This is a genomic window from Acinetobacter gyllenbergii CIP 110306 = MTCC 11365 (genome assembly GCF_000413855.1).
GTDB classification, from domain to species: Bacteria; Pseudomonadota; Gammaproteobacteria; order Pseudomonadales; family Moraxellaceae; genus Acinetobacter; species Acinetobacter gyllenbergii.
Map to the genome: position 1 here is coordinate 1 of NZ_ATGG01000026.1, position 57,671 is coordinate 57,671.

Consider the following 57,671-nt stretch of genomic DNA (forward strand, 5'->3'; position numbering starts at 1 on the left):
CCGTAAGTTTTTGCACAAATAGTTGCAATCGCAGCAGTTAAAGTTGTTTTACCATGGTCAACGTGACCAATTGTACCCACGTTTACGTGTGGTTTGTTACGTTCAAACTTAGCCTTAGCCATTTTGATTTTCCTCGTTTACGTCGACGCCAGTTTAGAGAAAAACAACCCTGAAAAACCTTCTTAATCGACATTCGCCTAAAAAACTAGACACCTAATACTTGAAAAGCAGACTATAATAGCCTGCTTCTTTAAAATGTTGTGGAAATTCCACTAAGCTGTATATCTGGAGCTCTTATCGAGATTTGAACTCGAGACCTCTCCCTTACCAAGGGAGTGCTCTACCACTGAGCTATAAGAGCGACATCTTCGATATGGAGCGGGAGACGAGGATCGAACTCGCGACATGCAGCTTGGAAGGCTGCCACTCTACCAACTGAGTTACTCCCGCATGTTGGTACTGACCACTTCTATCGAAGTTAAATGGTGGTGAGAGAAGGATTCGAACCTTCGAAACTTTCGTAGCAGAGTTACAGTCTGCCCCCTTTGGCCGCTCGGGAATCTCACCACATCACACTTACACAGTGCTGTTCTTCCACTTAATACTACCACACTTTTAAGATGGTGCCGGCACACGGATTCGAACTGTGGACCTACTGATTACAAGTCAGTTGCTCTACCAACTGAGCTATGCCGGCGCTTTCTAAGTGTTTCGTACGTTTCGTATCGGAACGGTGTGCAGTTTAGCAAAACTCTGAATCGATGCAAGTGCTTTTTTTAAAAAAACTGCTAAAAACTCATAAAATCAATCCGTTTGACGATAATTCAACCGCTTTGATCACTGCGCGAGCTTTTATTTGGGTTTCATTCCACTCAGATTCAGGATTTGAGTCCGCAACTAGCCCCGCTCCCGCTTGTACATAGACCTTTTGATCGCGAATAACGCAAGTACGAATCGCAATCGACATGTCCATTTCACCATGCCAGCCTAAATATCCAACAGCGCCACCAAATACACCCCGCTTAACAGGCTCAACCTCATCAATAATTTCCATAGCCCGAATTTTTGGTGCACCTGAAAGCGTTCCCGCGGGGAATGTTGCTTTAAACACATCTAAAGCATCTACATCATCTCGTACTTCACCCTGTACATTCGAAACAATATGCATCACATGGGAATAACGCTCGATCACCATCCGATCAGTCACTTGCACTTTACCGATTTTAGATACACGTCCGACATCGTTACGCCCCAGATCAATCAGCATTAGATGTTCAGCAATCTCTTTTTCATCTGCCAATAGATCTTGCTCCAAGGCAAGATCTTCTTCCTTGGTTTTACCACGTGGCCGCGTTCCTGCCAAAGGACGTACCGTTGCAATGCCATTTTCTAAACGAGATAAAATTTCTGGTGATGAACCCACAATATGAAAGGGCTTTTGGTCTGTCAGGGTTTGCCCTTGCACCAAGAATAAATAGGGCGATGGATTTAAATGGCGAAGCGCACGATACACTTGCAGCGCTTCACCATCAAAATCAGAGACCATACGTTGTCCAGGCACTACCTGCATCACATCACCCGCACGGATATATTCTTTGACCTTTTCAACCGTCTCAAGAAATTTTGCTTTGCCTGTGATCGATTCAAAATGCGGTGCTGTGTGCGGCTTCGCTTGTAAGCTAACAGGTGTCGCCAACAATTGCTCTAACTGATCCAGCTTTTGCTGAGCCTGCACATATGCATCAGCTTGGTTGGCATCGGCATGATGGATGAGGAATAAGGTATCTTTTAAATTATCAAACACAATCACGGTTTGTGAGAGCATCAACCAAAGGTCTGGTAATGTTACAGGATCAGCAGCAGGCACGTTTTTCAGCTTCGGTTCAATATAACGCACAGCGTCATAACCCAAATAGCCCACCAATCCTCCAGTAAAACTTGGCAAATCAGGCAATTCAACTTGCGTAGGGACTTTAAACTGACCTTGAAACTCACGAATATAGTCAAAGGGATCAGCACAATCCTGCTGAATCACGGTACCATCCGCCTGTTGTATGGTGAGTACCCCTGCATTGCAGGAAAAAACGGTGGACTCACCCAAACCAATCATTGAATAGCGTGCCCAGTTCTCACCACCTTCAACAGACTCAAATAGATAGGCTTGCTTATGTTGTTTAAAACGAGCAAAAACAGAAAGTGGGGTTTCAGTATCGGCCAAACGCTGGCGATAAACAGGAATGGTGTTATAGCCTGCTGCTTTTAATTGCTCAAATTGTGCTAAGGTCGTCATGAATCTTCTCTATGGTTTTTAATTTCTGTGCGTTTTTTCTTTAGTGCTGTCTCAAGCCCGCCATCGAAAAACCATAATCATCTTCATGCTTGTCTCCTTACTAAATCTTCTTCTATCAATTCTGCCAAACTATCGACCACTTGCTGTGGCTGACAGTCGTAAATACTTTCTCCATGATTATAGCCATAGCTGACCACAATACAATCAATACCTGCACGTCTAGCTGCTTCAACATCATTGCTTGAATCACCAATCATCAAGGTTGCCGCAGTCGTGGTATTCTGCGCCTGCACACAGTGCAGCAACGGCAAAGGATGTGGTTTTCGTTCAGGCAAACGATCACCCCCAATCACCATTTTAAAATATGGACTTAAAGCCAAGAGATCAAGAATACCTTGTGCCAGCTGTTCAGGCTTATTGGTCACACATGCCATGCTAATATTATGGGTTTGACAATAATCTAAAAATGGTAAAACCCCCTCATACACTTGAGTATTTACACAGAGCTCCTGCGCATAAACATCAACAAATGTACTGAGGAGTTGCTCTTGCTGCTGAGCATCTACTTCCCCAAACAAATGTTCTAGCACAGCCTCACACAGTTTGGCTGCACCTTTTCCCACCCAGACCCGAACTTGCGCCTCGGTTACCTTCGCCAAACCCAATTTTTCTAAACTCAGGTTCATCGCTCGATATAAATCAGCAGCGGAATCGACCAGTGTCCCATCCAGATCAAATAAGACTAAACTACGGTTGTGTAACTGAGCAACGGACATATCTTTCGACTCAAGAAATGAAAAAGGCATACCCACGTGGGCATGCCTTGATTGTAAAAGCTTCGCCCGATTATTTAAAGAACAGCCAAGCAATCACCGCCAGAATGATCAATACAATAATAGAAATGAGGCCAACCGAAGCATTCTTCTGTTGCTCTTTTTCCGCAGTAACACGCGAAATAGGTTCTTCAATTGCAACAGGTTGCGGCTCTGGCGCTGCCTGTACATTGATTCCCTCAGGAATCGGTGCTGGCTTTGGTATCGCCACTTGCTGTGGCATTCCATCACGTGTGATCGGCGTCTCAACTGCACGTTCAGCAATACTTGGCATACCTTGATCTGTAGAATTTGACGCTACAGGTTCAATCTCGATTTCTGGCACTTCAGCTTCAGATAGCGCTGGCGCAAGTACTGAAAAGACAAAACTGGCAAACTGCAAGATATCGCCATCGTGCAATTCTGTTTCCTGCTCAACACGCGCATCATTAATAAATGTACCGTTCGATGAATTCAGGTCTTGCACCCAAAGCTGCTGATCTTTTAACAATAACGCCGCGTGACGACGTGAAATATCTGCTGACTGCAACAAAATATCGGCATCTTGATGTCTTCCCACCAACATGTCACGTTCGATACTCAGTTCTTGCCCCGTAAATTCACCTGTAATGGCTTGTAATTTCCAAGTCATAGATGCATATCCTTATAGAATTTCTTGCAATCATAGCATTGTGACATAAGCGCTTCTGTGCATCTACTGTGAAGACGCTGGTCGAATCGTGGTGGTGGTTACCGTGTTTTTACTACGCTCTGTTTCTTTCACAGGAAGTTGTACCGTTTTTTGTTGTACTTGAGGCGCTTCAACTGCAACAGGTGTAGTCACCACAACCGTTTTATTCGCTTGGGTTGCTGTTGGTACTTTTTGATACGGTGAATTTGTCGCCACTGCTTGTCGATTATAAATATCCTCAACATTCTCAGGTAGTTTGGCAAAGTTACCATTTTTGTCCATTGAAAGTTGCAAACTATAGAGCTGATTATAACGCTGTTGAGAAATACGGCGTACATCATTAGCATCACCCACAATCGTTGGATGGATAAACACCAATAGATTACGCTTGATATTACTCCGCGCATCGGCACGGAATAAACGCCCAAGATAAGGAATACTACTCAGTCCAGGAATACCTTGACGCGACAATGACGTATTATCTGCAATCAAGCCTCCCAATACCACTGTTTGTCCATGTTCCGCAAGCACAGCGGTTTTAATGGCGCGCTTATTGGTGACCAAGTCTGTTGCTTGGCCTTTGTTGTTCTGGACATCCGAAACTTCCTGTTCAACCTCAAGGCGAACCGTACCATTGTCACCAATATGTGGAATCACTTTTAGCGTGACACCGACATCCTTACGCTCGACCGTAGTATAAGGATTGACTGTACCCGACGTCCCCGTCGATACCGAACCCGTCACAAAAGGGACGTTTTGACCTACAACAATATAAGCCTCCTCGTTATCCATAGTCACAATCGACGGTGTAGATAAGAAGTTGGATTTGGTGTTGGTTTTCAAGGCTTGGATCAGCGCACCATAGGCTTTACGTGAGTTTTCAAAATTACCAATACCAAGTGTAGCACCATTACCTTTATTGGCATCTCCCGCAATCGCTGCAGCTGCACCACTCGCTCCTCCAGTGGCATAACCTGCAGCAATGGATGCCAGACTCGCACCCACATTACTAAAGCTAATCAGACCAACACCACTACTTAAATCACCCAAAGCCCACTGAATCCCAAGTTGATCTGCATCATCTCCCGAGACTTCAATAATTGCAGCTTCAATGAGTACCTGTTGACGGCGAATATCCAACTGTTGAATAGCCGCTTCAACTTCGCGCATCAATTGTGGTTCAGCTTTGACCACCAATGCATTTTGCGTTGGGTCAGCAATAATGCTGATACCTGCTCCATTAAAGCTCGTAATACTGGAGTTTTGACTATTATTTGAATTGCCATTTAGATTAATTGAAGGCGTCGAAAAAGACGACGACGATGACCCTGTTGTCGAGCTTGAGTTTTGATTATTAGAGATCAGGTTATTAATCGAGTTGGATCGATTATTACTATTCGATGAGGACGACGATGAAGACGAAACAGATTGCCCTGTGACCAAACCTTGCAAAATCTCCGCCAAGTTTTTAGCACTCGCATATTTCAAGCGAAAGACTTTGAGCCCCCCCAAACGATCTGCTGATGGTACATCCAGCATTTCAATCATTTGACGCAAACGTTTACGTGAATCTGGGTCACCCTTGATTAAAATCCGATTGGTTCGATTATCGGCAATGATACGCACCCGTGAACCGATAAAATCTTTTGAAGCACCAGTTGCACTCATGGTCTCCAACAAACCAATCACTTCTTCAGCCTGGCTCGACTGCAAGCTAATTGCTTCAATGTCATTTTGACCCGTGCCATCTAAATTACGCACGATATTTTCAAGCTGATAAATATTGGTTGCACGATCAGAAACGATTAAAGCATTGGTCCCCGCAACCGCTGCCAAATGCGCAAATTGCGGCATTAACGGACGTAGGGCTGGAATCAAGTCATTCGGATTGGTATTTTGCAGCCAAATCACTCGCGTTACGATTTGATCACCACCCGCACGGCTACGTGCATCGTAAGGAATCCCAGAGTTCTTCGCATTACTGTCAGGGACAAGTTTAACCGTGTTTCCTGAAGGGAGCGCCACCACACCATTGACATTGAGTACGCCTAGAAATAGGTCATACACCTCGTCCTTATTCAGAGGCTTATTGGAAATAACCGTCACATTACCACGCACACGAGGATCAACCGCAAAGTTCTTCCCAGTAATATCTGCAACTTCATTAATAAATGCGGTTAAGTCTGCATCACGTAGATTGATCTTCCATGTTTGTGCTTGCACATGAGTACTCACTGACGCAATCAAAGGTGCGGCGGCAAGTAATGCCCAAAGTGGTCGTTGATGATTTAAAAAAGCCATAACCTGCACTTATTCCTAACTGATGTGTGACGTGTGATCACTAAAAACTTTGTTGTATGGTCATCACTTGATCACCACGTTTTATTTCTATTTTGGCATGCCCTTCACGACGTACTTGCTCTAATAATTGTACTTCGTTGAGCCCCTGCCCGACGGTTTGACCATTGATCGATAGAATACGGTCACCCGAACGCAAACCCAAGGTATTTTTTAAATTCGATGGGGTCTTGTCTGATATTTCATAACCATCCGCACCACCACCATTGACTCCCATATTTTTTAGATATTGCTCGCGATTATCTTGCATTTGCTGGATCGCTTGACCTAAAGCCGATTGTGGTGAGTTCTGAGTTGGTGCAGCCGCTGCTGGCGGTACATTGTTGCTGTTGTTAAGCACAGGATCAATTGGCTGATATAGACCTTTGTCCAAACCCTTAAATTTAACTTCTCGGGTTGCACCATTGCCCTGTTTTAAAACCACATGATCCCAATAGACTTCAGCCAATTGATATGACGTTGATCCCACAGTTTCACCAACACGATATCGTTCAGCACTATCATTCAACTTAATTACAGCCGATGATAAATAATTGGGCTGTCCCAACAACACACCTTGTAACTCCAGATTGACATTATCATCAGCCGAAGTTGCTGCTGGTTCGTTGAATAATGCAAAAGAACTGATATTGGGAACTTGGGCTTGCTGCGAGCCCAACTCCACTCGGTCAAACTGCATCGGTTGTGGTGGCGCAACCACCCACCAGAACAGTGAAGCCAATTTCCAACATAACCACAAAATCAGGAGTACTAAAACCAGACCACTGAGCTTATCCAGTTTTTGCCAACGCAATTGTTGCATTTTTTCAGTGATTGCTTTCATTAGAAACCACCTTGCAACAAGGGTTGCCGCGAACTGATCACATAGGTGTCTAAGCCAGCTTTACCTTCATAAGAGGGAATGTTTAACAACATCCGCTGGGTGAGTTGTACATCCAGCATCAGACTTGCATCTAAGCTCAGATTCGCCATTTTCTGGCTACGTTGATCACGGACATCTATTTGTAATTGCCCGTTTTCATCTTTAAGTTCAGCCACTAAAGACGGCATATTCATACGATCTTGTCGCTGACCAAAAGTATAGGCCAACGCACCACCACCCCAATTCAATTGTCCTTCTACCGCGCTAAAGCCTTTTTCTTTTTGGTAATTCAATTGTACGTCTTTCAGTTGGATTGAGTTTTCAGGCCACTGCCAGTTGGCAAAATATTTTAATGTTTCAGGCGAGATTTTCCCTTGCAGGTCTTTAATCATGATTTTCTTACTTAGACCGTAAGCAAAAACCCCATTGAACTGGGTATTACCACTATGAATATCCAGATCTGCACCAACGCGCAGTAATAGCAAATCCAGAGGGCGAGTTTTCCAATGCACTGAACCGCGCAATTGACCACGTTGCCAGTCTGCTTGCCCCTGCCAAATGTTACCGCTGACATTATGTAATATTTGATTATCTTTTGAAAATTTCGCAATTAACCATGTTGCTGGAATTTGTAAAATAATAAAAATTAAAAATGCAAAAATGGCGAATACCCACCATCTCCATTGCTTGGTTTTTTTCTTCATTCCACCCTTACCAACATGCAAATATCATCCTTTTTGAGACAATCGCCCCCTGAATGACATTATGCATACTTTTTCAACATCGCCAATTCTCTGATATAAAAAAACCAAGCTTTTTAAGCCTGGCTTTTAATAAAGGATAAAGTCATCGTATGACAAAACGATGACTTTAAAACTTGCTTAGATTAAGAAATCTTCAAGTTTTGCACCTTTTTCTAACTGAGCAACTAACCAACGTGGTTGCTTACCACGACCAGTCCAAGTTTCTTCAGCATTGCTCTTGTTACGGTAGCGTGGCTCTACTGCTTTACGCGTAGTTTTCTTACGCTTTTGCTCGCCCACTTCCAATAACTCTTCAACGCTATAACCAATCGCATCTGCAATCGCGATAATTTGATTATACGCATCTTCAACTGCTTGATCTTTTTTACTTGCAATCAAAGCTTCTGCTTCTGCTTGTAAACGCTTTAAATCTTCTACAGATAAATCACTAATATCTGGTTTCATTAGAACCACTCCAACTTATATAGGGGAAATATATCACTCAAAAATAAAATGAATTTTTAATTCGATTCAATATTAATTTATAAATGATTAATTAATCAATATAAGAATAACGCACTTAATCGTATATTTACCCCCAAATGGCAATTTATTTACAATAAAGCAAAAAAAGTAGACCTGTTATATAAAAACATATTCTATAAAAGCGAGACCACGGATCCGAAGCAATCCGATTTATATTAAATTACTCTTAATTTTATCTAAAAAATTTTAATTTTCTTTTCAGGGTTTAGGTTCAAATACCTTATCTCTTACAAATGAAAGCTTTGAACCTTATTATATGAAATGATGATATAATCAAACAAAAATAGACATAATCGTCTTTATAATCATTCACATTATATTAAAGCATGACCTACGCTATGTTCTAACTGAATTATGTGCTGTCTAATCTCATCAGGAATATTTAATTTCTTTGATGTGTTCTTATCCACACAAACCATGACCGCCTCAGCTGTTGCCACGATTTGCTGTTGTGTTTCACTCCACAATACATAATGCATACGAAAAGCACTATTTCTTAACTCCTCAATCCGCGCACCAATATGCAGCACATCGGGATAGAATACAGGACTCAAGTATTTACACTGGCTTGATGCAACGACCGTCAATATCTCCTGATCAAAGATATTCAGCGTCATTAAATAAGCGATGCGTGCACTCTCGATATAACGATAATACTGAACATTATTTACATGACCAAACGCATCCATATCCCCCCAAGCAACGGTTTGCTGAAGCACAACAGGATAGACAGACAATTCTTTCATGTTTTCTCTCATATCTTAAAATTAAGAAAATTTACATCATTTTCAAATATTAAATTTAACTGCCTGATTAAATCTGGATTATCACCCAAAGTTGATTTAATCCTTAAATAACTCATTAAAATATTATCTGGATATAAAGTTAATAATTGCTCTGCTTCTGCTTGTCGCTGTGTTGCCACATAAATATGCCATTTTGCAAAGCTTAACATCGGCACACTGGTGTAACGCTGTTCAAGCTGCATAATGCGCTGCTCAACATAGGCATAATCTGGAATCTGCTTCAATAATTGTTGTTGGAACCAAAGATAAAACACTTCTGGATCAAATTGATCTTGTAATAAATGTAAGGCTAGATCTTCATGCTGTACACTCATTTCTGGCATACGTGCCAATAGTTTCAACCAGAGCACTTTACTACTGTACGGACGAGTTTGAATTTCATCCTGTAAAAACAGATAGCGTTGCTGCAGTGCCGCCAGATCATCGACAGATGCCTGATCAAACCGAATCAATAATTGTTGCAACCATAGATCACGGTGTTCAGCATCAAGCAAACCATATTGGGTTGTTTGCAAAAACAACCATGGCTCCTGCAAGGCAAGTTTACCCCAAAGCGCAGTAATCCGTTGCTGATAAGCCGTCTCAATTTCAATCAACCAAGGTGAAAGCTGATGTTGGGCCAAAAACTCTAAATGGGTGAGTGCTTTTTGTGTTTCCTGTTGCTCAAGATAAATATCAATGCGTTGCAATTCAGCCAGTTCAAATGCCATCGGTGCAGATTTCTCTAAACTCTGCAATGCAGTCTCATAATCACCATTTTTATAATCAAATTGCGCATCAATAATATGATTGAGCAACCCTGACTGGGTATAAACACGCTCAATAAACACTTGTTGATCTTTTGCAGCTTCCAATAACCAAACAATCCCGAGTTGCTCATAAGGATGTAGATCTTTAAAATGCAGAATCGTTTCTTTTTTGCGTTGCTCTCGGGCGAAATAACGCTTACCAAATAGCCAAGCAAATTGTGCCAGCAAACTGATGACGATAAACAGCGCAATCAGCCCCCAAACTCCACTCTGAAACTGCCAATCACGCCAATAAATATACACATAACCATTCCCATAGCCATAACTCAAGATGGCAAACAGGGCGAACAACACCAAACTTGCAAGCAGATAAATCCACAATAAATGTTTCATAATGCCTTATCCCAACAAACCCAATGTGGTTAATTTCGGAGTGGGTACTGCAGGCAGGTTTAAAATTTTCTCTAAACGCTGCTTCATTTGCTGGCTATTCTGATCGGGTAATTCAGCCAATAACTGCATCACTTCCAAGCTTGATTTTCGGTATTCAGCCAGTTGCCCTTGTTGCAAGGCTTGCGAAGCCAGTAATAAACGTAATTGAGCTTCTTTCAAGGTAATATTACGACTCATCAAATCGGGCGAATTACGCTGTACCTTTTCCAACTTAAACCAATGCCACCAAGCGCCACTGTCACTTTTTGTCATGCTTATTTTAGGATTTTTGATTTCTTGCTGAATCTTCTGATCCAGCTGCTGCAACAAATTGTCGAGTTGCTGCTGTTGCTGCGTTTGACTGAGGACGTATTGTTGAATGCTTTGTTTGTCCTGTTCAATGGCTTTCATCAGACTATGCTGCAACGCTGGTGAAACCGCATACTGAGCAATATGTTGCTGAGCTTGATTTAGTTGATCTAATGCATAAATAAACTGCTGTTGATCCAAAGCAAACTGAACCAAGTGCATTTGTTGTTTAACCAAAATAACCGGGGCGATCCCTGTCATCGTGGTCGGTATTGCAACATTATCTGTAGGCTCGATCACACTGCTATTTTGCAACTGGCGTTGCACTGCAACAAATTGATCATTCAATAGAGCATAGCGTTGCTCGGTTTGATCGAGCTGCTGTTGTAACTGGGGTAGCGTTTGAGAATATTGCGCAACATCGTAACTGAGTTTAGCCAACCACAATAAACTCAATCCTAATATTAGATAACCAATTTTTCTCATACATGTCCTTTCCAGTCACTCATGCGATGAATGATCTCTGATGCGGATAAATTTTCAAGCTGAATAATGTTAAATCCTTTCGCCGTTTGCGATTGGGCCGTTTCTACGAGCTGAGCCAAACGTGAGCCCAAAACCAGATAAACCCACGCAGCTGTACACGGAGATTGTTTGCAGAATTGCTGCCAATAATTCCAACTCGCTTCACTACTGATCAACACTGCAACAGGCTGATTTAAACTTATTTTTTTTACAATTTCAGGAAATGCAATCACACTCTGCTTAGGGCATTGACGATGATAGAGCACAAAATTCAGGATCTCGACACCGTGTTGCTGCAATTGCTGCATCATAAACTGTCGACCCCCTAAGCCTCGCCAAAATGCGATTTTCTTTAGATCTTTGTGTTGTTTTAAAATCGGCAGTTGCAGCATTCCTTCCGAAGTTTCCACCTCAGGCACCCAACTGTCTATGCTGTATTTTGCTAAAGCGTGTGCTGTAGTCTGTCCCACAGCAATCCATTGAATATGCTGCAGCTGATCAAGTTGCAAACCTGCTTGCCGTAAATAACGCATCCCAACATCAACAGCGGTTGGACTCACCACCACAATCGCTTGAACCTGCTTCAATTCTAAATAAAGTTGTTGCAGAACATGAGAAAAAGGTTCTGCAACCAACTCAAGCAAAGGTAGTGCTTCGACCTGATAACCCACTTCACTTAATGCTTGTGTTAAAGCAGAGGCACGGTCATCAGGACGTGTATTAATAAACAGCATTAATACAACGCTTTGAGCAATTCACCTGCACCTTGTTCTAACAGGCGCTGTGCGAGCTGTTCACCCAATTGTTCAGCATCGACTGTTGCACCGACCAATTGTTCTTTGAGTAAGGTCTGACCATCAACACTACCGACACGACCTTCTATGTGCAGTTGATCATTCGTCAAGGTTGCATAACCTGCAATCGGCACTTGGCAGCCCCCTTCCAGATAAGCATTGAACGCACGTTCTGCACGGACACAAATCGAAGTTTCTTCGTGTTGCAGTGGCTGAATCAATTTTAATAATTCGACATCATCGCTACGGCACTCTAGACCAAGTGCACCTTGACCCACCGCAGGCAAGCTCAATACGGGCGCCAAACAATGGCGAATACGATCAGCCAAACCTAAACGTTTTAGGCCTGCGCTGGCTAAAATAATGGCATCATACAAACCATCATCCAACTTGGATAAACGTGTCCCGACATTACCGCGTAAATCAATAATCTCTAAATCTGGACGTTGCTGTAAAATCTGGCATTTACGGCGCAAGCTCGATGTACCCACTTTGGCACCTTGCGGTAACTCGTCAAAATGGGAGTAGTGATTTGAAACAAAAGCATCCAAAGGATCTTCACGTTCGCAAATGACTGCCAAACTCAAACCTTCAGGCAAATGCATGGGTACATCTTTCATCGAGTGTACCGCCAAATCAGCACGCCCATCCAACAGTGCTGCTTCCAACTCTTTTACAAATAAACCTTTACCACCAATTTTTGCCAGAGGGGTATCCAGAATCTTGTCGCCTTGCGTTACGAACTTAAGTAATTCAACCGTTAAATCTGGATAAAGCGCATTTAAACGAGAACGAATATGTTCCGCCTGCCAGAGTGCAAGCGGGCTTTGTCGAGTCGCAATTTTTAAGGTTTTCATAAATTCAAGTGAGGTAATGATCAAAGCAATTGTTCCAAACTTAACTTGCTCACCTGAAATTGCAAGTAAAAAATCACAAAGTGATCAATCATTCAGCCGAAAAGTTTGGTTTTATAATTGATGCATACATTCTCTTAAACTCGGCAAGTGTCGGCGACTGACCGACAAACGCTCATCCAACTCACGTAACCGCACCTGATATTGTCCCGCAGTCACCAACTCTAAGCCTTCAAGATAGTCGAGCGAGACCAGTGCATTACGATGAATGCGGATAAAGCGATCGGCAAATTCCAGTTCCAGATCTTTAAGTGTTTCATCAATCAGTACACTGCCATTTTTATGGCGAACAGTGACATATTTCTGATCTGCTAAAAAATAATAAACATTTTCCAAGGGAATCAGTTCCACTCCGCGATAAGTTTTCGCAGCAATTTGATGGCGTTGTGCTTTGGTATCGTACATATCGTCTTGTTGTTGTAAACCCGTCATTTGTGCTTGTGTGAGTTGAGTTAAATGATTAAATACCTGCTGTAAATCTTGTTGTGCAACAGGTTTAAGTAAATATCCTTGTGCTTGAAATTTAAATGCTTCCAATGCATGTTGATCATATGCCGTGCAAAAAATAATCGCAGGACGTGGATTAAGCTGGCTGAGTTGTTCAGCACATTCCAAACCATTCATCCCTGGCATTTGAATATCTAATAAAACGACATCGGGTGAGTCGTTTTCTATATGATTTAACACATCCTGACCATGATGCGCTGTCGCAATGACTTCGTGTCCCATCTGGGTCACTAAACGTGCCAAACGCTCTACTGCGAGAGGCTCATCATCAGCAATCAGAACTCTCATCCTCTCCTCCTTGTCACCGTTAACTTCATCCATATTTTTTATGGTTAACTTGACTTATTATTTTACTCGATAGTGGTAGCTCACCACGGTCGTATATAACGACGTTCCCCCATAAATCTGAAACTTAACCGTTTGCCCATAATAAGCTTTCAAGCGCTGCTTCACATTGTCTATCGCAATACCATTTCCCTGTCTCGATTTTATTGTATCGTGAGAATAAGGGTTAGTAATGACTATACTGACTTGATTTTGCAATATTTCAACCAATACACTAATGGTTGAAGGTTGTAAAATTTTTTCTACCCCATGAAAAATACTATTCTCCAGCAAAGGTTGCAACGTCAATAACGGAATCGTCACCCGTTTTAATTCAATCGGTGTTGCCTGTATATTCCATTCTACATTCAAACGCGCGCCTAAACGCATCTTTTCAATACTTAAATAATGCTGACATAATTCAATTTCTTCGGCCAGACTCACCAGTTTCAGCTCTTGAAAGCTGGCTCTGAATAAGCGTGACAGATTAATCAACATATTTTCAGCTTTTTCAGGGTCAATCGCAATTAAACTCACCACGCTATTCATACTATTAAATAAAAAATGTGGGTGAATCCGTGCCTGCATCGCCTGAATCCGCGCATTGAGTTCACTATACTGCTGGTTCATCCATTGCTCACGCATATATAAATAACGTAAGCAGAACGCCCCCAGCAAAACGCCGTAGCCTAAATGCAAACTAGTCCCATGAAATAAAATCTCATCCGAAAATGAACCCGAACGTGCAGCCCAGAATTGAAGCAGATTGATCACACAAGTCGTCAACAGCACAATCAGCTGTAACAACACAAAGCCCATTATCAAGGCAATTTTCTGACTAAACTTAGCAAAAAAATCCTTAAAATAATCAACAACTGTCGCGAACGATAAAATTACCCAATTAATAAAAACCATATATTGCAGTACACGAAAGCTCTCCAAGGCTTGCCATGACCGCGCTTCAGCCAATGCCAGCACCATCGCTAAGACATTACTTGCAACAATTAATTCCAATAAGTATTGCCATTGACCAATTTTCGTAAAAAAATAGGAGCCTGATGGATTCCCCTGACGAGTTTGCGATAACTTCTTACGTCGAGTTTCGGCAACTGCGTTTGGATTTGCTATACTCTTTTTTATTTTGCTGAGCCGCCATGACCACATCTTCTCAATCCTCTTCTTCAGCCAACCCGAATCAAACCTCTGGAATGTGGGGCGGTCGCTTCTCTGAAGCAACTGATGCTTTTGTTGCAGAATTTACCGCATCTGTGCAATTTGACCAACGTTTTTATAAACAAGATATTGCAGGTTCAATTGCACATGCCACTATGCTTGCCAAAGTAGGTGTCTTAACTGAAGCTGAACGCGATGACATTATCCAAGGCTTGAGCACCATTAAAGCTGAAATTGAGGCAGGCAACTTTGAATGGCGCATTGATTTAGAAGACGTACATATGAACATTGAGTCTCGTTTGACTCAACGAATCGGCATTACCGGAAAAAAATTACATACGGGCCGTAGCCGTAATGACCAAGTTGCAACCGATATCCGCTTATATTTGCGTGATGAGATTGATGACATTTTAGGTCTATTATTACGCTTACAAAAAGGCTTACTTGGTTTGGCAAGCAACAATACCAATACCATTATGCCTGGTTTTACCCATCTACAAACGGCTCAGCCTGTGACCTTTGGTCATCATTTATTGGCATGGTTTGAAATGTTAGTGCGTGATACTGAACGTTTACAAGACTGCCGTAAACGCGTCAATCGTATGCCACTCGGCTCAGCAGCTTTGGCAGGTACAACCTACCCGATTGATCGTGCTTACACAGCAGAACTCCTCGGTTTCGAAGCCGTTTCAGAAAACTCTTTAGATGCCGTTTCAGATCGTGACTTTGCCATTGAATTTAATGCAGCAGCATCTTTGATCATGATGCATTTATCACGTATGTCTGAAGAATTGATTTTATGGACCTCAGCGCAGTTTAAGTTTGTGAATATTCCAGACCGCTTCTGTACAGGTTCGTCAATCATGCCACAAAAGAAAAATCCTGATGTACCAGAACTGGTTCGTGGTAAATCAGGTCGTGTCTTTGGTGACTTAATTAGCCTATTGACCTTAATGAAAGGCCAACCATTGGCATATAACAAGGACAACCAAGAAGATAAAGAGCCTTTGTTTGATGCGATTGATACCGTACGTGGTTCACTCATGGCTTTTGCAGACATGGTTCCTGCCCTTGTGCCAAATATTGAGATTATGCGTGAAGCAGCGTTACGTGGCTTCTCAACTGCAACTGACCTTGCCGACTACCTGGTCAAAAAAGGTGTGGCTTTCCGCGATGCACATGAGATTGTTGGTAAAGCCGTAGCTTTAGGCGTGGCAGAAGAAAAAGACTTATCCGAACTAACGCTACAACAACTGCAACAGTTCTCTGATTTGATCGAAGCCGATGTATTTGACAAGGCCCTGACTTTAGAAGCATCTGTCAATGCACGCGATCATATTGGCGGTACCTCACCGAAACAGGTTGAAGCTGCAATTGCCCGTGCACACACTCGCCTAGAACAGTTATACGCTTAAGGATTGATGATGACTAGACAAGTACTTTGCCGTAAATACAAACAAGAGCTTGAAGGTTTGGACTTTGCGCCATTCCCTGGTCCGAAAGGCCAAGAGTTCTTTGAAACAATTTCAAAACAGGCATGGCAGGAATGGTTAAAACACCAAACCACGCTGATTAATGAAAAACGCTTGAATGTATTTGAGCCTGATGCGAAAAAGTTTCTTGAAGAACAACGTGAGAAATTCTTCAATAATGATGAAAGCGTAGAAAAAGCAGAAGGTTGGACTGAACAAAAATAAGTCGCTTGGTCAAACCCTACCGTAAAAAGAGAGCTGAAAAACAGCTCTCTTTTTACGTGATATTTACATAAGTAATAAAGCCTTACAGAGTATACACAGTTGTCTACATGACACCTTTCACCCTACCCCGTATAGTTAAATCCAGAAGGACAAAGAGATACGTTGATATCTCACGTAACGCATGAAATTTCTCTCCCAGACTTTTCCCCCGAAGTCTGGGATTTTTTTATGCTAAGATTTTACACATAAAAAAACCGCCTATTCAAAGCGGCTTTTAGTTATGTGATTTTTACATGATTATTTTTGATGCACTTGTTGTTCAATTTCTTCAATACTGGTATGACGTACATCCGTCCCTTTCGCCATATAAATCACTTGTTCTGAGATATTACGTGCATGGTCACCAATACGCTCCAATGAACGCAATACCCACATCACATTAATCACGCGTGAGATATGACGCGGATCTTCAATCATATAGGTCATTAAGGTACGTGTAGCCGACTGATATTCACGGTCAATATCCACATCTGCCATCACGACTTTAAGCGCTTGCTCGATATCTAAACGGGCAAATGCATCTAAAGCATCATGAATCATGACACGCACTTGGTTACCAATATGACGGGTTTCCATATAACCGCGTGGCGACTCACCCTCTTCACATAAGGTTTGTGCAATACGAGCAATTTTTGCAGCCTCATCACCAATACGCTCTAAGTCAGTATTGGCCTTACTCATTGCAATCACCATACGCAAATCAATCGCAGCAGGATGACGACGCGCGAGAATCAAGGTTAAACCTTCATCGATATCGCGTTCAAATTGGTTGACCGCATTGTCTTTAAACTGCACATCAATCGCTAAGTTAGCATCTGTGTCTAATAAAGCATGAATTGCGTTGGCAACTTGTTGCTCCACTAATCCACCCATGGTCATAAACTTGGTATGCACATCTTGCAAGTCTTCATTAAATTGTGAAGAAATATGATGACTTAACACAGGATTGCTTGGGCTCACAGTATGCCTCCACTAGACACATGGAAAAATGATTGGTGATTAAAACATAGAAATGATGAAAGTTTTATGACAGCCTATCCGTTGATTTCATCTTTATAGCATGCGCTTTATAATCCTACCGCCATAACAATCACCAACAAAGAATTTTATTATGCGTTTTTTTACTCTTTGCCTGATGAGCAGTGCCTTATTACTCGGCTGCCAAAAACCGCCACAACCGACCAATACAGATAAACAGACCCTGCAACAAACGAATAAAACAACCACCACTCAACAGAATTGCACCAACTTAAATCAGGCAATGCAAAATATTGATGAGCGCAGCAGTATTGAAGCATTAAACCAAGTCAATGCTCAACTCAAACAGTGCATTTCTCAGGTCAAAAATACTCAACAATTACAATGGCTGCAAAACTCAAGCAATATGTATTTGCGTTTTATGCAAGGACATCAAAGCAAGAAAGGCTATGATCAATTTCTGAATCTTGAAGAATATCTATATCGCTTAATGGATCAAGATTCCTCATGGCAATCGATCCAACAAATCAAAAATTTTCAGGCCAAACCTGAACTATTTAAAAAGCTTTCACCTCGAGATCAGTATTTATTGCAACATCAAGGACAAGCGTATATCGAGCTACAAGACCAAGGTGAAGGTATCATTGACTACCGTCGCCAACCTCAATATATTTTGGACGTTTTTGCACCATCATTGCCTATTGATCAAAAAATCTTTGTACAACGAATGGCAAAAGATAATCAGGACTTATTCTACATTGATGCGGCAATTAACGCTTCATGGGCAGAGTTGATTGAACGGGCTTTATTTTGGGAAAAATATCTACAGCAATATCCTCAAAGCTATTTTGCTAAAGACGCTCAACGCCTATTGGATGAATACTCATTTCTAATTTTCTTTGGTTCAGACAACACACCAGCACCAGTCCCTTATACCGGACTGGCATCAGATCAAGAGACAGACAAAGAAGCGTTACAACAGATCCAACACTTAGCCAAACAAAAGCATAGTCATTTGGCCGAAGTGGCACAAAAATACTTAGCCTTCACAACCACGCCTTTAGAGCAGCGCCAGCAAAAGTTTGCTCTCACTACTGCAAATACAGTCACAGACAACCCTGAAAGTAATTCGAGTGAACAATTGCACGAGTTATTACCACTAAAATCACCGTTTGAAAGTACCGATTATCGAGACTGCCATCAGGATGCAATTTGTATTCAATACAACATCAATTAAACAAGCATTTTTTTTTAAATCTGTTAGTCTAAACACCTAGCTTGACGGAGCGCAGTTAACAAACTGCTGAGATTGTCTTAATCATCCAATTTAAAGACAAGTACCGTTGAACCTGATCAGGTTAAAACCTGCGTAGGAATCAAGCCCAGCAAAAACTTAGCCTTTATTTATCATAGAGATAAATCCGCCATTGTTTTTGGTCGTGCTTGATTCGTTAATGCCATACATAAGGATCATGCCATGAACCAATTAACGAATCTTTCCCCTGCCGATATTTCTGCTCAACATGAGCAAGACGCTAAAGATTTAACCCGTATTTTACCTGCTTCACGCAAGGTTTATGTTGAAGGTTCTCGCCCCGATATCCAAGTGCCTTTCCGTGAAATCAGCTTGACTGAAACCCCAACAGGCTTAGGTGGCGAACACAACCCACCGGTCATGGTCTATGACACTTCAGGCGTATATACCGATCCGAATATACAGATTGATTTAAACAAGGGGTTACCTTCCGTGCGTCAAGCATGGATTGAAGAGCGCCAAGATACCGATGTGCTGTCAGGTCTCAGTTCTGAGTTCGGACAAGCCCGTTTAAAAGATATTCGTACTGCTGAAATCCGCTTTGCGCATATTCAAAACCCTCGCCGTGCGCAAGCAGATAAAAATGTTACGCAAATGCATTATGCCAAACAGGGCATCATTACCCCTGAAATGGAATATATTGCCATCCGCGAAAATCAACGTCAGCTTGAACATGTTGATATGCGCCAGCATCCAGGTCAAAACTTTGGTGCACAAAATCTAAGAGAAATTACGCCTGAGTTTGTACGTCAAGAAGTTGCCGCAGGCCGTGCCATTATTCCTGCCAACATTAACCATCCTGAATGTGAGCCGATGATCATTGGGCGCAATTTCTTGGTCAAGATTAATGCCAATATTGGGAACTCAGCACTCGGTTCATCGATTGATGAAGAAGTCGCCAAAATGACTTGGGCCACCCGTTGGGGAGCGGACACCATCATGGACTTATCCACGGGTAAAAATATCCATGAAACCCGTGAATGGATCATCCGCAACTCACCTGTGCCGATCGGAACGGTTCCGATCTATCAAGCACTGGAAAAAGTCGATGGTGTGGCAGAAGACCTCACTTGGGAAATTTTTAAAGACACCTTGATTGAACAAGCCGAACAAGGTGTTGACTACTTTACTATTCATGCAGGCGTATTACTGCGTTATGTACCAATGACGGCAAACCGCTTAACGGGCATCGTCTCTCGCGGTGGTTCGATCATGGCACAATGGTGTTTAGCTCATCATGAGGAAAACTTCCTATATACGCATTTTGATGAAATCTGCGAAATCATGAAAGCCTATGACGTATCCTTCAGTTTGGGCGATGGCTTACGTCCAGGTTGTGTGCAAGATGCCAACGATGAAGCACAGTTTAGTGAACTAAAAACCCTAGGCGAGCTCACCCATCGTGCGTGGGAACATGATGTACAGGTGATGATTGAAGGTCCTGGTCATGTGCCAATGCATATGATTAAAGAAAATATGGATCTACAACTTGAAGTCTGTAAAGAAGCGCCATTCTACACCCTTGGGCCACTGACCACCGATATCGCTCCAGGTTATGATCATATTACTTCTGCAATTGGTGCAGCGATGATTGGTTGGTATGGGACGGCGATGCTGTGTTATGTCACGCCAAAAGAGCATCTAGGCTTACCCAATAAGAAAGATGTAAAAGACGGAATCATCACCTACAAAATTGCAGCGCATGCAGCAGACTTGGCCAAAGGCCACCCTGGTGCACAAGTGCGTGACAATGCTTTATCTAAAGCACGTTTTGAATTCCGTTGGGATGATCAATTCAATTTAAGCTTAGACCCTGATACAGCACGCAGTATGCATGATGAAACCCTTCCAAAAGAAGCGCATAAATCAGCACACTTCTGTTCAATGTGTGGACCTAAGTTCTGTTCCATGAAAATCACTCAGAATGTGCGAGATTATGCGCAAAATCAACACAATGCCAAGCAGTCAAATGATGCCGAAACAGAAGTTGAAGCAGGTCTCAATGCAATGAAAACCGCTTATCAGGAACATGGTCAAAAATTGTACCACAAGGTGTGAATCGACTAAAAAAAGATTTCCCTGCGAATCATTCTCGGTTAGGATGAGATATGTACAATCTCATCCTGATTGAAGATGACTATTCTTGACCACGCCAGCTACTCAGCAACCGACGTTACGATAGAATCTCGAGAGCCTTTATTTCGGGGGTTCATTCAAGTTGAGAAAGTGAGCTTAAAACATCGATTATTTGATCGAGAAGATTACTCACCCTTAATTCAGCGTGAATTGGTTCATCGTCCAGAAGCCGCTGGCGTTCTACTTTATAATGACCAACAACAACGCTTTGCACTGATTGAACAATTTCGTATCGGTGCATTAAGTGATCCAGTTTCACCATGGCAACTCGAAGTGATTGCTGGTGTACTTGATGGAGATGAATCTCCTGAAAGCTGTATCCGCCGTGAGAGTCTCGAAGAATCAGGCTGTGAGATCACGGAATTAAAACATTTATTTAGCTTCTACCCTTCTGCTGGCGCATGTTCTGAATTTTTTCATTTATATGTTGCAGAAGTTGATTTGCCAAAGGATGGGGGTATTTTTGGAATGCCAGATGAAGGTGAAAATATTCAGCTTCATCTATTTGATTATTCCGCATTAGAAGCATTATTAAATAACGGGCGGTTGAGAAACGCACCTGTAATCATGGCATTACAGTGGCTGTCTCAACATATACAACAAAGATAAAAATCTGAAGGGGCTAAAGACGGTGACTTTCCAAGTCTCATCATTATCGCAACAAGATTTTGTGATGATACAGATTACCGATACACATTTGCTCGAGTATCCACATTTAGAATTTGTCGGGATGCAACCTGAGCAAAGTTTTCATGCTGTAATCGACTTGATGCGCCAGCAACATCCTCATATTGACCTTATTGTACACACGGGTGATTTAGCACAATCGCCAACACCTTTGACGTATCAACGCTATGTACAATATATGCAAACTTTGGGAATCCCCTTTTTTCATACCCCAGGCAATCATGACGATGTTACGCATTTTCCATTCCACGAGGCAGATCAAACCCAACCCACTGTAATTGAGTTGGGGCAATGGAGTATCATCCTGCTGAATAGCGCACAGCCAAAGCGGATTGATGGCAATATTGCTGAGGTGCAATTGCAACAACTCACCCAGTTGCTGACACAACACCACGATCGCCATGTGATTATTGCCTGCCATCATCACCCTTTTGCCATGCAATCGGCTTGGATTGATCAGCACAAGCTGAAGAATTCATCTGATTTGCTCGAAACGATTCAACCCTTCTCCAATGTCAAAGCGATCGTCTGTGGTCATGTACATCAGGATTCGATCAATACATGGCAAGGCGTTGAGTTCTTATCAACCCCCTCAACCTGTATTCAATTCAAGCCGAGAAGTGATAAGTTTGCATTGGATGAAGAGCATCCAGGCTACCGTTTGATTCGTCTCAAAGCCAATGGAGAAATAGAAACGCAGGTCTATCGTTTGTCCACTTCACAACGAATGAATAGTTCAGAAGTATTGGGCTATGATTAGGGACTGCTGACATTTCACAGATGCTTGTGGCAGAGGATATTTTTTTAGGCGGTACAAGGCAGGTTTTGTGAAACTTAGTCATTCTCAGTAAACAAAACCTAACATCGTAGCGGCAAAAAATCTCTCTGCCCCGCAGGGTTATGGCTAAAACATCCCTAAACTGCGTTATGAAACTTGACAAAGGAATCGCCATTGTCTGTATTTCATGCCTTGTTTATGTTGTTTTAGCCTATAACACAATGCATGGCTGAAATAGCAGCAGTTCCTAAAACTTTTGATTACAAATTACATTGGGGATTTCTCACAAAATCTGGACGGGAATGACTACCATCTTGCTCAAAAACTCTATATGATGTCGACCCTTGATGGGAAAAACCATCTCAGGTTTCTATAAAAACACTTGCATATCACCATATTTTTTGCGTATAGATAGTACGTGTAAGATGAGGAATGCCCTATATGGCGAATGACAACCAAAATCAAGTCTTGGATGAACCGACAGAAGTGATTGATGATCTGAAATCGGCGAAACGTGTACGTAAAACCAAACCGAAGGCTTCAGAAGGTGGTACAACTGCTAGTCTGTTTGGAATTGCGCCTTATCAGCCGAAGAAAAATGAAGAATACATGTCAGAAGGACAACTTGAGCATTTCCGCCAAATTTTAAATGCATGGAAAGCGGAGTTAATGTCTGAAGTTGATCGTACCCTAAATACGATGCAAGACGAATCTAGCGCACTTCCTGACGTCAATGACCGCGCGACGCAAGAAGAAGAATTTGCAATTGAGCTACGCACACGTGACCGTGAACGCAAGCTCATTCGTAAAATCGAACAATCGATTGAAGCCATTCAAAACGAAGATTACGGTTTCTGTGAAACTTGTGGTATCGAGATTGGCTTACGTCGTTTAGAAGCTCGCCCAACTGCGACTTTATGTATCGATTGCAAAACTTTGGCTGAAATCAAAGAAAAGCAAAATAACGGTTAATTTTGACAACCGTGTTGAGCCATGAAGCGAAGCAAGGCGATGCTTTGCTTAATCGCTGCTCATATGTGGGTCGGTTTGCGCCATCGCCAACCGGCCCCTTGCATTTTGGGTCTCTGCTCACCGCAGTGGCCAGTTATTGCGATGCCAAGGCCAATCAAGGCCAATGGTTGGTTCGGATTGAAGATACCGATATCCCGCGTATTTTCCCCAATAGCGAAGCACATATTCTCTCTTGCATTGATGCCTTTCAATTTGAACCCGATGCAGAGATTATTTTTCAAAAAGATCGTTTCGAGATCTATGAACAGGTGCTTGAGCAACTCAAGCAATGCAATGCAATTTATGCCTGCCAATGTACCCGTAAAATGTTGGGTTCCAATCATATCTATGTAGGAACCTGCCGTGATTTAAATCTGGATTTTGCCGATCAAGCGATACGCCTAAAAGTCGCAGATCAACAGATTTGTTTCGAAGATCGCTTGCAAGGTTTGCAATGTTCTAATTTACAGCAAGATCTGGGTGATTTCGTCTTGAAACGTCGTGATGGCATTATTAGCTATCAATTGGCCGTGGTCGTAGATGATTATCTGCAAGGGATCAGCCATGTGGTTCGCGGTGCAGACTTACTCGATAATACTGCTCGACAAATCTGGTTAGGTTCTTTGCTGGATTATCCCAGCTTAAGCTATATGCACCTTCCGCTTGCCATGAACGATCAAGGGCAAAAACTGTCTAAACAGAATCTGGCACACGCATTGGATATCACTCAAGCCGCCAAACTGTTACAGCAAGCCATCTTGGCTTTAGGTCAAGCAACGGTTGAATTGGATCAACCCCGTATTATGCTGCAACAAGCGGTACAACAATGGGATATCAACTTAATCCCAACGGGGCTTCATCTCAGTGGGACTTATTTATAAGCAATAAAAAGCCCTGTACATCGTCAGGGCTTATTTCGTCTCAATTCAGTTAGAAATTAGACTCTTCTTTCACTGGATTCAACTCTTGCGTTGACGCATCAATTTTTAGAATCAAGCTAATCATCGCCGCACACATCATCAGTGATGTACCGCCATAACTAATAAACGGTAAGGTCAAACCTTTGGTTGGCATTAATCCCATATTCATGCCCGCATTGACCAGAATCTGCATCAAGAAGATGATACTAATCCCGTAGGCCAAATAACCTGCACGTAAGTAATTATGTTGCAAGGCACGATGACCAATACGGATACAACATGCCAGCATGGTAAACGACAGCATCATCACAATCGACACGCCGAAGAAACCAAATTCTTCACCTAGTACAGCCAGCATAAAGTCAGTATGTGCTTCTGGCAGATAAGAAAGCTTCTGTACGCTGTGACCCAAGCCCGTACCAAACCACTCACCACGACCAAAGGCCATCAAAGCGTTGGAAAGCTGATAACCAACCCCCAATGGATCTGCCCAAGGATTGGTAAACGAGATCAAACGCTGAAAACGGAATGGCTCGAAGATGATCAGCGCACTGACACCCGCAAAGATCGCACCGAGCATGATTAAGAACTGCGTTGCAGGTGCGCCAGCTAAGAAGAATACTCCAACCATCATTAAGACAATAACGACAGTTGCCCCCAAGTCAGGCTCGGCAACAATAAAACCGACAGTTAAGGCCATCACACCACTTAAACGCAATAAACCTTTCCAGTGTGTTCGGACTTCTTTAGCACGGCGTACCACATAGTCAGCGGTGAAAATCGCCATGACAATCTTAGCAATCTCGGTTGGCTGCAAGGTAAAGCCACCGACCTTGATCCAGCGATGGGCACCATTCACTTCGGAACCGACCACCAACACGGCTAACAACAGCACGATGGTAATCAACCATAAAGGAAAGGCATTTTTAAACCATAAGTTTAATGACACCCGATAAGTCAGAAACGCCACCACCGCAGCCACAACAATCGAAATACCATGACGAATCAAGAAATAAAATGGACTTTCGTGAATATATTCCGCATAGGGCATCGAGGCTGATGCCACCATCACCGAACCGAAACACAGTAATGCAATCACACAAAAGATCAGAATATTTCGTGCCGTCATTTCTGCAGGCAACTTCGGCAAACGATTGAGCAATTGCGAAACCTTTTGCACCGTATTTTGGGCTAAATCCGCCATAGTTCTGTTCCTAGTTGTTCTCGTCATTCAAGGCATTTACACATGCCACGAATTGCTGTCCACGATCATTGTAGCTTTTAAACATATCAAAGCTTGCACATGCAGGTGAGAGTAAGACCACATCTTCAGCTTGTGTATTTTTCTGTGCCAATCGCACCGCTTCTTCTAAGCTCTGTGCATGTTGGATCACACTGCTGCCTTGAATCGCTTGTTCGATGACTGCTGCATCTTCACCAATCAAAATCACTGATTTCACATATTTCTGAATCGCATCACGTAATGGTTTAAAGTCCTGACCTTTGCCTTGACCACCGAGAATCAAAGCCAGCTTACCATTGTTGACTTCAATTGCAGCCCCTAAGCCATCAATCGCGGCAAGGGTTGCACCGACATTGGTGCCTTTGGAATCATTGTAATAACGCACACCATCAATACTTTGCACATATTCACAACGATGTTCCAAGCCTTTAAAATGTTTTAAGGTCTCTAGCATAGATACTGTTGGCAAACCAATCGCCTCACCCAATGCTAAACACGCCAAGGCATTGGAAACGTTATGCATACCTTGAATATACATCTCAGAGGTTTTCAGCAGACGTTCACGGCCACGTGCTAACCACATGGTGCTATCGGCATCACGTAGCACACCATATTGATTTAAATCTGGTGCATTCAAACCAAAGCTTTGTATCGGTGTAACATCAGGAACCAAAGGACGGCTCAGATTGTCATCCCGGTTATACACCACTTTTTTCACACCCTGGAAAATACGATGTTTAGCCTTGTGATAGCCCAACATATCACCATGACGATCTAAATGATCTTCACTCATATTCAACACTACAGCCACTTCTGCATTCAAGTGTGATGTGGTTTCAAGTTGAAAGCTCGAAAGTTCAAGAATCAGCAGTTCAGGTTTATCTTTGAGTAAATCCAAAGCAGGACGCCCAAGATTGCCTCCAACTGCAACCTTCTTACCTGCATCTTGTGCCATTAAGCCAATCAAGGTAGTGACCGTGCTTTTTGCATTTGAGCCTGTAATCGCAACAATAGGGGCTTCTGTGGCACGGCGCAGCAATTGAATATCACCCACAACTGGAATACCTTTTTCAATCGCTTGCTGAATTTCTGGTAGTTGCGGTGCAAGTCCTGGGCTGAGAATAATTTCTTCTGCCTGTAACAGCAGTTCTGTATCTAATTGACCAAAACTGGTCCGCACAGCTGCGGGAATTTGATCATGTCCTGGAGGGGTTGCTCGAGAGTCTGTTACTGCAACTTGGTAGCCTTGTTCATGTAGAAAGTTGACTGCTGATACCCCCGAAATACCTAAGCCAGCCACAACTTTTAATCCACCGCGTTGTATTAACATTTTTGCCCCATTTTTTGCAGATTACAGAATGGCAAAAATGTTAGCACTTTACTGTTTTAAATGCTTTTTCAGTTTTGGTTTTATTCAATCTTTTTTGTGTCAGTGCGTAAAAGCTTAATCAGGCATCGCACAGCTGATCAGCAACAAAATCAAGCTCACAATCCCCAGCCAATCGACTGATTTAAACACATAATGCTTGAATTTAAGCTCAATCAATTCGGGTCTTAACCATAGATAAATCAAGATGGAACATGAAAATAGCCATGAAACTGTTTCTTTATAAATATTCAGATTTTTTGCCAAAGCAGAAAGATAAAGCAAAGTCATCAATCGCATAAAACCCAATAAAATCAATTTATGTTTTAAGCTGAATGATCTCTTCTTGTTCATCTCAATTTGATTCATTTTTTCTTTTCAAAAAAATTGCCCATCTTAAGATGGGCAATTTTAAGATTGCGACTAACGCCATTTCACTGTTTGAATCGTTTCTGGCTTTTTAGTTTCAGCCTCATCGGTTGAACAACCACAATTTCCGCCACAGCCAGCTGCCATTTTCGGTTTTAACCATGCCGCCAAGCGTTGCCAACCTAAACGCTGACAAAGATTGGACAGGCCCAGAAATGCTGAACTTGCTGTTTGAGGCAATACCTTCTTGAATACGACAACAGCACTCCACAGCACTAATACAGCAACAATCAAGTACTCAAACATAAGCTACTCCTTTTACCCCCAAATGCGTGATGCAATTTGGTAGGTGAAGAACGACATTAAATAAGCTAAGCCAAACAGATAAACCGTCATCACCGCCACATGTTTCCATGAGCCTGTTTCGCGACGTACGGTTGCTAAAGTGGCTAAACAATGTGGCGCGTAGATAAACCACACCAGCAGTGACAAACCTGTTGCCAGTGACCAACCCGTCCCATCCGCACTAATCAAATGCGACAAGCCTTGTGCAATCGCATCATCATCTGCCCCCGATAGGGCGTAGACTGTAGCTAATGCAGCAACCACAACTTCACGTGCTGCCATCGCAGGAATCAAGGCAACAACAATCTGCCAGTTAAAACCTAAAGGCGCGAAAATTGGATGCAATAAATGCCCAAGCATACCCGCCAAGCTATAATCAATCGCAGGTTGTGTCGCCCCTTCAGGCGCTTGCGGGAAAGTACACAAGAACCAGAGAATGACCGTCAATGCCACAATAATGCCACCGACACGACGCAAGAAGATTTTTGCACGTTCCAGTAAACCGATTGCTACACTTCTCATATCAGGAAAACGATAGCTTGGTAATTCCATCAACAAAGCATGCTGCGTTTTGTCCTTTTGCAAAAATTTCATCACAAATGCAACGCAGAGCGCACTCACAATGCCGCCCATGTATAAACCGAACAGCACGAGGCCTTGCAAATTAAAAATACCCAATACCGATTGACTAGGAATAAATGCACCAATCAATAAGGTATAAACAGGTAAACGTGCAGAACAGGTCATCAATGGTGCAACCATGATCGTGGTAAAACGATCACGTGGATCACTAATACTGCGGGTTGCCATAATACCTGGAATTGCACAAGCAAAACTCGATAACAACGGGATAAAAGAGCGCCCACTCAAACCTGCTTTGAACATCAATTTATCAAGTAAAAATGCAGCACGAGGTAGGTAACCAGATTCTTCTAATACAAGAATGAAGAAGAATAAAATTAAGATTTGCGGTAAGAACGCAACCACAGTCCCTGCACCAGCAAGCACACCATCAACCAATAAGCTTTGTAGTACAGGATGACTGATTGTTTCCGTCAACCACTCCCCCAACCATGGCACCACACCATCTTCGATCGCACCCTTAAATGGCTCAGCCCATGAAAAAACGGCTTGGAACACAACAAACATCATGATCGCAAGGCTAAGCAAACCAAGTACTGGATGTAAGAAAATCTTATCCAGAAAATCAGTACGCTTATCTTCCAGATCAACAAAGTTCACCACATCTTTAAAAATCACTTCAATTTTTTGATGAGCTGTGCCTGTCAAACCACTGAGCTCAGTCTGAGGAACGGAGTACTTTCCTTGATCAAGTGCATGCAATAAGTTTTCAATGCCAGAACTACGTACGGCTACTGTCTCAACAACAGGCACCCCCAAACGCTCAGAAAGTTTTTGTGTATTGATCTGGATGCCACGACGACGCGCTTCATCCATCATGTTCAACACGACAAGGACTGGACGACCCAACTCAATAATTTCCAACACCAAACCAAGATGTAGCTTTAAGTTAGTTGCATCGACTACACACAAGAAGGCATCTTGTTGCCCTTCTTCCGCAATTTTGCCTTGGCAAACATCACGGGTAATTTCTTCGTCTGGGCTGGTTGCCTGTAAACTATAAGTTCCTGGCAAATCCAGAACACGAACCGCTTTCCCAGAAGGAAGCTGAAAATGTCCAACTTTACGTTCAACCGTCACACCCGCATAGTTAGCAACTTTTTGGCGTGTACCTGTTAAATGGTTAAATAAAGATGTCTTACCACAGTTTGGATTTCCCACAAGGGCAACACGTAACGCATCACTCATGCAGGTGCTCCTTCAAGTTGAATTTCAATTTTGTCCGCTTCCGCTTTTCTTAACGCAAAACGCGTAAAACCGAGCTGGATTAGAATCGGATCTCCACCAAAGATACCTTTGGTAATCACCTGTACTTGTGTACCTGGCACAAAGCCTAAACTTTCTAAACGAACTGCAACTAAATCTGGCTGTTCTGTCTCATCGACCACGCGATTGACTTTGGTAATCATCGCTGTTTGCTTGACTTTTAATGCTGACAATCGCACCGCTTCTAACCCTTAACCCTTTTTTTCTAGTATACAAGCAAATGAGAATAATTACCAAAACCAATCTCAGTGGCATTTGCTTCTGTGACAGATCGACAACAATTCATTTTTCTTTTACAGTGCAATTCAACCAAAATAAATCAGGGCAGAATTCCCCTTAAAATACATGCCCTTCTTTCACTGAGAAATATATTCAATGCCTTATGTTAAATAAAAAGCCTCGTATTCCCGCTGCGGTTAACATCCCCGAACATTTGAGTTTTTTACAGGGTTTTCGGGATTATCTGGTGGCTCAAACCGTAAGCCCACACACCCGCAATGCCTATTTATCTGACCTGATTCAATGTGCTGAATTACATCAGACAGCAGCCTTACCACACTGGTCCAGTGACGATATTGCGGATGTCTTGATTGCACTGACTAAAGCCGGGAAAAGCCCGCGTTCGATTGCCCGTTGCCTGTCTGCATTAAGACAATTTTATAAGTTTTTAAGAGAACAAAAGTTACGGGACGATAATCCTGTTGCTACGCACCATTCCCCCAAAATTGGACGAGCCTTACCCAAAGACTTATCTGAACAAGATGTAGAGGCCTTAATCAATGCGCCTGACATTAATACAGCATTAGGTCTCCGTGATCGTGCCATGTTCGAGGTGCTGTATGCCTGTGGCCTGCGTGTTTCAGAGTTACTGAATTTACGTTTAGAACTGATCAATTTAAAACAGGGCTTTGTGCGAATCACAGGTAAAGGCAATAAAGAGCGTCTGGTGCCCCTAGGGCAATTTGCCTGTGACTGGATTGAAAAATATTTAATTGAATCACGCCCACAACTGTATAAAAGCAGCACGGATTATCTATTTCTGACTCAACATGGTGGCATCATGAGTCGACAGAATTTTTGGTATGCGATTAAACGCTATGCATTGCAAGCCAATATTCAAGCTGAACTCTCCCCCCATACCTTACGTCATGCTTTTGCGACCCATCTACTCAATCACGGCGCAGACTTACGCGTGGTACAGATGCTGCTTGGACACAGTGACCTTTCCACCACGCAAATTTACACCCATGTCGCGCAACATCGTATGCAGGAATTGCATGGCAAATACCATCCACGCGGCTAAATCCACCTTTTATCTAGGATTCAACCAAAACTTGATGCCGTTCACAGAGCCTATGCAAGATTTAACGAAGTGATTCATTTTTTTTGTTATGCTAGGCCCCTTATACAAATGAATTCGTACAAAAAAGGTTCTATATGTTGTTTACTCGGTCTCAGCTTGTAATTGCTTGTACATTAGCATCAACATTATTAGTCAGTGCTTGCTCAAAAGAAAACTCTGCACAAAAACAAGATGCGCTCACAGCAAGTGCACCTGCGACAGGTGAAGCATCAACTTTAAATGAACGCAATGCGCAACAGCGTTTAGTCTCGACCTTAGAGAAAAATTTCAAAACAGCCAATATCAACGCCAAAATTCTTGCAGTGAAGAAAACCGAAGTGCCTAATCTCTATTGGGTAAGTCTGGAAGGCATGGGATCTGTCTATGCCACCGCTGATGGCCAATACATTATTCAAGGCGATGTGGTGCGTTTAGGCGACAAGCAATTACATAATGTGAGTGATGCCTTACAAGCCACTGAAAATAAAAAACATTTAGCGGCACTAAAAACCGAAGATTTGATTGTTTATCCTGCTCAAGGCGGCAAAGCCAAGCATGTGATCTATGTATTCACCGATTCAAGCTGCCCTTATTGCCATAAACTGCATGAACATCTTGCTGAAATTAATGCCAAAGGCATTGAAGTCCGTTATATCGCATGGCCACGTGGCGAACAATTCATGCCAACCATGCAAGCGATTTGGTGTAGTGAAGACCGTAAAGCTGCCTTCGACCAAGCTGCCAAAGGCTTACCCGTTTCGGCTGCTGAATGTAAGAACCCTGTTCGTGACCAGTATCAACTCGGTTTAAATATGGGCGTGAATGGCACACCAGCGATTTATAACGTCGATGGCGAGTATTTAGGCGGCTATATGACACCTGAAGAAATCGTACAACGCTTAAACAAATAAATTCAAACCGCACCACAAATCAGCAAAGACTCGGGCGACAGATTAAAGATGATCTTAGCCCTAGTGTCTGCGCATTTTTTTAGCTATGATCAAGCTTCATTAAAATGATTGAATATAATGGAGTGTAACGTGAAACCAGTTCGTCTGGCGATACTCGGTCTTGGTACTGTAGGTGGTGGAGCCCTTAAATTACTACAAGAAAATGCTGCGGAAATTAAACGCCGTACCGGTCGAGAAATTCAAATTACACACGTAGGCACACGCCGTCCACGTCCAGATTTACAACTCGAAGGCATTAAACAAAGCGATGACTTGATGGAAATCGTACGTCAACCTGATGTTGATGTTGTGGTGGAAGTCATGGGCGGTATTCACCCAGCCTATGAAGTCATCATGGAAGCCATTAAGCATGGCAAACAGGTTGTGACTGCAAACAAAGCTTTACTGGCTGAACATGGCAATGAACTGTTTAAAGCAGCAGAAGACAATGCTGTTCAGATTGCCTATGAAGCAGCTGTTGCGGGTGGTATCCCAATCATTAAAGTGATCCGTGAGGGTCTCGCAGCGAACCATATCGAATGGCTTGCAGGCATCATTAATGGTACAGGCAACTTCATTCTGACTGAAATGCGTGAAAAAGGCCGTGCCTTTGAAGACGTTTTAAAAGAAGCGCAAGAACTTGGTTACGCTGAAGCTGATCCAACTTTTGATGTTGAAGGCATTGATGCTGCACATAAGTTGACGATTTTGGCCTCATGTGCTTTTGGTATTCCATTGCAATTTAATAAGGTCTATACCGAAGGCATCAGCAAAATCACCGCCCAAGATGTGAAATATGCAGAAGAACTTGGTTTCCGTATCAAGCACTTAGGTATCGCACGTCGCGCAGATAAAGGCATTGAATTACGTGTACATCCAACTTTAATTCCTGCTGAAGAATTGATTGCTAACGTCAATGGCGTGAAGAATGCAGTCTTGGTACAGGCCAATGCCGTTGGTCCTACTTTGTATTACGGTGCTGGCGCAGGTGCAGGCCCAACCGCTTCTGCCGTGGTTGCTGACGTAATTGATATCGTGCGTGATATTTCGTATACCGAAGATGGCGCAGGAACGATTCCTCAGCTTGCCTTTGAAGCGTTGACTAATGTACCAATCTTAAGCCGTGAAGAAATGACCACAGGTTATTACATCCGCTTAAATGCTGAAGACCAGACTGGCGTATTGGCTGATGTCACTACGATTCTTAGCCGTGCTGGCATTAGTATTGATGCCATCATGCAGCAATCACGCTTAAAAGACTTGATTCCTATCGTGATTTTAACGGATCCGATCGTTGAATCAAAAATGGATGAAGCGCTTGCGCAAATTCAAGCATTACCTGCAATTCGTGGCGAAATCGTAAGAATTCGTTTAGAATCGCTCGATAGTTAATCAGGTTGAGGGAAAATGACTTCCCTCACCCCGCTCTACCTCATATTGGAACACCATCATGTCGAATGCCAATCGTTATACTGGTCTTGTAGATCGTTATCGTGACCGTTTACCTGTGTCTGCAACTACACGTGCAATTTCTTTAGGTGAAGGTAATACTCCACTGATTAAACTTGAGAACATTCCACGTCTTATTGGCAAAAACGTCGAAATCTATGTGAAATACGAAGGTCTGAACCCAACAGGTTCATTTAAAGACCGTGGTATGACCATGGCGGTGACCAAAGCTGTTGAAGAAGGCTCTAAAGCAATTATCTGTGCCTCTACAGGGAATACTTCGGCAGCCGCAGCGGCTTATGCAGCACGTGCAGGCATTAAAGCATTCGTCTTGATCCCAGAAGGCAAAATTGCCATGGGTAAAATGGCGCAAGCGATGATGTATGGTGCGATTACCATGCAAATCCGCGGTAACTTCGATGATGGTATGCGTTTAGTCAAAGAAGTTGCAGATCAAGCACCAGTAACGATTGTAAACTCAATCAACCCTTACCGTTTGCAAGGTCAAAAAACCATTGCTTATGAAATCGTAGAAGCATTGGGTCGTGCTCCTGATTATCACTGCTTACCTGTCGGTAATGCCGGTAACATCACCGCACACTGGATGGGTTATACCGAAGCAGTTGCCAACCAACCTGCAGATCAGTTTGAGCAAGTGATTTATGATGCTGCAACAGATCAATTCACAGGCCCTAAACCTGAAGGTCTACCAACTATGGTGGGTTATCAAGCATCTGGTGCTGCGCCATTCTTACGTGGTGCGCCAGTAGAGAACCCAGAAACAGTTGCAACAGCGATTCGTATCGGTAATCCACAAAGTTGGAACCATGCTAAAGCAGTGGTACGTGATTCTAAAGGTTGGTTCGATGAACTGACTGATGCTGAGATTTTAGAAGCGCAACGTTTGCTTTCAATGTATGAAGGTGTGTTTGTTGAGCCTGCTTCAGCAGCATCTATTGGTGGTGCGATCCGTGACCTGAAAGCCGGTAAAATTGCTGAAGGCTCTGTGATTGTATGTACGGTTACAGGCAATGGCTTAAAAGATCCTGACACTGCAATCAAACAATGTGCTGATGCCGTAATGTTGTCAATTGATGCGACTATGGATCAAGTGAAAGATTCGATTCTTTCAAATATGTAAGCAGAGATACTGAAATAAAAAACCAGTTGCCTGCAACTGGTTTTTTATTGTGTTAAAGAAAAGAGACTTTCTTTTTGTAGATATAAAAAAACTCTTCATAAAGAAGAGCATTTTTATATTTCGAATGATTAAACGCGTTTTGGCAAAGTGCTTAACCAGCTTAATAAATTGGTGGCATCGCTATTACGTGCTTGCGAACTTGGTGCGCCTAATAGCACGACAACCGCTGGGCGTGAATTCACAGTCGTATGCATCACCACACAACGGCCTGCTTCATTGATATAACCTGTTTTCGACAAGTTAATATTCCAGCCGCCATTACGCACCAGTGCGTTGGTATTGTTCGATTTAAGAACACGGTAACCTAAATTGAAATCATAGGTTGGCGTCGTTGAAAATTGACGAATCAACCCATATTGCGACGCTGTACTGACCAGAATACCCAAATCACGTGCTGATGAGACATTATGCGGATCTAAACCAGTAGATTCAGCATAACGTGTAGATGTCATACCCAATTGCCTCGCTTTTGCATTCATCGCAGCAATAAAGGCAGATCGGCCACCTGGGTAAGTGCGCGCTAAAGCTGCGGCAGCAGGATTCTCAGATTTCATCAAAGCAAACAAAAGTGCTTCTGCACGATTCATTCGATCGCCAGCACGTAAGGTTGAACTTGAGTTCTTGCCGCCTGCACCTGCGAAATCAATCGATTCCAGCGTAATTTCTTCTGACATGTTTAAACGTGCATCAGCAGTCACTACAGCAGTCATCAATTTGGTAATCGAAGCAATCGGGACAGACATATTACTGTTTTTACTGTACAGCACCTCGCCTGTCTGTGCATCCATCACCAAAGCAGCACGTGCATTGACTGAAGGCTGACTGCTATACCCGAAGGTATCGCGAATCTGTGTCGACGATTGTGGCGCCGTTGAAGATGTAATTGGTGCTGAACTGCCATTACGCAATGTTGTGGTAACAGAAGTTGAACCTTGTGGACTAATTTCTAGCGGATCATCATCTTCCATGAACTGACTTGCATCACTTGCAGACCAATTCATTGAAGCTGAACCGCTCACACGCGAAGAAGCTGGATTGTTATTCACAACCAGTTCAGCAAAACTTGTTGAGCTCCACGCCAACAAGATAGACATGCTTAAAACATGCATGATAGATTTTTTAGAATTTTTCACGACACAATACTCAACTCAGGACGCTGCACATTTGCGCTTAATACCATTATGCCTTACATTTGAACAAATCAGGTAAAGCTTTTATAGACACAATTGTGTACAACTATTCGCTAAAAACGAAGAATAGGATTGCTAATTTTGTCGTTTCATTGCAAGCTAATTTTGCTTTATGTAACAAAAAACCAGTTTTTTTGAAAAAAGGAGGTCTTCTTGATCACTGTTCTCGTTGTTGATGATCATGAACTCGTGCGCACAGGGATTTGTCGTATGTTGGAAGACCACCCCGATGTAGAAGTCATTGGACAAGCTGAATCGGGTGAAGAAGCGATTGCTTTGGTCCGACAAAAACACCCACAAGTGGTGTTATTAGATGTGAATATGCCAGGCATTGGCGGCGTAGAAACCACTCGCCGCTTATTACAAAGTGTGCCTGAAACTAAGGTGATTGCAGTGAGCGGCCTTGCTGAAGAACCTTATCCATCACTGTTATTAAAAGCAGGCGCCAAAGGTTATATTACTAAAGGTGCACCGATTGCAGAAATGGTTCGTGCCATTAACAAAGTCATGCAAGGCGGAAAATACTTTAGCGCAGATATTGCCGAGCAACTGGCCAGTTCGTATCTTTCAGATACGCAGCAATCGCCGTTTGATGCCTTGTCAGAGCGAGAGATGCAAGTGGCCATGATGGTGGTCAACTGTATTAGCGCCCAAGAAATCGCAGACAAATTGTTTGTTAGCGTGAAGACGGTCAACACCTATCGTTATCGTATTTTTGAAAAGCTGGCAATTGATAGTGATGTCAAATTGACCCATCTTGCGATTCGCTATGGACTCATTAAACCTTAAAATAACAGTAAGCGCCTATGTTAGGGAAAATTGCGTCGTCTGTTTCACAGACGGTCTATCGGCTTGGGGTGTGGTATAGCGGCTATCGACTGATCATCTCGATTAGTCTGCTATTAATTTATTTACTGACTGCTGAGCAACTTTCAAGTAACTATATTTACCCCTTTCTGTATTTTTATACACTGGTGTGCTATATCACCTTTAATATTTTCCAGCTTGCTTTGCTGCAGCTTGTTCCAATACAAATCTCCAAGCAGCTGATTTTTATCTTTATTATTGATGTTATTTGTCTCAGTTTAATCACCTTCGCAGCAGGTGGCCCAAATCTGCAGCTCAGCTTACTGTATGTCATTATTATTTTCTCCTCAGCAATTTTATTAAATGCACATCTTTCGCTGATCATTACTTTATTTGCAGTCATCATGGTGGTTTACCAACGCTTTTTAGGTGACTTCTTTGATGCCAATAATTTAACCCATCTTGGCAATAGCATTTTTCTGGCCTTTCTGTTTTTCGTGGTACATGCCATTGGTCGTATTGCGGTGCAGCGTTTTAAGATTTTAGAAACCTTAACCTTTCATCAATCCATTGAAATTCATCAACTACAAAATATTAACCGTTATATTCTCGAACAAATTGAGGATGGCTATTTGGTACTGGATGAAAGTAATCATATTGTTTTAACCAATCCAGCTGCCAATACTTTGTTAGGCATTCATTTGGCTGTTTCTTTGGAAAAAACGCCACTGATTAAGTTACAGCCAGATCTATTTGAACTGATTCAATTCAGTAATCTTGAAGATGGCGAAGAATTCAGTTTTGAATCTCAACAAAGCCCTTACACGATCAATGTTCGGGTCAAACATTTGATTGTGCCAGAACAAGCGTTGGTCTTATTGATTTTAAAAGATGCCCAGAAGCTAACCCAACAAGTTCAGCAACTGAAGCTCGCAGCGTTGGGACAGCTTTCAGCCAGCATTGCCCATGAAATTCGCAACCCCTTAGCTGCGATTGTACAAGCCAATGAGTTAATAAAAGACAGCGATGCACATCAATTGAATATGTTGTCACGCATGATCAACAAACAAGCCAAACGCATTGACAGCATCGTTGAAGATACTTTAGCTATGGCAAGAAATAAGCCAACAGACCCACAAATCATTGAACTAAATCCTTTCTTTGAAAGCCTTCTGAATGAAGACCTTTCCGATGCGAAACAACGTATTCAGCTGAATCAGACCGAACAGCTCAATATCCTGTTTGATGAAAAACAACTCCGCCAAGTGCTGATTAACTTAATTAGAAATGCACTGCGACATAATGCGACCGATGCGCCCTTTATTGAAGTGAATATACAGCTCAAAGATGGACGAACCTGCATTGATGTTATCGATTTTGGGACGGGTGTCTCAAAACGAGATATTTCTCAGCTGTTCAAACCATTTTTTAGTACCGAAATTAAAGGAACTGGTTTAGGATTGTATCTGTCTCATACCTTTTGTGAGGCAAATCATGCAAAGCTCACCTATATAGAGCGACAACAAGGAGCATGCTTCAGGATTGAATGCTCAAAAATTCATTGATTAGATTAGGTTTCTCGGGGAAATGGCAACAAAACAACCACTCGTCTTATTGGTAGACGACGAAGAAGATTTATGTCTTTTAATGCAGATGACGCTGGCGCGTATGGGCATCAAGACACATCTCGCCTATCGGGTCGAACAGGCAAAAAAGTTCTTTACTGAGTTCCAGTACGATGCTTGCTTAACGGATTTAAATCTTCCAGATGGTAATGGTTTGGATCTGGTTAAACATGTAACACAGAACTATCCCAATACACCGATTGCGGTACTGACCGCCTATGGCAATATGGATATTGCCATAGCAGCCTTAAAGGCAGGCGCATTTGACTTTGTCAGTAAGCCTGTCAACCAGATGCATCTGGATCAATTGATTCAGAAAGCATTGAACCGTCCACAGCCTGAACAAGAGGCTGCCGAAACAGCCTTGGAGAATAAGCTGTTAATTGGACGTTCTGCACCGATCCAACAGCTCCGCATCGCGTTAAAGAAAATTGCACGTTCCCAGGCTCCCGTCTTTATTACGGGTGAATCAGGAACAGGTAAAGAAGTCGTTGCGAATCTGGTACATCGCTTGAGTAACCGTAGCGAAGGTCCATTTATTGCCATCAACTGTGGTGCGATTCCAACTGAATTGATGGAAAGTGAGTTGTTCGGACACAAAAAAGGCAGCTTTACCGGCGCAACTCAGGACAAGCAAGGCTTAATTCTGTCTGCACACGGTGGCAGTTTGTTTTTGGATGAAATTGCCGAACTGCCTTTAAATATGCAGGTCAAATTGCTACGGGCAGTACAGGAAAAGAAAATTCGTCCAGTGGGTTCAGATCAAGAAATTGATGTAGATTTCCGTGTGATTAGTGCCAGTCACCAAGACTTGGAACTATTGGTCCAGCAGGGACGATTCCGTCAAGATTTGTTCTTCCGCATTCACGTGATGGATATCGTACTACCACCTTTACGTGAGCGTGGTCAGGATATTTTGTTATTAGCCAATCACTTTATTCAAAAGATCAGCCAAGAATGGGATCTACCGGCGAAGTCCCTATCTTCACGTGCAGAGCAATTCTTATTGCAGCAATATTTCCCAGGTAATGTGCGGGAATTACGCAATATTATTGAGCGGGCAATTACCCTAAGTGATGATAACAATATCGATTTAGCACATTTGCAGACCGCTCCGTTGCGTAGTTCTCTGGCAAATCCAACGCCTTCTTTTTCAAATACTGCATCAGAAGAAGTCGAACCCGTACAACACTCGGCAAGTCCAAGCATGAGTTCAAAGAAACTTCCACCTGAAGGTTTAGAGCGTTATTTAGAGAATATCGAAAAAGAGATTCTTCTAAATGCGCTGAATCTCACCCATTGGAATCGAACTTTAGCCGCGAAGAAATTAGGCATGACCTTCCGCTCTTTGCGCTATCGTTTGAAGAAATTTGGTTTAGATACCGAAGACGATGAATAATGCTTAAAAATAAAGCCCCTCAATCGAGGGGCTTTATTTTTTAATAACGACTTTTTAACACCAGATCGGTGACATGCTCCAAGTAAGTGTCTTCTTTCATCTCTGCCGTTAAAGGTGAAATTTGATTGGGTTGAATCCCCTGACCTTCAATCATATTGCCATTGGGGGTGTAGTAATGCGAAACTGTCATTTGTAGTGCGGCACCACTCGGTAAAGGGAACAACTTCTGTACCACACCTTTACCATAACTGGTTTCGCCCACCACCCAAGCACGTTTGTGCTCTTTCATTGCTGCGGTAAAAACCTCAGCTGCAGAAGCAGAACGTCGATTGATCAAAATCCCTAATTTCATATTTTGAAATTCATTCGACGGCAGTGCCTGAAATTGTTGATCGCCTTCTGAACGACTTTTGGTGGTGACAATAATGCCTTGATTTAAAAATAAATCAGCTGCTTCAACCGAAGCCGAGAGTAAGCCACCTGGGTTATTGCGCAGATCAAACACCACCGCTTTTAGCTTAGTAGAACTATATTCTTCAATTAAACGTTTAATTTCATTGGCAGTATCTTGTTGAAAAACACGTATTTTCAGCACCAGCACCTGATTATGTAACAGAACAGGTTCAATATCGGTTTCGACTTTTTTATTGCGAACCAGAATCACGGTACTGCTATTATTTTCTGGCTGGATCTGTACCGTACTGCCAATTGAACCGTAGAGTAAGCCTTGCACTTGATCTTGGTTCAGACTTTTCAGTTCCTGATTATCAACTTTGAGAATCACCTGACCATTGCGCAGGCCCAACTTACTTGAGTCCGAACCTGCCTTTAAATCTTGAATCTGCCAAGACTTGGCATGCGCATCATAATTCAAATTGAAATCAACAGAGGCTAAATCACCTTCTGTATATTGAATCAGCTGGCGATATTCTTCTGCCGATAAATAACGGGAATAACGGTCTAAGCCACTGACCAAGCCTTTAATCGATTGTTGAAACAGCGCATCATCCGATTTTTTATCGACATAGTTATCTTTGACAATGCCATAGATCTGTACAAATTGCTGAATCGATTCGATTGGGACTTCTGCACTCTGACTTGGTGCATCCTCAGTCCATCCTGAATTATGCGTCACAGGCGCAGCAGAGAGATTCACTCCCCAACACATCAACAAACTTGCACAGATCGCTCGGTAAATGTTGTTGTGTTGGGTCATTGCTTCACCTTATTTTAAAGTAATTAGATTCTTGCCTTGCATGTCAGCAGGTACCGGAAGGTTCATTAAATGCAGGAGTGTTGGTGCAACATCTGCCAATACCCCACCGTCAGCAATGGTGGCTTGTGTTGGGCCAACATAAATAAATGGCACCAATTCAGTGGTATGTTGGGTATGTACCTGACCGCTGTCATAGTCTTGCATTTGCTCTACATTACCATGATCCGCTGTAATTAACATATGACCTTTGTTTGCCATGACCGCATCATAGACACGACCCAGACAAATATCGACCGTTTCAACGGCTTTTACCGCAGCATCAAACACACCGGTATGGCCGACCATGTCACCATTGGCATAGTTCACCACCAATAAGTCAAACTCACCTGAATTGATGGCATTCACCAACTCATCCGTGACTTCATAGGCACTCATTTCTGGTTTTAAATCATAGGTAGCAACATTCGGCGATGGGATCAGAATACGTTTTTCGCCTTCATATTCATCTTCACGACCACCACTAAAGAAGAAAGTCACGTGCGCATACTTCTCAGTTTCGGCAATACGCAATTGGGTCTTACCCAAACTTGACAGATATTCACCAATCGAGTTTTTCAATCCTTCTGGCATATAGGCAACAGGCGCATCAATACTGGCTTGATAACGGGTCAACATGACAAACTTAGATAAGTTTGGAACGACTTTGCGCGTGAATCCGGTAAAATCTTTTTCAACAAAGGCACGGGTAATTTCACGAGCACGATCGGCACGGAAGTTCATGAAGACAATACTGTCGCCATCTTGTACTTTGGCAATTTCACCAATACGCGTTGCTTTGACAAACTCATCATTTTCTCCTGCAGCATAGGCAAGTTCTAAACCTTCAACGGCTGAGTTCGCAACACGTAGCGCTTCCCCTTCGGTCATAAGGCGATAGGCTTGCTCAACGCGATCCCAACGATTGTCACGATCCATGGCAAAGTAACGCCCAATCATCGACACAATACGACCTTGATTTGGATATTGTGCGAATAAGGCATCCAGTTTTTCTAAAGAAGGTTGAGCACTGCGTGGTGGGGTATCACGACCATCGAGGAAGGCATGTAAATACACGGTTGCACCACGTTTTAGCGCTAGCTCACACATCGCCACAATATGGTCTTCATGCGAGTGCACGCCACCTTCTGACAATAAGCCCATCACATGCACAGCGCCGTTTACTGCTTTGGCTTTTTCCACCGCATCGACTAGCACTTCATGCTCAAAAAAAGCACCCGTACGGATATCTTTGGTAATACGGGTAAAATCCTGATACAGCACGCGACCCGCACCAAGATTCATATGACCCACTTCAGAGTTGCCCATTTGACCATCAGGTAGGCCCACATCTTCGCCTGAACCAGAGATTAAACTATTTGGATGCTTGGCCTTCATCGCAGTGAGGTTTGGCGTTTTTGCCGCTAAAAAAGCATTGTCTTCAACTGCTTCACGATGCCCCACTCCATCCATAATTACCAGAACGTGAGGAATTTTGCCAACGTTTGCATCCGTCATAATGGACTCTCTGTTTGTCATTTGATCGGTCTATTTTACCGAAATTTAATCGAATTCTCTATGACCTAGCTGATGGCTTTCATCAATCCTGAGCATAGAGCCGCTCCATCAAGATTAGCGTGCTCGATAGAGCAAATAGCTACCAATCATAAAGATCAGCACCACAGGTAATAGTACAAACCATGCAGGTGAAGGTGCATACACTAAGCTTGCATAGCCCAAGAAATCTTGCAGATAGAAGAAACCTAAGCCTGTAAACAATGCGATGACCAAACGGAAGCCCATCGACTGTTGGCGGAGCGGACCAAAAATAAAGGAACAGGCAATCAACACCAACGTAATTAAAGAAAATGGTGCTGTGACTTTTTGCCAGAAGGCTAACTCATAAGTCTTTGGTACCTGACTATATTCTTCCATATAACGCATAAAGCTAATCAATTGACTCGGTGATAGATCCTCAGGATCCAGCGTCACCATATGCACATATTTTGGCTGTAAGGCGAGGCCCAACGATTGCTGTGCATGATCGGTCTTAATGGCATTGCCTTGTGCCAGTAAATCGACTTGATGCGATTGTGAGAGTTGCCACTCACCATCTTTGACGAATTGCCCTTTTTCAGCCGTCACAAAGGACTGCAAGCGATAGTCTTGATCAAAATCAATGGTTTGGATATTGCGTAACTGCCCTTGTGAATTGGCGTAGTCAATGTAGATAAAGCGCTGCCCTTCACGCGACCAATAGCCTTTGACTTCACCTAAAGATGCGACACTGCGTTGCTTTTTGATACTTTGCGCTTGCTCATTGGTATATGGAATCACCCATTCACTCAATACAAAAGACAACACAATCAGCAATAATGCTGAACGCATCACCCAACCGACAATCCGCCACAGACTGATGCCAACCGAACGCATGACAATCAGCTCACTATTTGAAGCCAATGCACCCAATCCGAGTACTGAACCAATCAAAGCAGCGACAGGTAAAATTTCATATAAATAACGCGGTGCGCCCCACATCACAAAAAGAAACGCTTGCCACGCATTATAGTTTGGCTTGAGTGAACCCAACTCACCCAAATAGGTAAATAGAACTTGCAGGAAAGATAACACCAGCGTTGTTCCGAGCATGGCTAGAACCGTGGTTTTTGTCACATGTTTGGCGACTATTCGACGTGCTAACATCACAACCCCACTCGCTGAATACTTTTCTTAATTTTTGGTGCCAATTTTTGTTTACGTGCAAAAATTGCAGCAGCAATGGCATAGACCAACAACACGGCGGGATAAGCCCAAAGATCCAATTCGTCTTTACTGATTCGGGTTTTAATGGCAATCATTAATACAATTAAGCTGGCAAAGATAAAAATCGCAGGAATCAGGCGGTAATAACGCCCCTGACGGGGACTCACCTCTGACAGCGCGACTGCAAGCATCAAACCGACAATAATAATAAAGGGACCAAAGATCCGCCATCCCAACTCACTACGAACCACGGAATCATCGCGTTTCTGCCATAGTTTGGACATCGACAAGGCCGCCACATCATCACTTTCAAATTTCACATCTTTATCATTTTCCAAGCGCAATCGATAAGATTGAAATTCCGCTTGGGTATAGCGCGGCTGATTCGGATAAATCTCGTAACGGCGTCCAAGTACCAAGTCCACCACATTGGCCGTATCATTGGCAACTTCAACGCGGGTGGCTTCTTTGGCCAGAATCATGACATCAGGTTTATCATCCTCAGTCGCTTTTTGATAGAAGAAAATATCTTTTAAATTCTTTCGGTCTTCGGACAGCGAACCCGCATAAATGGTATACGGCCCCGAAGAAATAAACTCCTTCGGACGAACCAAATCAAAGCCAGTACGAACTGCTTGCGTGCTGGTCAGCTTTTCAAACTCACGTAAGCCCCACGGCCCCATCCACACCATTAAACCAGTTTGAACCACCAAATAGATCACCGTCATCGGTAACAACAGACGTGCCAATTGGTTACGACTTACACCACTGCCATTTAACACCGCCATTTCATGGTCAACATAGAGACGGCCAAACACCAGCATCAAGGCAATAAAAAAACCCAATGGAAGGATCAAGGTTAAAAATTCAGGCAAGCGATAACCGATGATGCTAAACAAAATCCCAGCATCTAAGCGACCTTGAGCTGCAACGCCAAAATACTTGATTAGACGACCACCCATCATAATCAAGGTCAATAAACCAATGACCACGAGAGATGTCGAAACCACTTGTTTGACGAGATAACGCCGAATAATCAAAGTAATACTTCCAAAAAGACCAATTGAAGGTAACGCTAGTTTACCCGAATGTTAAAAATATAAAACCTATCGCTTGTTGCGGATTGCAACCTCATATCCGAAAGTGTTTAATGGACTTATCTTTCTTTTTCGCTCACTAGGTTCTATACAAACAATGAAATTTACACTTCAAAACGCATTCCCCGCTCAGGCGTCTAGCGAATCTTTGTGGATTTTGGTTGATTCAGAACAATTACAACAGAACTTAAATACTTATCAAATCAATCATCTAGAAGAAATACTCAAGGCAACCCAATTCAAAGCTGGGTTTAACGAAAATTTACCCCTGATTGCAAATATTGCCGTTCAAGCCAATGCCCAACTACTCGGACTTGGAAAAAGTGCCGAGTTGAAAGCGACAAAATTAGCAAAACTCGCACAAAGCATTATCAAATCATCACAAAATAAATTTAAACAAATTAGTGTCGATCTTTCGGCACTCCCGACAGATTTACACTCCTTATTCGTACTCAGTCTGACCCAAGCGGCTTATGGCTATGACGAGTTTAAATCGAAAAAGAATGAATTTTCGCTGGACACCATTCACCTGATTGCCAATCAAACAAACTTGGATGAGGCGCAATTAAATCTGCTACAAGCCGTACAATCAGGTCAAAACTATGCCCGTGATTTAGGTAACCGTCCGGGCAATATCTGTTTCCCTGAATATTTGGCTGATCAAGCACTTGCCCTCGCTGCACAATATCCAGACTTATTAAAAGTGACCGTTCTTGATGAACAGCAAATGGCAGATTTGGGCATGTATGCTTTCCTTGCCGTCAGCAAGGGCTCAGAGCGTCCAGGTCGTATTGTCACACTGGAATACAATGCCCAAATTGAGCAAGCTCCTGTGGTACTTGTTGGTAAAGGCGTGACCTTTGATACTGGCGGTATTTCATTAAAACCAGGCTTAGGTATGGATGAAATGAAATTTGATATGTGTGGTGCAGCCTCAGTATTGGGCACTATGCAAGCGCTTTGTGAAGCTCGTCTTCCAATTCATGTGGTGGGAGCGATTGCAGCAGCTGAAAATATGCCTTCAGGACATGCCACTCGCCCAGGTGATATTGTTACCAGCATGAGCGGCCAAACCATTGAGATTTTGAATACCGATGCCGAAGGTCGTTTGGTACTGTGTGACACCCTGACCTATATTAAACGCTTTAACCCTGCATTGGTAATTGATATTGCAACTTTAACTGGGGCCTGCGTGGTTGCCTTAGGCAAAGTGGTGAGCGGTTTATTCACACCCGACGATGAACTGGCGCAAGAATTGCAACACGCAGGCGAACAGTCACTTGATCGTGTATGGCGTATGCCTGTAATGGAAGAGTATCAAGAATTACTCGACTCGCCTTTTGCTGATATTGCCAATATTGGCGGTCCATACGGTGGTGCGATTACAGCCGCATGTTTCCTAGAACGTTTTACCCGTGATTATCGTTGGGCACACCTTGATGTTGCAGGAACAGCGTGGTTATCTGGTACAGCCAAAGGTGCAACGGGTCGTCCAGTGCCCTTATTAATGCAATTTTTAGCCAATCGTGTTGCAACGAAAAACTAAAACATGGCGCAAATCAGCTTTTATTTATTTGAAAACAGTACTGAACGGCAAGTCGAAAGTGCTTGCCGTTTATGTCGGAAAATTCTGAATCAGCATCCTCATATCTGGTGGTATTGTGCAGATTCAGACTTGCAAACTGAACTGGACGAGATGCTTTGGAAATTTGATCCAGTCAGTTTTATCCCACATGGAATCGATCAAGCGACGAGTCCAGTCTGTATTTCGGCAGAACTTCCCCCATCCAATGATTGGATCGTGTTTAATTTTAACAATCATGCACTTGAACAGACTCAAGATTTTCGCCACATTATCGAGATTATTGAAAATAATGAAGCTGCGAAACAAATCGGGCGGGAAAAATTTAAAATGTATCGTCGTTTAGGTATTGAACCTCGAACCTTTAAATTATAAATCAGCAACCAAGAACATCATTTGAGGAGTGTGTTGTGGCATTAAATGTAGGTCAGGACTTTAAAAAACGTTGGTTAAATGCACCTGAGGCTGTCCGTCAGACCTATCAGGACGATTTAGCACGTATCTGCGATCTGCTGTTACCACAAACCCCAATTCAAACATGGACCCAACATGAAGAGAATGCCCAGCAGCGTTCTCAACAACGGATAGATCAAGCTTATGCAGACCTCAAAGCAGAGCTGATTGAACAAGCGCGGATTCGTAAACAACTGGCTTTGGAAAAGGCATTAGAGGAGAAGCGTGCAGCAGAAGCCGCCTATGCAGCGCAACTGCAAGCCGATGAAGCCCGTCAATTCCAACAACAGACCGAAAATCTACTGGCACTACGGGGTCATATTGATCAGGAGATTGCTCAACAGACTGAACGTTATCAAACCAATCCAGAACAGCCAAGTGTGGATTATGCACGAGGTCAAAGTGTGGTGATTGATGATCAGCAGATTCTATCGGAGCTGGAAAGTGTGCGTGTCCGATTGGAACTCGAAGCTGAAGGTTTAATTGAGCAAGCGGTAACCGTGTTTAGAGCCAAATTGCACGCCCTTGCGCAAGATGAAATTGACTATATCTTGAAAAACAGTGAATTTTCAGATGAGAAATAATAAAAAAGCCCAGTTTTAACTGGGCTTTTTTACGCTTGCTGTTTTATTTTAAAAAACCATTTTCAGCTAAAAAAGCCATACTGATATTGGATTCGGTTTTTTGCTCTGCGGCCTTATCACCTAACAGTAAACGCTCGATATAACGCGCCAGTACATCCACTTCCAAATTGACTTTGCTGCCGACTTGCCACGTGCCGATATTGGTACGTTCTGCAGTATGCGGAATTAAATTCAAGCTTAAAATATTGCCACGCAAATGGTTAATGGTCAGACTAATTCCATCGACCGTGACTGAGCCTTTTTCAGCTAAATATTTGGCTAACTCAACAGGAGCTGTCACTTCAAAGTAGAGTGAACGGGCATCATGACGCACTAAGCTAATTTCACCTAAGCCATCGACATGGCCACTGACAATATGTCCACCAAAACGTGTGGTGGGTAGCATCGCTTTTTCGACATTGACCGCTTGGCCGACTTTCCACTGACCCAGTGTCGTTCGGTTTAAACTCTCCCGCGAAACATCAGCCGCATACCAGTTCTCGCCCCATTCAATCACAGTCAGGCAGATCCCATTGGTGGCAATCGAATCACCCAAATGTACATCAGACATATCCAAATCAGTTTGAATACGCAAACGAACGTCGCCACCTACACTTTGTAGGCTCTCAACCTTACCTAAACTTTCAATAATGCCTGTAAACATGGGAGTTTCAACCTATCTTTATGCCGTATAGCGCACTGTAAAGAAGATACCTTAAAGCAAAGAACTGGAGATAACAAGGCATCTACAGTGCAAACGCAGGCAAATAAAAAGGGCCATCTACCGATCGCCCTTTTTAAGATTCATCTGGTCTTTATTGCATTTCAGACACTTGTTTTTCAGCCGTCGCTTTGACTTCGACTTTTTGATTCAGCAAGAAATGGCTAAAGAACAGTTTATAGCCAAGTACGCCCAAGCAAGCGCCAACGATCGGTGCAATAATCGGAACAATGAAATACGGGATATCACGACCACCTGTAAATGCAACAGGCCCCCAACCCGAGAAATAAGCCACAATCTTTGGACCAAAATCACGTGCAGGGTTCATGGCAAAGCCCGTTAATGGGCCAAAAGAAGCACCAATCACGGCCACTAACAAGCCCACCAAGATCGGTGCCAAAGCGCCACGGGGCAAGCCATTGCTGTCATCACCAATCGCCATAATCAACCAGAGTAGCAACATGGTGATAAACATTTCCACCATAAAAGCCTGCCCAATCGAGAGTAAATGATGTGGATAGGTCGAGAAAATCCCTGCTAGTTCCAGACTTTCGACACTGCCACGTACCATGTGATGAGTCTGTTCATAATCCACAAATAAATTGCTATATAACCCGTATACCAGCAGTGCACCTGTTGCTGCGCCAGCCACTTGAGCAATAATATAGAATGGGACTTTACGCTTATCGAAACCAGCAAAAAGTGCCAATGCGATGGTCACCGCAGGGTTGAGATGAGCGCCTGAGATCCCAGCCGATAAATACACCGCCAAGGCAACAGCCAAACCCCAGACAATACTGATTTCCCACAAACCTAAACTCGCCCCTGCCAGTTTAAGTGCAGCCACCACACCAATACCAAATGATAAAAAAATTGCGGTAGCAAAAAATTCAGCTACACATTGCCCCAATAAGGTGGGTTCCGAGCGACTCATAACAACCTCTCTTGGTCATCGCTGCAAATAGGCAAGACCCTAAATTAAGCTCGGCAAACTATAGTTATTTTTAAAACCGGTCAATATTTTTTGGTAATTTTTTGAACGATTGATAAAAATAATATCAGCTTAAAACAAGAGGATTAAGACCGTCAAAGCCTCCAACAAAAACAATGTAAGACATTGTTAAAAATAATGATTTAAAAATTATCACACAAAAATTTATCAAGCAAATGAGATACTACAGCATAGCTAAAAGTGTCAAAATTTGCTGTATTTTTATTATAAAAACAAGTAGTTATCCCGAAAACCGATTCCCACCATCTATTTATCCGATACAGCACTAAAACTGGATACAAAAACGCCACTTTGTGATGCAAAGTGGCGTTTGATTGAATCTACCAGAGGGCCAGTTGAGTACTGTTGCCGGTAGTATCGACACCGCCCAATTCGGCAAAGTGATATAACTGCCCAAGCAACTGTCGTAATGGCGGACCAGACTTGGCATGGGTATCGGTAATCACGATAAACTCAAGTACACGTGCACGATCTGATTGACGCTGTTTACTCACCCGATAACGCGGAACATCTTGAGTCAATAAAGTCACTTTGCCCCGCTTTAAGTTGGCAGTCAGCAAGTCTTTCGGCTCAATATTTCCATCCGTTGAATAACTGGTCAAAATATAGCGCGCATTAATAGTTCCCAATAACTTTTCATAGGCTTCTTTGGCATATTTTGACGAGTTATATGGACTCGGACGTTCTTTGCGCCATGCCCGATCAATCCCGCTCTTAAAGCCTTTGGTATCAGGTGAAGGTAAATCCACCTGATCCCATAGGGTCAGTGCATTGAGTACATGATAATTACTGCTATACGCATGTTGGTTATACGGCGGGTCTAGATAGGCCACATCGACCTCAAAACCACTCATTTGATTAGCAAGATGCTGCGCATCCACACACCACATTTCAGCAGCAGGACGTTTAGGATCACCTATTTCACAGAAGCGACTCGGTGTCAGCCACAAGAGCGATTCAATTCGTTCTAGCGCCGTTTGGGTACGCCCCCCCCAGCCTTGATGGAAGCTTTTAAAGACCCCACTGGTATTGCTGACAAAGCTTGCCGAATACAGCAGTGGCGCCAACAAGGCACTCATTTCCACATCATTGATTGCGCCCTGTGCCTGCCATGTTGCAATCTGCTGACGGATTGCATCAATACGCATGCCGTTGCGGCGTTTGAAGAATAAACGGTCACGGGCAGGATCATAAACATCATCATTACGCGGACATAGGTTGTGCGTAACCCAGCCTTTCACTTCAGGCAAACGGTTCAGGTAATCAATGGCTTTTTGATAGCCACCCAATTCTTTAAAAGCAGGTGCATCGACACAAGCCAAAATGGCGTGGTTGAGTGCATGGCTATACGGTTCCCAGTCATTGGCAATCACACGATAACCATTCTGACGTGCCAAACGCGAGACAACACCACTCCCAGCAAAGAAATCCGCGAAAATCGGTGGATTCTTTTTTTTGCTGTTCAGTGTGCCTGTAATCTCAAGTGCTTCTAAAATCAGATGAAGCAGTCGACGCTTATTGCCCAGATAAGGCACTAACTGATGAAAAAGATATTCATCAGTCGTACGTGCGGCATGACGACGTTTGTGATAAACCGATGGTTCTGGATTCATATCATCTCTTGGATAGGGAGCAATCTTAGGCGAATGTCTTGCCCAAGTTGGGTTACATCGACCAACTCGAAACGCAGTTGCTCTGCCATTTGGCTAAATTCAGCATTGAACATCGCACGGGCAGATTGGCCGAGTAAAGTAGGTGCAACATAACTAATCATTTCATCAACCAAACCTTGTTGTAAAAAGGCGGTCGATAAGGTTGCACCAGCCTCAACCAATACATCATAAATTTGGTACTGTTGAGTTAAGGTCTGCAATAATTGATTTAAAGCTTGCGGTCGCAATTGTATCACGCCTATATCTGCAAGTTCTTGACGAAATGGTGTCATCACCATGACAGTTTCGGGATTTTGTAAAATCTTGGCACTCAGCGGAAGTCGTCCTTGGCGGTCCAGCACAATCCGTTTGGGTTGAACCACCGTGCTCAGCTCAATCCCGTCTAAGGCACGTACGTTCAATTCACAATCATCAGCCAAAACCGTTTGAATCCCAGTAATGACTGCACCTGAAATGGCGCGCCAGTGCTGTACATCTTGGCGAGCGGGTGTACCCGTAATCCATTTTGACTCCCCAGATGCCATCGCAGTACGACCATCCAAGCTAGAAGCGATTTTTAAACGCACATAAGGCAGGCCCGTTGACATGGCTTTTAAAAAGCCCATGTTGAGCGTTTTTGCTGTTTCAGCACAAACACCCGTTTCAACCTCTATGCCTGCAGTTTGTAAAATCTGGACGCCTTTACCTGCCACCAAAGGATTTGGATCTGAACAAGCCACCACCACTTTCTTCACTTGAGCTTTGACCAACGCCTCGGCACAAGGGGGTGTTCGACCATAATGCGCACATGGTTCCAAGGTTACATACGCAGTTGCACCCTGAGCATTGTCTCCCGCTTGACGTAAAGCAAAGACTTCGGCATGCGGTTGGCCTGCTTTAGGGTGGTAGCCCTCGCCAATCAATTGTCCATCTTTGACGAGGACACAACCGACATTCGGATTCGGCTTGGTCGAATACTGCCCTCGTCGAGCCAAGGCTATCGCCTGTTGCATCCAGTACTGTTGTTCAGATAAGTGATCTTGGGTAAGTTCAGACATGGTTTCTCTAATTTAAGCTTCGTTTTCACGTTGTTGCATTTGTTCAATCTGGTGACGAAATGCTTCTACGTCTTGGAAATCTTGATAGACCGAGGCAAACCGAACATAGGCAACATGATCCAAGGCAAATAAAGCCTGCATCACGATTTCACCAATGGTTCTGGACTTGACATCACGTTCGCCCAATCGGCGAATCTGCGATTGAATATCACTGAGTACAGTTTCAATTTGTTCTTGCGTAACTGGGCGTTTTTGCAAGGCATGCATCAGAGAACGGCGCAATTTTGCCTCATCAAACGGCTCATTTTTACCGTCAGATTTAATCACTCGTGGCATCACCACATCATAACTTTCAAAGGTGGTAAAACGCTCTCCACAAATGACACACTCACGACGACGACGAATCTGACAGCCTTCGGCAGCCAAACGCGAGTCTATGACTTTACTATCAGCGGCGTTACAAAATGGACAATGCATAGTGGCGTGATTATTTACTCTCTTTGCTTAAGTGTAGCAAAGTTTCTGCAATTGCAGAACCAGTCGTCTAAAGCCATAAAAAAACAGCCCGATGGGGCTGTTTTCTAAATCGCATGTTGTGCCAATTATTCGATACGTTCGCCATGTTGGCTTAGGTCAAGACCCATACGCTCATCATCAGCGCTAACACGGATACCAATTACCAAATCAATCACTTTCAGGATAATGAAGGTCACAATTGCGCTATAGGCGATTGTTGCTAGTACACCTTCAATTTGTACCCACAATTGGCCCATAAATGTTGGAGCAAGTGCAACATTTGCCGCTTTGATGATTTCATCGCTATAGAAGATTCCAGTTAGAATCGCACCAACAATACCACCGACTGCGTGTAAACCAAATGCATCCAAGGCATCATCCGCTTTAAGCAGGCGTTTCAGTGCAGTAATCCCCCAGAAACAGACCACACCACCGATCAGGCCCATGATTAAGGCACCGCCAACACCAACGAAACCAGCTGCAGGTGTGATTACAACCAAACCAGCGACTGCACCTGAAGCACCACCAAGTACCGATGCCTTACCACGAATTAGACGTTCTACAATCAACCAAGAGAATGCAGCAGCAGCGGCAGCAACTTGAGTCACTAAGATGGCCATACTTGCACGTGCACCCGCACCTAAAGCACTACCACCGTTAAAGCCGAACCAACCCACCCAAATCAAGCTCGCACCGATCACAGTTAAAGTCAGGTTATGCGGTGCCATCGATTCACGGCCAAGACCCGTACGTTTACCTAACATATAAGCAGCAACCAAACCTGCAACACCTGCGTTGATATGCACAACGGTACCGCCAGCAAAGTCTAATGCACCTGCTTTGAATAACCAACCATCAGCTGCCCAAACCCAGTGAGTAATTGGTGCATACACCAAGATCACCCAAACTGCGATAAATGCCATGAACGCTGAATATTTCATACGATCAGCAATCGAACCACTAATGATCGCAACAGTAATGATGGCAAAGGTCATTTGGAAAACAACAAATAAACTTTCAGGAATTGTGCCGCTCAAGGCATCAAATGCAACCCCATTCAGCAGCGCTTTGCTCAAGTCGCCGACATAAGCGCCTGTACCAGAGAAAGCCAATGAGTAACCGACAATCACCCAAATTAAACTAACCAAGATGGCCGCAGAAAGGCTGAACATCATGGTGCTGAGGACGTTTTTCTTACGAACCATACCCCCATAAAACAGCGCTAAACCAGGAATAGTCATCAACAGAACCAGTGCTGTTGAAACAAGAACCCAAGCTGTATCGCCGGTATCGACTGTCGCAGTAGCGGCTGGAGCAGCCTCTTCAGCAGCAGGTGCTTCAACGGCAACAACTTCCGTTGTCGCAGCACCTGTATCTGTAACTACAGCTACAGTTTGTTCAGTTGCCGGGGTTGATGCAGCATCTTCTGCCCAAACCACCGCTGAACCACCTAAGAGTGCGCCAGATAGACTGAGCGCCATAAGCATTTTTTTCATTCGTGTCCCCCAACCTTATTTTGTGAGCTATATCTCTTATTTCTAACTCAGCAAAGTTTGTGCCAATTTAGACAGCATCTGGCCCAGTTTCACCCGTACGAATACGGATCACTTGCTCTAAATTCGTGACAAAGATTTTTCCATCACCAATTTTGCCTGTGCTTGCGACACGAGTAATCGATTCAATGACGGCATCAACCATTTCATCACTAATTGCAATCTCAATCTTCACTTTCGGTAAGAAATCAACCACATACTCTGCACCACGATACAGTTCTGTATGCCCTTTTTGACGTCCGAAACCTTTGACTTCGGTTACGGTAATCCCTTGAACACCAATTTCAGAGAGTGCTTCACGCACATCATCCAATTTGAATGGTTTTACAATTGCAGTTACAAGCTTCATGTTTGTTTTCCTTCGGCTTATTTTCACCAGTAAGGTTTTATGTTCAATTTTCATGCCAATATTTAAAGGTTGGGGGTTTTTAAATATTGAGCACAAGCTTTCTTTATAACCTATTTAGCCTGCAAGATGTAGATAGTGCATCGAAAATAAGTTTCATTTCGCGATATTGAATGAAATCAGAGAGTCACTCATCCTTCTGTCCCGAACTGTGCTAGAGGATTGCTTGCAGCAGTGATACACTGGGCAGCAAATATACATAACCTATTGAGCACTTTATGATTGAGACTCTTTTACAGGCAATTTTGCAGCAAGTTGATCAACCTAAAAAAGATTTAGAAAAAAACTTACGTGCCTTATTGAATGAAAGTATCGAAAAACTAGACCTTGTCTCTAAACAAGAACTCGACCGTCAAAGAACTGCACTGAATACAGCCAATCAGCGCCTCTCTGAGCTGCAACAGCAGATGAAAATTTTAGAAGAAATCGTTCAGAACAAAAAATAAGCACCAATTCGGTGCAATCAGCACCGAAAAATGATTAAAAATAAAGCACCACAATGGAACAATAATAAGATGTCTTTTGCCAAGATTTATACACGAGGCTTATTGGGGCTACATGCCCCGCAAATCGAAGTTGAAGTCCACATCAGTTCAGGTTTGCCTTCACTCACAATTGTCGGTTTACCCGAAGCGGCAGTCCGCGAAAGTAAAGATCGTGTCCGTTCAGCCATCATTAATAGCGGTTTTCAGTTTCCAACCAAGCGCTTAACCATTAATTTAGCGCCTGCGGATTTACCTAAAGATGGTTCCAGACTCGACTTACCGATTGCACTCGGTATTCTGATTGCATCAGGTCAATTAGCCGAAAACTGCACCGAAGGTTTTGAATTTATAGGTGAACTGGCGCTGGATGGACACTTACGTCCCATCTCTGGGGCTTTAACCATTGCGATGGCCTGCCAACAGGCACAACATCGCTTATTACTGCCAACTGCAAATTTGGATGAAGCCAATCAGTTGCCAGAATTTGAAGTCTATGCTGCCGATCATCTACAAGCGGTTTGTGCACATTTTTCGGGCAATTCCCAGATTCAAGCTGCACCACAAAGAACAACCGCAGCCGCCTCCTCTTATCAATTTGATCTTGCCGATGTAAAAGGACAGCTCCGCCCGCGGCGTGCTTTGGAAATTGCTGCCGCAGGCGGACACTCTTTATTATTTAAAGGGCCACCGGGGACTGGAAAGACCCTGTTAGCTTCACGACTGCCCTCTATTTTGCCTCCGCTCAATGCACGTGAGAATCTTGAAGTCGCCAGTATTTACTCGGTTGCCAACGCATCACATACTTTTGGACAACGACCCTTCCGAGCCCCGCACCATACTGCCTCCGCAATTGCTTTAGTCGGCGGTGGTTCTCAGCCTAAACCCGGCGAAATTACCTTAGCGCATTTAGGGGTGCTATTTTTGGATGAATTACCCGAATTTGATCGCAAGGTGCTTGAGGTACTGCGCCAACCACTGGAATCCAAAGAAATCGTGATTTCACGTGCGGCACGACAGATGACTTTTCCTGCAAATTTTCAATTTATTGCAGCGATGAATCCCTGCCCATGTGGTTATGCCTTTAATCAGGATAGCCGTTGCCAATGTTCGCCAGACAGCATTCAACGTTATCAAAACCGAATTTCAGGACCTTTATTAGACCGTATTGATTTGCACATTGATGTGCCACCCTTACAGGCACAAGAATTACAGGATCGAAGCCCAACCGAAAACTCTGACACGGTTCGACAACGTGTCATCCATGCATATGAAAAACAGATCCAAAGACAAGATTGTTTAAATCAGGCGCTCTCTCCTCAATTATTGGAACAGCATGCCTTATTAGATGACAGCTCGACCAAAATTATTGAAATGGCACAACAGCGGCTCAACCTTTCTGCTCGTGCCTATCATCGGGTATTAAGAGTGGCTCGAACCATTGCAGATTTAGCTGAAAGTGAACTCATCAGTAGCAGTCATATCACTGAAGCCTTGTCCTATCGCAGTCAGCAAAGCTAAAAAGCGACCTTGAGGTCGCTTTTTTATGGCTCAGGCCCAGTTAGAAGGCATAACCTAAAGCTAACACCACTTTATTCTTTTGTTTGGTTTCATCACGAGTATAGCCGCCAAAAATATAATCCAGACTCCACGTTGCGCCAGTATTGCCCAATGGGTGCGATAAACCTAGCGTTGCATGGCGGAAGGCAAAATCGGTTTTGGTCACATCGCCAGCTTTGGCTTGGTAAGCCAGATATTCATCGTCGTCGCCATAATAATAAGCTGCAACTTGCGCTTTAGCAGTAAAGCCCCCTGCCAGTTTTGGCGCATAGGTCGCCAAGAAATAGGTATCGCCCTTATTTCCGAAGGTGACGTTATTTAATAAAGTCTGTGCGGTAATACTAAAATCTTTATAGCTCAAACCCAAGATGGTTTCATAACCTGTCGATTCCCAACCTGGATAATAGTAATAAATCGTTCCTCCAATTTGATAACCGAGATCTTCAGTAATTTTGCCTTTATAGCCCGCGTAAAAATCGTTTTCGAAAGATTTCTTCTCTTCCTTCACATCAGTGGGTGAAGTGTTAAAGTCTGCATAAGCGGCGGTTAAAGTTGAAAACCAATAACCCAAATAAAATCCACTGTCATGACTATAATCCAGCCCACCTTGAACTGCGGGTGTATCACTTTCTGGTGAGTTGGTCATCCCACGTAAATTGTAGCTTGATACCACATTGACATTCCCCGTCACAGTGCCTGGAAAAGGGAGTTTGCTCTCCTCAGCCAAACTTAATGTTGATGCTGTGGTCAGCATTCCAAGTACCGCAGCCTTACATGCAAATTTCATCATATTGGTCTCCCCCTATATTTTAGATACTCAATTGATTTCTAAGCTTTAAATTGCATCACCAGCTATTTAGCAAATGCTGTGCCAAGCTTAAACAATAAATAAATAGCAATAAAATCAATGAATAAGAAAACACAAAGTGAAACTTTGAGTTTATAACGACATTTGAACTGTAAATCTTGCAACCAAAATGAGCTATTGATGCTCGACATAGCGCACAAAAAGCACTGTTTTAGCCGAGCAAAGAACTTTCATGCATTCAAACCTTTATTATCAATCTGCATAAAAAAACAACAAAACTAAGCAAGCGATGTTTTAATCATTCGGTTAGATTCTGATTTAAAACACTGAATAAAGTACATACAACAACATCATTTTTTCCACAGATTGGCTGATTTTTATGATTGATCAAACCGCCCTATTTATTTTAGGACTCTTTGCCTTCTGTGGGGGTCTGATCGATGCCGCAGTAGGTGGTGGCGGTTTAGTCCAAATTCCGGCGCTGTTACATGCCTTGCCTCAACACAATATCGCAACCGTTTT

Annotated in this window: 56 protein-coding genes, 4 tRNA genes and 1 riboswitch (1 of these 61 running past the window's edge); of the genes, 21 read left to right on the top strand and 39 right to left on the bottom strand. The window is 43.1% G+C overall.

Annotated features, from left to right (window positions below; translation table 11 throughout):
• From F957_RS21285 to F957_RS05130, 19 genes are all read right to left on the bottom strand, one after another.
• Positions 1-122: GTP-binding protein (locus F957_RS21285; protein ID WP_016660498.1), on the bottom strand; the 122-nt coding region annotated here is incomplete at its 3' end.
• Positions 123-286: 164 nt separating this feature from the next.
• A tRNA-Thr gene (locus F957_RS05215) sits at positions 287-361 on the bottom strand.
• A 13-nt stretch (positions 362-374) separates the two neighbouring features.
• Positions 375-450, bottom strand: a tRNA-Gly gene (locus F957_RS05210).
• 33 nt (positions 451-483) lie between these two features.
• Positions 484-567 (bottom strand) — tRNA-Tyr (locus F957_RS05205).
• A 54-nt stretch (positions 568-621) separates the two neighbouring features.
• Positions 622-697 (bottom strand) — tRNA-Thr (locus F957_RS05200).
• A gap of 99 nt (positions 698-796) precedes the next feature.
• A complete protein-coding gene (gene trpE, locus F957_RS05195; RefSeq protein WP_016540838.1) occupies positions 797-2,290 on the bottom strand; it encodes an anthranilate synthase component I in 1,494 nt (497 codons plus the stop codon).
• Between the two features lie 83 nt (positions 2,291-2,373).
• On the bottom strand, positions 2,374-3,066 hold the full coding sequence (locus F957_RS05190; protein ID WP_032860606.1) for a phosphoglycolate phosphatase: 693 nt from the start codon (positions 3,064-3,066) through the stop codon (positions 2,374-2,376).
• 70 nt (positions 3,067-3,136) lie between these two features.
• Positions 3,137-3,754 carry an FHA domain-containing protein gene (locus tag F957_RS05185; protein WP_016540836.1) on the bottom strand — a complete coding sequence of 206 codons (618 nt, stop codon included), beginning with the start codon at positions 3,752-3,754 and terminating at the stop codon, positions 3,137-3,139.
• Between the two features lie 63 nt (positions 3,755-3,817).
• Positions 3,818-6,094 carry a type II secretion system secretin GspD gene (gene gspD / locus F957_RS05180; protein WP_016540835.1) on the bottom strand — a complete coding sequence of 759 codons (2,277 nt, stop codon included), beginning with the start codon at positions 6,092-6,094 and terminating at the stop codon, positions 3,818-3,820.
• Between the two features lie 40 nt (positions 6,095-6,134).
• On the bottom strand, positions 6,135-6,974 hold the full coding sequence (locus F957_RS05175; protein ID WP_016540834.1) for a type II secretion system protein N: 840 nt from the start codon (positions 6,972-6,974) through the stop codon (positions 6,135-6,137).
• On the bottom strand, positions 6,974-7,717 hold the full coding sequence (gspN, locus tag F957_RS05170; protein WP_016660499.1) for a type II secretion system protein N: 744 nt from the start codon (positions 7,715-7,717) through the stop codon (positions 6,974-6,976). The genes F957_RS05175 and gspN overlap by 1 nt, the downstream gene beginning before the upstream one ends.
• Before the next feature lie 177 nt (positions 7,718-7,894).
• Entirely contained in the window at positions 7,895-8,221 is a 327-nt protein-coding gene (locus tag F957_RS05165; protein WP_016540832.1) for an H-NS histone family protein, read from the bottom strand.
• Between the two features lie 395 nt (positions 8,222-8,616).
• Positions 8,617-9,048 (bottom strand): acyl-CoA thioesterase, encoded by a 432-nt coding sequence (locus tag F957_RS05160; protein ID WP_016540831.1) that lies wholly within the window; start codon positions 9,046-9,048, stop codon positions 8,617-8,619.
• Positions 9,049-9,056: 8 nt separating this feature from the next.
• Complete coding sequence (locus F957_RS05155; protein ID WP_016540830.1) at positions 9,057-10,250, bottom strand: hypothetical protein; 1,194 nt, start codon at positions 10,248-10,250, stop codon at positions 9,057-9,059.
• Positions 10,251-10,256: 6 nt separating this feature from the next.
• Complete coding sequence (locus F957_RS05150) at positions 10,257-11,084, bottom strand: hypothetical protein (RefSeq protein ID WP_016540829.1); 828 nt, start codon at positions 11,082-11,084, stop codon at positions 10,257-10,259.
• A complete protein-coding gene (locus F957_RS05145) occupies positions 11,081-11,857 on the bottom strand; it encodes a uroporphyrinogen-III synthase (RefSeq protein ID WP_016540828.1) in 777 nt (258 codons plus the stop codon). The genes F957_RS05150 and F957_RS05145 overlap by 4 nt, the downstream gene beginning before the upstream one ends.
• Complete coding sequence (gene hemC, locus F957_RS05140) at positions 11,857-12,774, bottom strand: hydroxymethylbilane synthase (RefSeq protein WP_016660500.1); 918 nt, start codon at positions 12,772-12,774, stop codon at positions 11,857-11,859. The genes F957_RS05145 and hemC overlap by 1 nt, the downstream gene beginning before the upstream one ends.
• A 111-nt stretch (positions 12,775-12,885) precedes the next feature.
• Positions 12,886-13,626 carry a LytR/AlgR family response regulator transcription factor gene (locus F957_RS05135; protein ID WP_016540826.1) on the bottom strand — a complete coding sequence of 247 codons (741 nt, stop codon included), beginning with the start codon at positions 13,624-13,626 and terminating at the stop codon, positions 12,886-12,888.
• A 57-nt stretch (positions 13,627-13,683) separates the two neighbouring features.
• Entirely contained in the window at positions 13,684-14,826 is a 1,143-nt protein-coding gene (locus F957_RS05130) for a sensor histidine kinase (RefSeq protein ID WP_016540825.1), read from the bottom strand.
• Here F957_RS05130 and argH point away from each other — a divergent pair.
• Together argH and F957_RS05120 are read left to right on the top strand one after the other, a co-directional pair.
• On the top strand, positions 14,817-16,250 hold the full coding sequence (argH, locus tag F957_RS05125; protein WP_016540824.1) for an argininosuccinate lyase: 1,434 nt from the start codon (positions 14,817-14,819) through the stop codon (positions 16,248-16,250). The genes F957_RS05130 and argH overlap by 10 nt on opposite strands.
• A 9-nt stretch (positions 16,251-16,259) precedes the next feature.
• Positions 16,260-16,532, top strand: a complete 273-nt coding sequence (locus F957_RS05120; protein WP_016540823.1) for an oxidative damage protection protein — start codon at positions 16,260-16,262, stop codon at positions 16,530-16,532.
• A gap of 297 nt (positions 16,533-16,829) precedes the next feature.
• Here F957_RS05120 and phoU read toward each other — a convergent pair whose 3' ends face one another.
• A complete protein-coding gene (gene phoU, locus F957_RS05115) occupies positions 16,830-17,552 on the bottom strand; it encodes a phosphate signaling complex protein PhoU (RefSeq protein WP_016540822.1) in 723 nt (240 codons plus the stop codon).
• A gap of 151 nt (positions 17,553-17,703) precedes the next feature.
• Between phoU and F957_RS05110 the strand changes: the two genes are divergently transcribed.
• The 6 genes from F957_RS05110 (at position 17,704) to gluQRS (ending at position 24,378) form a co-directional block, all read left to right on the top strand.
• On the top strand, positions 17,704-18,807 hold the full coding sequence (locus F957_RS05110; protein WP_016540821.1) for a hypothetical protein: 1,104 nt from the start codon (positions 17,704-17,706) through the stop codon (positions 18,805-18,807).
• 35 nt (positions 18,808-18,842) lie between these two features.
• Positions 18,843-18,963: riboswitch (TPP riboswitch) on the top strand.
• Between the two features lie 84 nt (positions 18,964-19,047).
• On the top strand, positions 19,048-20,943 hold the full coding sequence (gene thiC, locus F957_RS05105) for a phosphomethylpyrimidine synthase ThiC (protein WP_016540820.1): 1,896 nt from the start codon (positions 19,048-19,050) through the stop codon (positions 20,941-20,943).
• Positions 20,944-21,018: 75 nt separating this feature from the next.
• Entirely contained in the window at positions 21,019-21,630 is a 612-nt protein-coding gene (locus F957_RS05100) for an NUDIX domain-containing protein (RefSeq protein WP_016660503.1), read from the top strand.
• A gap of 22 nt (positions 21,631-21,652) precedes the next feature.
• A complete protein-coding gene (gene cpdA / locus F957_RS05095) occupies positions 21,653-22,468 on the top strand; it encodes a 3',5'-cyclic-AMP phosphodiesterase (protein ID WP_016540818.1) in 816 nt (271 codons plus the stop codon).
• 459 nt (positions 22,469-22,927) lie between these two features.
• The gene (dksA, locus tag F957_RS05090; RefSeq protein ID WP_004656335.1) at positions 22,928-23,458 is read left to right on the top strand and encodes an RNA polymerase-binding protein DksA; all 531 of its coding nucleotides are present in this window, start codon (positions 22,928-22,930) and stop codon (positions 23,456-23,458) included.
• A gap of 11 nt (positions 23,459-23,469) precedes the next feature.
• Entirely contained in the window at positions 23,470-24,378 is a 909-nt protein-coding gene (gluQRS, locus tag F957_RS05085; RefSeq protein WP_016540817.1) for a tRNA glutamyl-Q(34) synthetase GluQRS, read from the top strand.
• Between the two features lie 49 nt (positions 24,379-24,427).
• Here gluQRS and ftsW read toward each other — a convergent pair whose 3' ends face one another.
• The 6 genes from ftsW to F957_RS05055 all read right to left on the bottom strand — a co-directional run bounded on the left by ftsW (position 24,428) and on the right by F957_RS05055 (position 29,827).
• Positions 24,428-25,621 (bottom strand): putative lipid II flippase FtsW, encoded by a 1,194-nt coding sequence (gene ftsW, locus F957_RS05080; protein WP_016540816.1) that lies wholly within the window; start codon positions 25,619-25,621, stop codon positions 24,428-24,430.
• 10 nt (positions 25,622-25,631) lie between these two features.
• Positions 25,632-26,990, bottom strand: a complete 1,359-nt coding sequence (gene murD, locus F957_RS05075; protein WP_016540815.1) for a UDP-N-acetylmuramoyl-L-alanine--D-glutamate ligase — start codon at positions 26,988-26,990, stop codon at positions 25,632-25,634.
• A gap of 114 nt (positions 26,991-27,104) precedes the next feature.
• Positions 27,105-27,395 carry a hypothetical protein gene (locus F957_RS05070; RefSeq protein WP_016540814.1) on the bottom strand — a complete coding sequence of 97 codons (291 nt, stop codon included), beginning with the start codon at positions 27,393-27,395 and terminating at the stop codon, positions 27,105-27,107.
• A gap of 54 nt (positions 27,396-27,449) precedes the next feature.
• Positions 27,450-27,701 (bottom strand): DUF6587 family protein, encoded by a 252-nt coding sequence (locus F957_RS05065; protein ID WP_016540813.1) that lies wholly within the window; start codon positions 27,699-27,701, stop codon positions 27,450-27,452.
• Between the two features lie 12 nt (positions 27,702-27,713).
• Positions 27,714-29,570: a ferrous iron transporter B gene (gene feoB / locus F957_RS05060; protein ID WP_016540812.1), complete on the bottom strand. Its 1,857-nt coding sequence runs from the start codon at positions 29,568-29,570 to the stop codon at positions 27,714-27,716.
• Positions 29,567-29,827: a FeoA family protein gene (locus F957_RS05055; RefSeq protein WP_004656347.1), complete on the bottom strand. Its 261-nt coding sequence runs from the start codon at positions 29,825-29,827 to the stop codon at positions 29,567-29,569. Before F957_RS05055 ends, feoB begins: the two co-directional genes overlap by 4 nt.
• Positions 29,828-30,030: 203 nt before the next feature.
• Here F957_RS05055 and xerD point away from each other — a divergent pair, with 203 nt between their 5' ends.
• From xerD to thrC, 4 genes are all read left to right on the top strand, one after another.
• Positions 30,031-30,951, top strand: a complete 921-nt coding sequence (gene xerD, locus F957_RS05050; RefSeq protein ID WP_016540810.1) for a site-specific tyrosine recombinase XerD — start codon at positions 30,031-30,033, stop codon at positions 30,949-30,951.
• A 134-nt stretch (positions 30,952-31,085) separates the two neighbouring features.
• Positions 31,086-31,901, top strand: coding sequence for a DsbC family protein (locus F957_RS05045; protein ID WP_016540809.1), 816 nt, complete (start codon positions 31,086-31,088; stop codon positions 31,899-31,901).
• A 129-nt stretch (positions 31,902-32,030) separates the two neighbouring features.
• Positions 32,031-33,332, top strand: coding sequence for a homoserine dehydrogenase (locus F957_RS05040; RefSeq protein WP_004773963.1), 1,302 nt, complete (start codon positions 32,031-32,033; stop codon positions 33,330-33,332).
• A gap of 58 nt (positions 33,333-33,390) precedes the next feature.
• Entirely contained in the window at positions 33,391-34,530 is a 1,140-nt protein-coding gene (thrC, locus tag F957_RS05035; protein WP_016540808.1) for a threonine synthase, read from the top strand.
• 128 nt (positions 34,531-34,658) lie between these two features.
• On the opposite strand, the gene pbpG is transcribed toward thrC, so the two are convergent.
• Positions 34,659-35,723, bottom strand: a complete 1,065-nt coding sequence (gene pbpG, locus F957_RS05030) for a D-alanyl-D-alanine endopeptidase PBP7/8 (protein ID WP_141669913.1) — start codon at positions 35,721-35,723, stop codon at positions 34,659-34,661.
• A 210-nt stretch (positions 35,724-35,933) separates the two neighbouring features.
• Here pbpG and gacA point away from each other — a divergent pair, with 210 nt between their 5' ends.
• Genes gacA through F957_RS05015 form a run of 3 tightly spaced genes read left to right on the top strand, consistent with a single transcriptional unit; the run spans position 35,934 to position 39,611 of the window.
• Complete coding sequence (gene gacA / locus F957_RS05025) at positions 35,934-36,569, top strand: response regulator transcription factor GacA (protein WP_004656359.1); 636 nt, start codon at positions 35,934-35,936, stop codon at positions 36,567-36,569.
• Positions 36,570-36,586: 17 nt separating this feature from the next.
• Entirely contained in the window at positions 36,587-38,152 is a 1,566-nt protein-coding gene (locus tag F957_RS05020) for a sensor histidine kinase (RefSeq protein WP_016540806.1), read from the top strand.
• Positions 38,153-38,174: 22 nt separating this feature from the next.
• Entirely contained in the window at positions 38,175-39,611 is a 1,437-nt protein-coding gene (locus tag F957_RS05015) for a sigma-54-dependent transcriptional regulator (protein WP_016540805.1), read from the top strand.
• 40 nt (positions 39,612-39,651) lie between these two features.
• Here the strand turns inward: F957_RS05015 and F957_RS05010 are convergent, their stop codons facing one another.
• The 4 genes from F957_RS05010 to lptF form a co-directional block, all read right to left on the bottom strand.
• Positions 39,652-40,827, bottom strand: coding sequence for a S41 family peptidase (locus F957_RS05010; protein ID WP_016540804.1), 1,176 nt, complete (start codon positions 40,825-40,827; stop codon positions 39,652-39,654).
• Between the two features lie 9 nt (positions 40,828-40,836).
• Positions 40,837-42,381, bottom strand: a complete 1,545-nt coding sequence (gpmI, locus tag F957_RS05005) for a 2,3-bisphosphoglycerate-independent phosphoglycerate mutase (protein ID WP_016660505.1) — start codon at positions 42,379-42,381, stop codon at positions 40,837-40,839.
• A 114-nt stretch (positions 42,382-42,495) separates the two neighbouring features.
• Positions 42,496-43,566 carry an LPS export ABC transporter permease LptG gene (gene lptG / locus F957_RS05000; RefSeq protein WP_016540802.1) on the bottom strand — a complete coding sequence of 357 codons (1,071 nt, stop codon included), beginning with the start codon at positions 43,564-43,566 and terminating at the stop codon, positions 42,496-42,498.
• The gene (gene lptF / locus F957_RS04995) at positions 43,566-44,666 is read right to left on the bottom strand and encodes an LPS export ABC transporter permease LptF (protein ID WP_016540801.1); all 1,101 of its coding nucleotides are present in this window, start codon (positions 44,664-44,666) and stop codon (positions 43,566-43,568) included. Before lptF ends, lptG begins: the two co-directional genes overlap by 1 nt.
• Positions 44,667-44,820: 154 nt before the next feature.
• On the opposite strand from lptF, the gene F957_RS04990 reads away from it, so the two are divergent.
• The 3 genes from F957_RS04990 to blhA are packed head-to-tail and all read left to right on the top strand — an operon-like array spanning position 44,821 to position 47,342.
• Positions 44,821-46,269 (top strand): leucyl aminopeptidase, encoded by a 1,449-nt coding sequence (locus F957_RS04990; RefSeq protein WP_016540800.1) that lies wholly within the window; start codon positions 44,821-44,823, stop codon positions 46,267-46,269.
• Positions 46,270-46,272: 3 nt separating this feature from the next.
• A complete protein-coding gene (locus F957_RS04985) occupies positions 46,273-46,680 on the top strand; it encodes a DNA polymerase III subunit chi (RefSeq protein WP_016540799.1) in 408 nt (135 codons plus the stop codon).
• A gap of 35 nt (positions 46,681-46,715) precedes the next feature.
• Positions 46,716-47,342 carry a cell division protein BlhA gene (gene blhA, locus F957_RS04980; protein WP_016540798.1) on the top strand — a complete coding sequence of 209 codons (627 nt, stop codon included), beginning with the start codon at positions 46,716-46,718 and terminating at the stop codon, positions 47,340-47,342.
• Positions 47,343-47,385: 43 nt separating this feature from the next.
• On the opposite strand, the gene F957_RS04975 is transcribed toward blhA, so the two are convergent.
• The 7 genes from F957_RS04975 to glnK all read right to left on the bottom strand — a co-directional run bounded on the left by F957_RS04975 (position 47,386) and on the right by glnK (position 54,242).
• Complete coding sequence (locus tag F957_RS04975; RefSeq protein ID WP_005240240.1) at positions 47,386-48,045, bottom strand: riboflavin synthase; 660 nt, start codon at positions 48,043-48,045, stop codon at positions 47,386-47,388.
• Between the two features lie 151 nt (positions 48,046-48,196).
• The gene (locus tag F957_RS04970; protein WP_016540797.1) at positions 48,197-49,036 is read right to left on the bottom strand and encodes an MIP/aquaporin family protein; all 840 of its coding nucleotides are present in this window, start codon (positions 49,034-49,036) and stop codon (positions 48,197-48,199) included.
• A gap of 398 nt (positions 49,037-49,434) precedes the next feature.
• Positions 49,435-50,727 carry a DNA adenine methylase gene (locus F957_RS04965; protein WP_016540796.1) on the bottom strand — a complete coding sequence of 431 codons (1,293 nt, stop codon included), beginning with the start codon at positions 50,725-50,727 and terminating at the stop codon, positions 49,435-49,437.
• Positions 50,724-51,824, bottom strand: a complete 1,101-nt coding sequence (ribD, locus tag F957_RS04960) for a bifunctional diaminohydroxyphosphoribosylaminopyrimidine deaminase/5-amino-6-(5-phosphoribosylamino)uracil reductase RibD (RefSeq protein WP_016540795.1) — start codon at positions 51,822-51,824, stop codon at positions 50,724-50,726. Before ribD ends, F957_RS04965 begins: the two co-directional genes overlap by 4 nt.
• Before the next feature lie 12 nt (positions 51,825-51,836).
• Positions 51,837-52,301 carry a transcriptional regulator NrdR gene (nrdR, locus tag F957_RS04955; protein WP_004656377.1) on the bottom strand — a complete coding sequence of 155 codons (465 nt, stop codon included), beginning with the start codon at positions 52,299-52,301 and terminating at the stop codon, positions 51,837-51,839.
• A 125-nt stretch (positions 52,302-52,426) separates the two neighbouring features.
• Positions 52,427-53,836 carry an ammonium transporter gene (locus F957_RS04950; protein ID WP_016540794.1) on the bottom strand — a complete coding sequence of 470 codons (1,410 nt, stop codon included), beginning with the start codon at positions 53,834-53,836 and terminating at the stop codon, positions 52,427-52,429.
• Between the two features lie 67 nt (positions 53,837-53,903).
• Complete coding sequence (gene glnK / locus F957_RS04945; protein ID WP_004656379.1) at positions 53,904-54,242, bottom strand: P-II family nitrogen regulator; 339 nt, start codon at positions 54,240-54,242, stop codon at positions 53,904-53,906.
• Positions 54,243-54,517: 275 nt separating this feature from the next.
• Between glnK and F957_RS04940 the strand changes: the two genes are divergently transcribed.
• Entirely contained in the window at positions 54,518-54,745 is a 228-nt protein-coding gene (locus F957_RS04940) for an accessory factor UbiK family protein (protein ID WP_004656380.1), read from the top strand.
• 69 nt (positions 54,746-54,814) lie between these two features.
• On the top strand, positions 54,815-56,302 hold the full coding sequence (locus tag F957_RS04935) for a YifB family Mg chelatase-like AAA ATPase (protein ID WP_016660506.1): 1,488 nt from the start codon (positions 54,815-54,817) through the stop codon (positions 56,300-56,302).
• A 40-nt stretch (positions 56,303-56,342) separates the two neighbouring features.
• On the opposite strand, the gene F957_RS04930 is transcribed toward F957_RS04935, so the two are convergent.
• Positions 56,343-57,131: a TorF family putative porin gene (locus F957_RS04930; protein ID WP_016540792.1), complete on the bottom strand. Its 789-nt coding sequence runs from the start codon at positions 57,129-57,131 to the stop codon at positions 56,343-56,345.
• 397 nt (positions 57,132-57,528) lie between these two features.
• On the opposite strand from F957_RS04930, the gene F957_RS04925 reads away from it, so the two are divergent.
• Positions 57,529-57,671, top strand: the start of a protein-coding gene (locus F957_RS04925) for a sulfite exporter TauE/SafE family protein (RefSeq protein WP_016540790.1). 622 nt of this gene lie beyond the right edge of the window; 143 of the gene's 765 nt are visible here — the first part of the coding sequence; the start codon lies at positions 57,529-57,531; its stop codon lies off the right edge, out of view.

Excerpts from the sequence above, each read along its gene's own strand:
- F957_RS05045 (WP_016540809.1), top strand. The coding sequence starts at position 31,086 with ATGTTGTTTACTCGGTCTCAGCTTGTAATTGCTTGTACATTAGCATCA.
- dksA (WP_004656335.1), top strand. The coding sequence starts at position 22,928 with ATGGCGAATGACAACCAAAATCAAGTCTTGGATGAACCGACAGAAGTG.
- argH (WP_016540824.1), top strand. The coding sequence starts at position 14,817 with ATGACCACATCTTCTCAATCCTCTTCTTCAGCCAACCCGAATCAAACC.
- F957_RS04985 (WP_016540799.1), top strand. The coding sequence starts at position 46,273 with ATGGCGCAAATCAGCTTTTATTTATTTGAAAACAGTACTGAACGGCAA.
- lptG (WP_016540802.1), bottom strand. The coding sequence starts at position 43,566 with ATGTTAGCACGTCGAATAGTCGCCAAACATGTGACAAAAACCACGGTT.
- F957_RS04930 (WP_016540792.1), bottom strand. The coding sequence starts at position 57,131 with ATGATGAAATTTGCATGTAAGGCTGCGGTACTTGGAATGCTGACCACA.
- F957_RS04935 (WP_016660506.1), top strand. The coding sequence starts at position 54,815 with ATGTCTTTTGCCAAGATTTATACACGAGGCTTATTGGGGCTACATGCC.
- F957_RS05065 (WP_016540813.1), bottom strand. The coding sequence starts at position 27,701 with ATGTTTGAGTACTTGATTGTTGCTGTATTAGTGCTGTGGAGTGCTGTT.
- F957_RS05070 (WP_016540814.1), bottom strand. The coding sequence starts at position 27,395 with ATGAATCAAATTGAGATGAACAAGAAGAGATCATTCAGCTTAAAACAT.
- F957_RS05020 (WP_016540806.1), top strand. The coding sequence starts at position 36,587 with ATGTTAGGGAAAATTGCGTCGTCTGTTTCACAGACGGTCTATCGGCTT.
- murD (WP_016540815.1), bottom strand. The coding sequence starts at position 26,990 with ATGTTAATACAACGCGGTGGATTAAAAGTTGTGGCTGGCTTAGGTATT.
- xerD (WP_016540810.1), top strand. The coding sequence starts at position 30,031 with ATGTTAAATAAAAAGCCTCGTATTCCCGCTGCGGTTAACATCCCCGAA.
- F957_RS05160 (WP_016540831.1), bottom strand. The coding sequence starts at position 9,048 with ATGAAAGAATTGTCTGTCTATCCTGTTGTGCTTCAGCAAACCGTTGCT.
- glnK (WP_004656379.1), bottom strand. The coding sequence starts at position 54,242 with ATGAAGCTTGTAACTGCAATTGTAAAACCATTCAAATTGGATGATGTG.
- F957_RS05150 (WP_016540829.1), bottom strand. The coding sequence starts at position 11,084 with ATGAGAAAAATTGGTTATCTAATATTAGGATTGAGTTTATTGTGGTTG.
- nrdR (WP_004656377.1), bottom strand. The coding sequence starts at position 52,301 with ATGCATTGTCCATTTTGTAACGCCGCTGATAGTAAAGTCATAGACTCG.
- F957_RS05165 (WP_016540832.1), bottom strand. The coding sequence starts at position 8,221 with ATGAAACCAGATATTAGTGATTTATCTGTAGAAGATTTAAAGCGTTTA.
- F957_RS04965 (WP_016540796.1), bottom strand. The coding sequence starts at position 50,727 with ATGAATCCAGAACCATCGGTTTATCACAAACGTCGTCATGCCGCACGT.
- F957_RS05010 (WP_016540804.1), bottom strand. The coding sequence starts at position 40,827 with ATGACCCAACACAACAACATTTACCGAGCGATCTGTGCAAGTTTGTTG.
- F957_RS05110 (WP_016540821.1), top strand. The coding sequence starts at position 17,704 with ATGCGTTTTTTTACTCTTTGCCTGATGAGCAGTGCCTTATTACTCGGC.
- F957_RS05130 (WP_016540825.1), bottom strand. The coding sequence starts at position 14,826 with ATGTGGTCATGGCGGCTCAGCAAAATAAAAAAGAGTATAGCAAATCCA.
- gspD (WP_016540835.1), bottom strand. The coding sequence starts at position 6,094 with ATGGCTTTTTTAAATCATCAACGACCACTTTGGGCATTACTTGCCGCC.
- F957_RS05135 (WP_016540826.1), bottom strand. The coding sequence starts at position 13,626 with ATGAGAGTTCTGATTGCTGATGATGAGCCTCTCGCAGTAGAGCGTTTG.
- F957_RS05145 (WP_016540828.1), bottom strand. The coding sequence starts at position 11,857 with ATGCTGTTTATTAATACACGTCCTGATGACCGTGCCTCTGCTTTAACA.
- F957_RS04970 (WP_016540797.1), bottom strand. The coding sequence starts at position 49,036 with ATGAGTCGCTCGGAACCCACCTTATTGGGGCAATGTGTAGCTGAATTT.
- F957_RS04975 (WP_005240240.1), bottom strand. The coding sequence starts at position 48,045 with ATGTTTACAGGCATTATTGAAAGTTTAGGTAAGGTTGAGAGCCTACAA.
- F957_RS05155 (WP_016540830.1), bottom strand. The coding sequence starts at position 10,250 with ATGAAACATTTATTGTGGATTTATCTGCTTGCAAGTTTGGTGTTGTTC.
- ribD (WP_016540795.1), bottom strand. The coding sequence starts at position 51,824 with ATGTCTGAACTTACCCAAGATCACTTATCTGAACAACAGTACTGGATG.
- gspN (WP_016660499.1), bottom strand. The coding sequence starts at position 7,717 with ATGAAGAAAAAAACCAAGCAATGGAGATGGTGGGTATTCGCCATTTTT.
- F957_RS05175 (WP_016540834.1), bottom strand. The coding sequence starts at position 6,974 with ATGAAAGCAATCACTGAAAAAATGCAACAATTGCGTTGGCAAAAACTG.
- F957_RS04940 (WP_004656380.1), top strand. The coding sequence starts at position 54,518 with ATGATTGAGACTCTTTTACAGGCAATTTTGCAGCAAGTTGATCAACCT.
- F957_RS05015 (WP_016540805.1), top strand. The coding sequence starts at position 38,175 with ATGGCAACAAAACAACCACTCGTCTTATTGGTAGACGACGAAGAAGAT.
- F957_RS04950 (WP_016540794.1), bottom strand. The coding sequence starts at position 53,836 with ATGAAAAAAATGCTTATGGCGCTCAGTCTATCTGGCGCACTCTTAGGT.
- ftsW (WP_016540816.1), bottom strand. The coding sequence starts at position 25,621 with ATGGCGGATTTAGCCCAAAATACGGTGCAAAAGGTTTCGCAATTGCTC.
- hemC (WP_016660500.1), bottom strand. The coding sequence starts at position 12,774 with ATGAAAACCTTAAAAATTGCGACTCGACAAAGCCCGCTTGCACTCTGG.
- gpmI (WP_016660505.1), bottom strand. The coding sequence starts at position 42,381 with ATGACGGATGCAAACGTTGGCAAAATTCCTCACGTTCTGGTAATTATG.
- F957_RS05120 (WP_016540823.1), top strand. The coding sequence starts at position 16,260 with ATGACTAGACAAGTACTTTGCCGTAAATACAAACAAGAGCTTGAAGGT.
- F957_RS05185 (WP_016540836.1), bottom strand. The coding sequence starts at position 3,754 with ATGACTTGGAAATTACAAGCCATTACAGGTGAATTTACGGGGCAAGAA.
- trpE (WP_016540838.1), bottom strand. The coding sequence starts at position 2,290 with ATGACGACCTTAGCACAATTTGAGCAATTAAAAGCAGCAGGCTATAAC.
- thrC (WP_016540808.1), top strand. The coding sequence starts at position 33,391 with ATGTCGAATGCCAATCGTTATACTGGTCTTGTAGATCGTTATCGTGAC.
- feoB (WP_016540812.1), bottom strand. The coding sequence starts at position 29,570 with ATGAGTGATGCGTTACGTGTTGCCCTTGTGGGAAATCCAAACTGTGGT.
- F957_RS04990 (WP_016540800.1), top strand. The coding sequence starts at position 44,821 with ATGAAATTTACACTTCAAAACGCATTCCCCGCTCAGGCGTCTAGCGAA.
- thiC (WP_016540820.1), top strand. The coding sequence starts at position 19,048 with ATGAACCAATTAACGAATCTTTCCCCTGCCGATATTTCTGCTCAACAT.
- F957_RS05190 (WP_032860606.1), bottom strand. The coding sequence starts at position 3,066 with ATGTCCGTTGCTCAGTTACACAACCGTAGTTTAGTCTTATTTGATCTG.
- F957_RS05100 (WP_016660503.1), top strand. The coding sequence starts at position 21,019 with ATGACTATTCTTGACCACGCCAGCTACTCAGCAACCGACGTTACGATA.